This is a genomic window from Bradyrhizobium sp. SZCCHNR1015 (assembly GCF_032489875.1).
Taxonomy (GTDB): domain Bacteria; phylum Pseudomonadota; class Alphaproteobacteria; order Rhizobiales; family Xanthobacteraceae; genus Bradyrhizobium.
Genome location: NZ_JAUEYW010000003.1, coordinates 1 through 55,177, shown reverse-complemented (window position 1 = coordinate 55,177; position 55,177 = coordinate 1). Strand labels below are relative to the sequence as shown.

The 55,177-nt window shown below is 65.6% G+C and carries 53 protein-coding genes (1 of these 53 cut by a window edge); 38 read left to right on the top strand and 15 right to left on the bottom strand.

Annotated features, from left to right (window positions below; translation table 11 throughout):
• Positions 1-44, top strand: the 3' portion of a protein-coding gene (locus QX128_RS06735; protein WP_316236995.1) for a YciI family protein. Its footprint begins 373 nt before the window's first position; 44 of the gene's 417 nt are visible here — the last part of the coding sequence; its start codon lies beyond the left edge, outside the window; the stop codon is at positions 42-44.
• A 33-nt stretch (positions 45-77) separates the two neighbouring features.
• On the top strand, positions 78-449 hold the full coding sequence (locus QX128_RS06730) for a hypothetical protein (protein WP_316236994.1): 372 nt from the start codon (positions 78-80) through the stop codon (positions 447-449).
• Positions 450-560: 111 nt separating this feature from the next.
• Here QX128_RS06730 and QX128_RS06725 read toward each other — a convergent pair whose 3' ends face one another.
• Positions 561-962, bottom strand: a complete 402-nt coding sequence (locus QX128_RS06725; RefSeq protein WP_315802582.1) for a DUF1398 domain-containing protein — start codon at positions 960-962, stop codon at positions 561-563.
• Between the two features lie 29 nt (positions 963-991).
• The gene (locus tag QX128_RS06720) at positions 992-1,444 is read right to left on the bottom strand and encodes a MarR family transcriptional regulator (RefSeq protein WP_316236993.1); all 453 of its coding nucleotides are present in this window, start codon (positions 1,442-1,444) and stop codon (positions 992-994) included.
• Positions 1,445-1,695: 251 nt separating this feature from the next.
• Between QX128_RS06720 and QX128_RS06715 the strand changes: the two genes are divergently transcribed.
• The 12 genes from QX128_RS06715 to ftsH all read left to right on the top strand — a co-directional run bounded on the left by QX128_RS06715 (position 1,696) and on the right by ftsH (position 16,054).
• Positions 1,696-2,421, top strand: a complete 726-nt coding sequence (locus QX128_RS06715; RefSeq protein ID WP_316179792.1) for a TetR/AcrR family transcriptional regulator — start codon at positions 1,696-1,698, stop codon at positions 2,419-2,421.
• A 129-nt stretch (positions 2,422-2,550) separates the two neighbouring features.
• Positions 2,551-3,039: a DUF2852 domain-containing protein gene (locus QX128_RS06710; RefSeq protein ID WP_315802585.1), complete on the top strand. Its 489-nt coding sequence runs from the start codon at positions 2,551-2,553 to the stop codon at positions 3,037-3,039.
• A 456-nt stretch (positions 3,040-3,495) separates the two neighbouring features.
• Positions 3,496-4,179, top strand: coding sequence for a protein TolQ (gene tolQ, locus QX128_RS06705; protein ID WP_315717584.1), 684 nt, complete (start codon positions 3,496-3,498; stop codon positions 4,177-4,179).
• Positions 4,180-4,218: 39 nt separating this feature from the next.
• Complete coding sequence (locus QX128_RS06700) at positions 4,219-4,698, top strand: biopolymer transporter ExbD (RefSeq protein ID WP_315802586.1); 480 nt, start codon at positions 4,219-4,221, stop codon at positions 4,696-4,698.
• Positions 4,695-5,729 (top strand): cell envelope integrity protein TolA, encoded by a 1,035-nt coding sequence (locus QX128_RS06695; RefSeq protein ID WP_316236992.1) that lies wholly within the window; start codon positions 4,695-4,697, stop codon positions 5,727-5,729. Before QX128_RS06700 ends, QX128_RS06695 begins: the two co-directional genes overlap by 4 nt.
• A gap of 68 nt (positions 5,730-5,797) precedes the next feature.
• A complete protein-coding gene (gene tolB, locus QX128_RS06690) occupies positions 5,798-7,072 on the top strand; it encodes a Tol-Pal system beta propeller repeat protein TolB (RefSeq protein ID WP_315802857.1) in 1,275 nt (424 codons plus the stop codon).
• 247 nt (positions 7,073-7,319) lie between these two features.
• Positions 7,320-9,659 (top strand): putative bifunctional diguanylate cyclase/phosphodiesterase, encoded by a 2,340-nt coding sequence (locus QX128_RS06685; protein ID WP_315802588.1) that lies wholly within the window; start codon positions 7,320-7,322, stop codon positions 9,657-9,659.
• 352 nt (positions 9,660-10,011) lie between these two features.
• Positions 10,012-10,734 carry an N-acyl amino acid synthase FeeM domain-containing protein gene (locus QX128_RS06680; RefSeq protein WP_316236991.1) on the top strand — a complete coding sequence of 241 codons (723 nt, stop codon included), beginning with the start codon at positions 10,012-10,014 and terminating at the stop codon, positions 10,732-10,734.
• Positions 10,735-11,013: 279 nt separating this feature from the next.
• Positions 11,014-11,508, top strand: a complete 495-nt coding sequence (gene pal / locus QX128_RS06675) for a peptidoglycan-associated lipoprotein Pal (RefSeq protein ID WP_172133860.1) — start codon at positions 11,014-11,016, stop codon at positions 11,506-11,508.
• A gap of 202 nt (positions 11,509-11,710) precedes the next feature.
• The gene (ybgF, locus tag QX128_RS06670) at positions 11,711-12,766 is read left to right on the top strand and encodes a tol-pal system protein YbgF (protein ID WP_316236990.1); all 1,056 of its coding nucleotides are present in this window, start codon (positions 11,711-11,713) and stop codon (positions 12,764-12,766) included.
• Positions 12,767-12,828: 62 nt separating this feature from the next.
• The gene (gene tilS / locus QX128_RS06665) at positions 12,829-13,902 is read left to right on the top strand and encodes a tRNA lysidine(34) synthetase TilS (RefSeq protein ID WP_316179784.1); all 1,074 of its coding nucleotides are present in this window, start codon (positions 12,829-12,831) and stop codon (positions 13,900-13,902) included.
• A gap of 235 nt (positions 13,903-14,137) precedes the next feature.
• Complete coding sequence (gene ftsH / locus QX128_RS06660; protein ID WP_315802592.1) at positions 14,138-16,054, top strand: ATP-dependent zinc metalloprotease FtsH; 1,917 nt, start codon at positions 14,138-14,140, stop codon at positions 16,052-16,054.
• A 191-nt stretch (positions 16,055-16,245) separates the two neighbouring features.
• Here the strand turns inward: ftsH and QX128_RS06655 are convergent, their stop codons facing one another.
• Entirely contained in the window at positions 16,246-17,451 is a 1,206-nt protein-coding gene (locus tag QX128_RS06655) for an alpha/beta hydrolase family protein (protein WP_316236989.1), read from the bottom strand.
• A gap of 179 nt (positions 17,452-17,630) precedes the next feature.
• Between QX128_RS06655 and QX128_RS06650 the strand changes: the two genes are divergently transcribed.
• From QX128_RS06650 to QX128_RS06640, 3 genes are all read left to right on the top strand, one after another.
• Positions 17,631-18,857 (top strand): glycosyltransferase family 87 protein, encoded by a 1,227-nt coding sequence (locus QX128_RS06650; RefSeq protein WP_316236988.1) that lies wholly within the window; start codon positions 17,631-17,633, stop codon positions 18,855-18,857.
• Positions 18,858-19,014: 157 nt separating this feature from the next.
• Complete coding sequence (locus QX128_RS06645) at positions 19,015-19,689, top strand: helix-turn-helix domain-containing protein (RefSeq protein ID WP_315802595.1); 675 nt, start codon at positions 19,015-19,017, stop codon at positions 19,687-19,689.
• Positions 19,690-19,785: 96 nt separating this feature from the next.
• The gene (locus QX128_RS06640) at positions 19,786-21,399 is read left to right on the top strand and encodes a glycosyltransferase family 87 protein (protein ID WP_316236987.1); all 1,614 of its coding nucleotides are present in this window, start codon (positions 19,786-19,788) and stop codon (positions 21,397-21,399) included.
• 7 nt (positions 21,400-21,406) lie between these two features.
• Here QX128_RS06640 and pyk read toward each other — a convergent pair whose 3' ends face one another.
• Positions 21,407-22,843 (bottom strand): pyruvate kinase, encoded by a 1,437-nt coding sequence (gene pyk, locus QX128_RS06635; protein ID WP_315802597.1) that lies wholly within the window; start codon positions 22,841-22,843, stop codon positions 21,407-21,409.
• On the bottom strand, positions 22,840-23,436 hold the full coding sequence (locus QX128_RS06630) for a DUF1036 domain-containing protein (protein ID WP_315802598.1): 597 nt from the start codon (positions 23,434-23,436) through the stop codon (positions 22,840-22,842). The genes pyk and QX128_RS06630 overlap by 4 nt, the downstream gene beginning before the upstream one ends.
• Positions 23,437-23,636: 200 nt before the next feature.
• On the opposite strand from QX128_RS06630, the gene QX128_RS06625 reads away from it, so the two are divergent.
• Complete coding sequence (locus QX128_RS06625; protein ID WP_316179843.1) at positions 23,637-23,933, top strand: DUF1244 domain-containing protein; 297 nt, start codon at positions 23,637-23,639, stop codon at positions 23,931-23,933.
• Positions 23,934-24,185: 252 nt separating this feature from the next.
• The gene (locus QX128_RS06620; protein ID WP_008961835.1) at positions 24,186-24,461 is read left to right on the top strand and encodes a DUF2312 domain-containing protein; all 276 of its coding nucleotides are present in this window, start codon (positions 24,186-24,188) and stop codon (positions 24,459-24,461) included.
• 166 nt (positions 24,462-24,627) lie between these two features.
• On the opposite strand, the gene QX128_RS06615 is transcribed toward QX128_RS06620, so the two are convergent.
• From QX128_RS06615 to QX128_RS06605, 3 genes are all read right to left on the bottom strand, one after another.
• Positions 24,628-26,268, bottom strand: a complete 1,641-nt coding sequence (locus tag QX128_RS06615; protein ID WP_316236986.1) for a DUF882 domain-containing protein — start codon at positions 26,266-26,268, stop codon at positions 24,628-24,630.
• A 269-nt stretch (positions 26,269-26,537) separates the two neighbouring features.
• Positions 26,538-28,610 (bottom strand): murein L,D-transpeptidase, encoded by a 2,073-nt coding sequence (locus QX128_RS06610; RefSeq protein WP_316237205.1) that lies wholly within the window; start codon positions 28,608-28,610, stop codon positions 26,538-26,540.
• Positions 28,611-28,996: 386 nt separating this feature from the next.
• On the bottom strand, positions 28,997-30,490 hold the full coding sequence (locus QX128_RS06605) for a sigma-54 dependent transcriptional regulator (RefSeq protein WP_316236985.1): 1,494 nt from the start codon (positions 30,488-30,490) through the stop codon (positions 28,997-28,999).
• 120 nt (positions 30,491-30,610) lie between these two features.
• On the opposite strand from QX128_RS06605, the gene QX128_RS06600 reads away from it, so the two are divergent.
• From QX128_RS06600 to QX128_RS06545, 12 genes are all read left to right on the top strand, one after another.
• Positions 30,611-32,593, top strand: coding sequence for a M3 family oligoendopeptidase (locus tag QX128_RS06600; protein ID WP_316236984.1), 1,983 nt, complete (start codon positions 30,611-30,613; stop codon positions 32,591-32,593).
• An 84-nt stretch (positions 32,594-32,677) separates the two neighbouring features.
• Positions 32,678-32,902 (top strand): AbrB family transcriptional regulator, encoded by a 225-nt coding sequence (locus tag QX128_RS06595; RefSeq protein ID WP_315802603.1) that lies wholly within the window; start codon positions 32,678-32,680, stop codon positions 32,900-32,902.
• On the top strand, positions 32,899-33,294 hold the full coding sequence (locus QX128_RS06590; protein WP_316236983.1) for a type II toxin-antitoxin system death-on-curing family toxin: 396 nt from the start codon (positions 32,899-32,901) through the stop codon (positions 33,292-33,294). The genes QX128_RS06595 and QX128_RS06590 overlap by 4 nt, the downstream gene beginning before the upstream one ends.
• A 106-nt stretch (positions 33,295-33,400) precedes the next feature.
• The gene (locus tag QX128_RS06585; RefSeq protein WP_315736334.1) at positions 33,401-33,553 is read left to right on the top strand and encodes an aa3-type cytochrome c oxidase subunit IV; all 153 of its coding nucleotides are present in this window, start codon (positions 33,401-33,403) and stop codon (positions 33,551-33,553) included.
• A gap of 131 nt (positions 33,554-33,684) precedes the next feature.
• On the top strand, positions 33,685-34,812 hold the full coding sequence (locus tag QX128_RS06580; protein WP_315753919.1) for a Re/Si-specific NAD(P)(+) transhydrogenase subunit alpha: 1,128 nt from the start codon (positions 33,685-33,687) through the stop codon (positions 34,810-34,812).
• 11 nt (positions 34,813-34,823) lie between these two features.
• Complete coding sequence (locus QX128_RS06575) at positions 34,824-35,141, top strand: proton-translocating transhydrogenase family protein (protein ID WP_284420324.1); 318 nt, start codon at positions 34,824-34,826, stop codon at positions 35,139-35,141.
• A gap of 45 nt (positions 35,142-35,186) precedes the next feature.
• Positions 35,187-36,584: an NAD(P)(+) transhydrogenase (Re/Si-specific) subunit beta gene (locus QX128_RS06570; protein ID WP_316236982.1), complete on the top strand. Its 1,398-nt coding sequence runs from the start codon at positions 35,187-35,189 to the stop codon at positions 36,582-36,584.
• 18 nt (positions 36,585-36,602) lie between these two features.
• A complete protein-coding gene (locus QX128_RS06565; RefSeq protein ID WP_315802605.1) occupies positions 36,603-37,403 on the top strand; it encodes an alpha/beta hydrolase in 801 nt (266 codons plus the stop codon).
• A gap of 97 nt (positions 37,404-37,500) precedes the next feature.
• On the top strand, positions 37,501-38,835 hold the full coding sequence (locus QX128_RS06560; protein WP_316237204.1) for a sodium:proton antiporter: 1,335 nt from the start codon (positions 37,501-37,503) through the stop codon (positions 38,833-38,835).
• 117 nt (positions 38,836-38,952) lie between these two features.
• Positions 38,953-40,050, top strand: a complete 1,098-nt coding sequence (locus QX128_RS06555; protein WP_316236981.1) for an ionic transporter y4hA — start codon at positions 38,953-38,955, stop codon at positions 40,048-40,050.
• A 15-nt stretch (positions 40,051-40,065) separates the two neighbouring features.
• Positions 40,066-40,350 carry a cupin domain-containing protein gene (locus QX128_RS06550; protein ID WP_315717559.1) on the top strand — a complete coding sequence of 95 codons (285 nt, stop codon included), beginning with the start codon at positions 40,066-40,068 and terminating at the stop codon, positions 40,348-40,350.
• A gap of 226 nt (positions 40,351-40,576) precedes the next feature.
• Complete coding sequence (locus QX128_RS06545; protein ID WP_316179772.1) at positions 40,577-41,485, top strand: hypothetical protein; 909 nt, start codon at positions 40,577-40,579, stop codon at positions 41,483-41,485.
• Positions 41,486-41,697: 212 nt separating this feature from the next.
• Here QX128_RS06545 and rpsU read toward each other — a convergent pair whose 3' ends face one another.
• The 3 genes from rpsU to purE all read right to left on the bottom strand — a co-directional run bounded on the left by rpsU (position 41,698) and on the right by purE (position 43,760).
• Positions 41,698-42,000, bottom strand: a complete 303-nt coding sequence (rpsU, locus tag QX128_RS06540; RefSeq protein ID WP_011924350.1) for a 30S ribosomal protein S21 — start codon at positions 41,998-42,000, stop codon at positions 41,698-41,700.
• A gap of 165 nt (positions 42,001-42,165) precedes the next feature.
• A complete protein-coding gene (locus tag QX128_RS06535) occupies positions 42,166-43,275 on the bottom strand; it encodes a 5-(carboxyamino)imidazole ribonucleotide synthase (RefSeq protein ID WP_315802608.1) in 1,110 nt (369 codons plus the stop codon).
• Positions 43,272-43,760, bottom strand: a complete 489-nt coding sequence (gene purE / locus QX128_RS06530) for a 5-(carboxyamino)imidazole ribonucleotide mutase (protein WP_315802609.1) — start codon at positions 43,758-43,760, stop codon at positions 43,272-43,274. Before purE ends, QX128_RS06535 begins: the two co-directional genes overlap by 4 nt.
• Positions 43,761-43,907: 147 nt before the next feature.
• On the opposite strand from purE, the gene QX128_RS06525 reads away from it, so the two are divergent.
• The gene (locus QX128_RS06525) at positions 43,908-44,609 is read left to right on the top strand and encodes a GGDEF domain-containing protein (protein WP_315802860.1); all 702 of its coding nucleotides are present in this window, start codon (positions 43,908-43,910) and stop codon (positions 44,607-44,609) included.
• A 48-nt stretch (positions 44,610-44,657) separates the two neighbouring features.
• On the opposite strand, the gene QX128_RS06520 is transcribed toward QX128_RS06525, so the two are convergent.
• The 3 genes from QX128_RS06520 to QX128_RS06510 all read right to left on the bottom strand — a co-directional run bounded on the left by QX128_RS06520 (position 44,658) and on the right by QX128_RS06510 (position 45,575).
• Entirely contained in the window at positions 44,658-44,909 is a 252-nt protein-coding gene (locus QX128_RS06520; protein ID WP_315802610.1) for a hypothetical protein, read from the bottom strand.
• Positions 44,910-45,011: 102 nt separating this feature from the next.
• Complete coding sequence (locus QX128_RS06515; RefSeq protein ID WP_315802611.1) at positions 45,012-45,224, bottom strand: hypothetical protein; 213 nt, start codon at positions 45,222-45,224, stop codon at positions 45,012-45,014.
• Between the two features lie 144 nt (positions 45,225-45,368).
• Complete coding sequence (locus QX128_RS06510; protein ID WP_009028242.1) at positions 45,369-45,575, bottom strand: YdcH family protein; 207 nt, start codon at positions 45,573-45,575, stop codon at positions 45,369-45,371.
• Between the two features lie 290 nt (positions 45,576-45,865).
• Here QX128_RS06510 and QX128_RS06505 point away from each other — a divergent pair, with 290 nt between their 5' ends.
• Positions 45,866-46,051, top strand: coding sequence for a YdcH family protein (locus tag QX128_RS06505; protein WP_315802612.1), 186 nt, complete (start codon positions 45,866-45,868; stop codon positions 46,049-46,051).
• A 190-nt stretch (positions 46,052-46,241) separates the two neighbouring features.
• On the opposite strand, the gene QX128_RS06500 is transcribed toward QX128_RS06505, so the two are convergent.
• Positions 46,242-47,345: an NAD(P)/FAD-dependent oxidoreductase gene (locus tag QX128_RS06500; protein ID WP_316236980.1), complete on the bottom strand. Its 1,104-nt coding sequence runs from the start codon at positions 47,343-47,345 to the stop codon at positions 46,242-46,244.
• 212 nt (positions 47,346-47,557) lie between these two features.
• Between QX128_RS06500 and QX128_RS06495 the strand changes: the two genes are divergently transcribed.
• From QX128_RS06495 to QX128_RS06475, 5 genes are all read left to right on the top strand, one after another.
• Positions 47,558-50,266 carry an EAL domain-containing protein gene (locus QX128_RS06495; RefSeq protein ID WP_316236979.1) on the top strand — a complete coding sequence of 903 codons (2,709 nt, stop codon included), beginning with the start codon at positions 47,558-47,560 and terminating at the stop codon, positions 50,264-50,266.
• Positions 50,267-50,396: 130 nt separating this feature from the next.
• Entirely contained in the window at positions 50,397-51,959 is a 1,563-nt protein-coding gene (locus QX128_RS06490) for a glycerol-3-phosphate dehydrogenase (RefSeq protein ID WP_316236978.1), read from the top strand.
• Between the two features lie 50 nt (positions 51,960-52,009).
• Positions 52,010-53,182, top strand: a complete 1,173-nt coding sequence (locus tag QX128_RS06485; RefSeq protein WP_316236977.1) for an ABC transporter ATP-binding protein — start codon at positions 52,010-52,012, stop codon at positions 53,180-53,182.
• The gene (locus QX128_RS06480) at positions 53,179-54,093 is read left to right on the top strand and encodes an ABC transporter permease (RefSeq protein WP_315802617.1); all 915 of its coding nucleotides are present in this window, start codon (positions 53,179-53,181) and stop codon (positions 54,091-54,093) included. The genes QX128_RS06485 and QX128_RS06480 overlap by 4 nt, the downstream gene beginning before the upstream one ends.
• A gap of 174 nt (positions 54,094-54,267) precedes the next feature.
• On the top strand, positions 54,268-55,080 hold the full coding sequence (locus QX128_RS06475) for an ABC transporter permease (protein WP_315802618.1): 813 nt from the start codon (positions 54,268-54,270) through the stop codon (positions 55,078-55,080).
• The last annotated feature ends 97 nt before the right edge of the window (positions 55,081-55,177 follow it).

Below are 55,177 nucleotides of genomic sequence, written 5' to 3'. Positions count from 1 at the left end.
CCGCGGCCGGCTTCGCCGAGCTGCCGCATGCCGGCCGTGTCTGATCGATCCGTTTCACAGCAGGAGAGGGAAGTGCAATGAGCGACAACAGCAACACCTATCTCGCCGTCTTTCTCGGCAGCAAGACCAGTCCGGCCTCGAAAGCCTGGGAGGCGCTGTCCGAGACGGAGCGCAATGCCAGGGGACAGCAGGGCATGGCGGCCTGGCATGCCTGGGTCGACCAGCACAAGGACGCGATCCTCGCGATGGGCGGGCCGCTCGGCAAGACCAAGCGGGTCGACAAGGGCGGCGTCAACGACATCGCCAACGAAATGGGCGCGTTCACCGTGGTCCGCGCCGCGTCGCATGAGGATGCGGCGAAGATGTTCGTGAACCATCCGCATTTTGCGATCTTCCCGGGCGAGCGGGTCGAGATCATGCCGGTGCTGCCGATCCCGGGCGGCGGATAGTTGTCGGGCGCGAGGAGGCGCGGCTTTTGCCGCGCGCTCCTGTGGTCGACGCGCAGTACTAGGCGAGCCGGCATCCGCCTCGGTGCCGGTCCTGCTCCTGCTCGCACGTTCTCAAGCGGGAAAATGCTCGACATGCGTCTCGGCGGTGCGGCCGAAATAGACCACGCGGCGGCCGGCAAACGACACCAGGTAGCCGGCGCAGCCGGCGGCTTTCGCCTTCTCGCAGAAGGCCACGTAGTTGTAGTCGGCGGGATTTGCCTGCGCCCATCGCACCAGATGCGCGATCTCCCGGGCATCGAAGGCGGGCGCGACGCGTCCGGCTGACGGCTGCATCGCGAGCGTCGCATGGTCGCCGTCGGGCAAATAGCAGGTCTGGGTGTTGCAGCGATAGTCGACGGTGTAGCTCTCGAATCCGGCAGCCATCAGCCGGCCGACGATTTCCGGAAAGCTCAGGCTGCCATCGTGGGCAGCATCGAGGCATGTCTTGGCAATGGAAATCCGGTCCGTGTCCATATCGGCGTCCTTCGATGAATTGAGTGCGTTCAGTCCAACGGGATCGTCTTGAGGCCGCGTCTTTCGGCGAGCGCCTTCAGCAGGCGGTTGAGCGTGTGGTGCTCGCTTTTGCTGAGCACGCCGAAATAGGCTGCGTCGTTCGCATCGGCCAGCGCGGCAAGCACGGGCACCTTGAACCGTCCCTCGGCCGTCAAAGCGAGGCGGTGCCGGCGCTTGTCTTCCGGGTTCTCCGTTCGCGCGATCAGGCCTTTGCCCAGAAGCCGATCCGCAAGCTTGCTGACGGCCCCCCGGGTCAGGCCCATCCGCTGCGCCAGGACGGAGGGGGGCATCGGGCCTTGGTCGTAGAGCGCCCGCATGAACGACCATTCCGCAACCGTGACCCCCTCGGCCGCGACCTTCCGCGCGAATTCCTGCGACACCGCGTTCGACACCATCCGCATCCAGAAGCCGGTATGGTCAGTCAGGTCCGAGACAGGGGTCATGCGATCACCATGTGGTTGACAAGGAAACTAGATGGATTTGGTTTCCTAGTCAACTAAACTCGCGCGGGCGCGCTGCCGGGACGCCGGGACGCCGGGGCGGCTGCGGGACTGCGGACAGCCGCAGGCGCCTGAGCAAGTTCATCGACGCCGGGACGGTGGACCGCCGTCACTCTCGGCGGTGGTTGGTGACCGTTGGCACGTTGGAAAAGTCTCTGGCTTGTTTTCACCCGGCTCATGTAAAAGCCCTTTACATGAGCTGGCGCAAGGAAGAGCGCCGCGCCGAGCGCGGCTATCATCACGGTAACCTCAAGGAGGCGCTGCTGCAGGCGGCGCTCGACCTGATCGCGCAGAAGGGGGCTGCCGGCTTCACCTTTGCCGATGCGGCCCGCATGGCCGGCGTCAGCCCGGCCGCGCCGTACCGGCATTTCCGCGACCGCGACGAGTTGCTGTCGAGCATCGCCCAGCGCGGCTTCGAGCAGTTCGAATCCCAGCTCTCTGCGGCGTGGGACGATGGCCGCCCCGATACCGTTACGGCGTTCGAGCGCGTCGGCAAGGCCTATCTCGCTTTCGCCCGCGCGGAGCCAGCGTTCTATTCGGCGATGTTCGAATCCGGTGTGCCGGCCGACTCCACGGCGGGCCTGCTGGCGGCCGGCGAGCGGGCGTTCGGCGTGATCCGCGCCGCGGCCGAGCGGCTGGCGGCGCTGGCGCCGCCTGGCGTGCCGCGGCCACCGGCGATGATGATGGCGCTGCACATCTGGTCGATGGCGCACGGCATCGCCTCGCTGTTCGCCCGTGGCGACGCCGCCCGGCGCAAGCTGCCGATGTCGCCCGAGGAGCTGCTGGAAGCCGAGGTGCTGATCTATCTGCGTGGGCTCGGCTTCCCCACCGATCGCCGGCCTGCCGGGTCCTCCGCCGCCGAGCCGCCGCCGCTGCCGGACGACGACAAGCCGGCCGGGCCCTGGGGCCGCCCGAAATAAGGTTCAAAGACGAGCGAGAAATAATTCGGGCGGCGCGTCAGGCGGTCGCCTTGACAAAATCCCGGGTTGGTCTAGCTATGTAAATGTTATTTACATTCACACGGCATGGCGCCGCGAATGGAGAGGGAGATGGCCTACACCGCAGATGTCAATCGTTGGCGCGGTTCGGAGGAGGAGCAGAGGTACCGGCCCCACATGATGGAGTCGCCCTGGCATCCCGGCTGGATCGCCGTGACCGTGCTCGGCTTCATCATCTGGTGGCCGATCGGACTTGCCCTTCTCTTTTTCACACTCGGGAGCAGAAAGATGGCGTGCTGGAACGGCGGTGATCGCTGGTCGAACAAGATGGAGCGGATGCAGTGGAAGATGGACCGCATGCGCGACAAGATGGAGCGCCGCGGCTTCGGCTTCGGGTTCTCGGCGCCGTCGTCGAGCGGCAACCGCGCCTTCGATGAATACCGCATGGAGACCCTGCGCCGGCTCGAGGAGGAGCAGCAGGAGTTCCGCGACTTCCTGACCCGGTTGCGCCACGCCAAGGACAAGGAAGAGTTCGACGCGTTCATGGCCCAGCACAAGCCGCGTCCGGCGACCCCGCCGAACGACCAGCCCTCGAGCTGATCGCCCCTCACCCTGACGCCGCAGGGCTTTCAGCCCCCGCCCTGACGGCACAAGACGCCCGCCTGCGGTTCCCCGCCGGCGGGCGTTTTGCGTTTCCCGTTACCGTCCGGCTGCGGCGGCTGGCCGCTGCCGACGCCGGCCAAAATGGTCAAGCGGCTGATCACAAAGGCTCTATCTGGCTGGTCCGGCTGGACCTTTGACCTCCGCAATACTCCGCGGTAACCCCGCCTTAACCCCGGACGGGGTTTGGTTAAGGGGCGCTTACGCGCGCCAAGAGCCCTTGTTTTGACACGTTGGCAGAGGAAGCAGGCCGCTTATGGCTTCGGCGGGCCTCTTAAAGCGATCAGTTCAGGGTTTTCTCGCGCAGGCGCTTTCCGCCGCGACGGCATCCGGCATGGAACGGCGGCTGCATGGTCCCGGGCGTCCCGGGATGATTGGTTGAGAGGATACTTGCAGATGTCTGTCGATAGCGGCGGCCTGTCCCTGATCGATCTGTTCGGCAATGCCGGCTGGGTGGTCCGGATCATCATGCTCGGCCTGATCTCCTGCTCGATCTGGGTCTGGGCGATCGCGATCGACAAGATGTTCCTGTTTTCACGCACCCGCCGCTCGATGGACCGGTTCGAGCAGGCCTTCTGGTCCGGGGAATCGATCGAGGAGCTGTACCGGGTGCTGTCGGCGAAGCCGACGCAATCCATGGCGGCGTGCTTCGTGGCGGCGATGCGGGAGTGGAAGCGCTCGTTCGAGGGCCATGCGCGCTCCTTCGCCGGCCTGCAGATGCGCATCGAGAAGGTGATGAACGTCTCGATCGCGCGCGAGGTCGAGCGGCTGGAACGCCGTCTCCTGGTGCTCGCCACGGTCGGCTCCGCCGGCCCGTTCGTCGGCCTGTTCGGTACGGTCTGGGGCATCATGACCAGCTTCCAGGCGATCGCGGCCTCCAAGAACACCTCGCTGGCGGTGGTCGCCCCGGGCATCGCGGAGGCGCTGTTCGCCACCGCCATCGGCCTGATCGCGGCCATCCCGGCGACGATTTTCTACAACAAGTTCTCTTCGGAGGTGAACCGGCAGGCGCAGCGGCTGGAAGGCTTCGCAGATGAATTTTCCGCCATCTTGTCCCGTCAGATCGACGAGCGGGGATGAGGGCAGGTATAGTGGCATCCGGATCGTGAGTACCACAGCATGGGCATGAGCATGGGCAGCGCGTCCGGCGGCAGTGGTCGCCGCGGTCGGCGCAAGGCGGCCGTGATGGCGGAGATCAACGTCACGCCGATGGTCGACGTCATGCTGGTGCTGCTGATCATCTTCATGGTCGCAGCGCCGCTGCTCACCGTCAACATCCAGGTCGACCTGCCCCAGGCGCAAGGCGGCTCGGCCTCGACGGCCGACGCCAAGCCGCCGCTCGAGGTGACCGTGAAGAAGACCGGCGGCGGCTGCGCGTCGAAGGTCGACGTGTATCTCGGCGACTCGCCGATCGCGATCAACGAGCTCGGGCCGAAGATCAAGGCGATGAAGGATGCGGGCGCCGGCGGCGCCGACAACGTCGTCAAGATCCGCGGCGACCGTGACGCCTGCTACTCCGACATGATGAAGGTGCTGGGACTGGCGCGCGACGCCGGCTATCGCGCCAGCATCGTCGTGCTGCCGGATCAGGGCTCATGACGTCGAAAGACCTCATCCGGTTCGTGCGCACGCGCAAGGGGACGGTGCTGTCCGTCGCCCTGCACGTGCTCGTGCTGTGCTGGGGTCTGTTCAGCTTCTCCGCGCGCTCGATGGTGGCGCCGCCGGAGGACCTGGTGCCGGTCGACGTGATCTCGGAGGACAACAGCTCGAAGGCCAAGGCCGGCGCCCTGACCGGCAAGAAGGAAGCCCAGAAGCTGCTGGCCGACAAGATCGGCGAGAAGAAGCCGACCGAGGACATCGTCGGCAAGGTCGATACCAAGCAGGTCACCGAGACCGATGCTGCGCCCGAGCAGCTGCCGAAGCCGGAGAAGCCGGTCGAGAAGAAGCCCGAGCCGCCGAAGCCGGTCGAGAAGCAGCCGGACACGCCGAAGCCCGTCGCCGAGAAGAAGCCGGAGCCGCCGAAGCCCGCGCCGGCCGAGAAGCCGAAGCCGGAAGAGAAGAAGCCGGATCCGTTCAATCCGGACCAGATCGCCAGCATGCTCAACAAGGACAAGGCGAAGCATCCGCCGAAGCCGCAGCAGGCCGCCGCCGCGCCGCCGGAGCCGCCCAAGCACAAGAGCGAGCGCAAGTTCGACGCCGAGAAGATGGCGAGCCTGATCAATCAGAAGGACCCGACGCGCCAGGCCGTGACGGGTTCGGAGCTGAATGCCAACGCCGCGCTCGGCGCTGTTCATGGCACGGCGGAGAGCAATGTCGCGAGCTGGCAGGCCGCCTTCCAGGAGGCGGTCACGCGCTGCTTCACGACGCCTTATAACGGCGTCGATGAAGACAAGATCGAAGTCGATATCGACATCCAACTCCGTCCCGACGGCTCGCTGGCCGCCGTCCCCTCGGTCGCGGGAACGCGAGGGCCGCCGCGGGTGAGCGCGGCGATGGCGGATAGCGCGAAGCGTGCGGTCGAGAACTGCGCGCCCTACGCGTTTCTGCCGAAGAACCGGTACAATGAGTGGAAGTTGATCCCGACGACATTCAATCTCAAAATGATGAATTCGATGCGAGGCCGAACTTGACGACACCTCCAACGCGCAAGACTGGATTCACCACGCGGCGCCAGGTTCTGCTGGCCGGAGGAGCCGCGATGGCGGCGTGGGGCGCGGGACCCGCCTTCGCTCAGCAGCGTCTGCAGATCAATCCCGGCGAGTTCAAGCCGATCCCGATCGCGATTCCGCCCTTCGTTCCCGGCGGTGCGGGCGATGCCGATGTCGGCAACGGCATCGCGCAGGTGATCACGAACAATCTGAAGCGCAGCGGCCTGTTCGCGCCGGTCGACCCGGCTGCGTTTCCCGAGCGCATCAGCAATTTCGAGGCGCCGCCGCAGTTCGCCAGCTGGAAGCCGCTCAACCTCACCGGGCTCGTGACCGGCCGCGCGACGCGGCAGCCGGACGGGCGCCTGAAGGCCGAGTTTCGGCTGTGGGACCCGAACTCAGGCCAGCAGCTCACCGGGCAGCAATATGTGACGGCGCCGGAGTATTGGCGGCGCATCGCCCATATCATCTCCGATCAGATCTACACGCAGATGACCGGCGAGAAGGGCTATTTCGACAGCCGCGTGGTGTTCGTCGACGAGAGCGGGCCGTCGGAGCGGCGCGTCAAGCGGCTGGCGCTGATGGATCAGGACGGCGCCAACGTCCGCTATCTGACCCGCGGCGCCGACCTCGTGCTGACGCCGCGATTCTCGCCGTCGAGCCAGGAAATCACCTACATGGAGTTCGGGCAGGGCGACCCGCGGGTCTATCTGTTCAACATCGAGACCGGCCAGCGCGAGATCGTCGGCAACTTCCCGGGCATGTCGTTCTCGCCGCGGTTCTCGCCGGACGGCCAGCGCATCATCCTCAGCCTGCAGCAGGGCGGCAACTCCAACCTGTTCGTGATGGACCTGCGCTCGCGCACGACGACGCGTCTCACCGACACGCCGGCGATCGACACCTCGCCGTGCTACTCGCCGGACGGCAGCCAGATCTGCTTCGAGAGCGATCGCGGCGGCAAGCCGCAGATCTATGTGATGGCCTCCAGTGGCGGCGCCGCGCAGCGCATCTCGTTCGGCGAGGGCAGCTACTCGACGCCGGTGTGGTCGCCGCGCGGCGACTACATCGCGTTCACCAAGCAGGGTGGCGGCCAGTTCGCGATCGGCATCATGAAGACGGATGGCTCGGGCGAGCGCATCCTCACCGCCGGCTTCCACAACGAAGGGCCGACCTTCTCGCCCAACGGCCGCGTGCTGATGTTCTTCCGTGACCCCGGCGGCACCGCCGGCCCGTCGCTGTATTCGATCGACGTCTCCGGCCGCTTCGAGCAGAAGGTGCCGACGCCGGGCTTCGCCTCGGATCCGGCCTGGTCGCCGCTGCTGTCGTGACGGCGAGCGAGCCTCTGGGCCCGCTCACGTCGTGGTGGACGCGATTTTTCGAGTCGCGCGATGCGTGTTCCCGTAAAATATGGAACCATTCGTTGCAGCAACCGGGTAGTGTTTGCCTAGTTGGCTGAATTTTCGAGCGAATCCGAGCACTTCGCGAGTGCGGAAACGCTCTGCTAACGATGTTCCCTCAGAAAGACTTCACCTGCGAACGGTAATGTTGCGCACCGAACAGGACGCGTGCGCACGAATGCAGCTTGCCACTCAGAACGGAGAAGACGATCGAAAGTTGTCGCCTGCGATCCAGGCGGCTCTCGTCGACTCCCTCTTCCAGGATCCCGGCCCGATGTTCGCCGGCGCACTCTGCGCCGCCGTCGCCGCCGTCATGACCGCGATCAAGAGCGGCGACGTCAATCTGTGGCCGTGTGCCGCGATGCTGATCATCGCAGGAGCGTTCCGCTCGCTCGACATGCGCTACTATCGGAGCCTGTGCGACGCCGGCCGCCTCACGCAGACGGCGGTCGAGCGCTGGGAGGTTCGCTATCAGATCGGCGCCATGATCTATGCGCTGGTGCTCGGCATTTGGTGCGTGGTCGCCCTGGTCGACAACAGCGACCCGGTGGTGCACCTGATCGCGATCACGGTGACGCTCTGCTACATGTCGGCGGGCGCAGGCCGGACCTACGGGCGGCCCTGGATCTTCCACGTCCAGATCCTGCTCGCCTGCGGACCGCTCGCAGTGGCTCTCGCGATCCACGGCAGCCCTTATTACCTGGGCATGGCGGCGTTCTGCGTCCTGTTCTTCGTATCGCTGAAGCACATCTCGACCAACCTGCAACGGATCTTCGTCCAGGCCTTTGTGGCGCGCGAAAGCGAGGCTGCACTGGCCAAGCAGTTCGATACGGCCCTGAACAACATGCCGCACGGCCTGTGCATGTTCCGCTCCGACGGGCGTCTGGCCGTGATGAACCATCGCTTCGGCCAGATGATGAACCTGCCGGATGACATCCTGCAGCGTGGCGGCAAGGCGGCCGACATCATCAACGCCTGCGTGATCGCAGGCTCGATCTCCGCTTCGAGCGGCCGGCTGATCCTGGCCGAGATCGAGCACACCAAGACCCATAATGTCATCACGAGCGATCCCGACGTCGCGCGCGACCGGTCGCTGTCCTGGACCTTCCAGCCGATGGCCGACGGCGGCGCCGTGGTCCTGCTCGAGGACATCACCGAGCGGCGGCATGCCGAGGCGCGCATCTCGCATCTGGCGCGCTACGACGAGCTCACGACCTTGCCGAACCGCGTCAGCTTCCGCGACGAGATCGAACGGCTGCTCAGGATTCCGCAGCGGCACGGCGAACTGTCCGCGCTGCTGTTCGTCGATCTCGACCGCTTCAAGCAGGTCAACGACACGCTCGGCCACCCCTGCGGCGATCAACTGCTCTGCGCGGTCTCCGAGCGGCTGCGCGACATGCTGCGTCCGGAAGATTTCGTTGCGCGCTTCGGCGGCGACGAGTTCGTGGTGTTCCAGCGCAACATCCGCTCCAACGACGACGCCGCGATGCTGGCGCGCCGGATCGTCGACCAGCTCAGCGAGCGCTACAAGATCGACAATCACCTGGTCGAGATCGGCGCCAGCGTCGGCATCGCGATGACCGCGCCGGGGATCAGCGCCGACACCCTGCTGAAGAATGCCGACATGGCGCTGTACCGCGCCAAGGCGGAGGGACGTGGCACCTTCTGCTTCTTCCGCGACGAGCTCGCCCAGACGGTGGAAGCACGCCGCATCCTCGAGCTCGACCTGCGCAAGGCGCTGGCGAACGAGGAGTTCGAGCTGTTCTACCAGCCGCTGGTCAACCTGAAGTCCGGCAAGATCTCCACCTGCGAGGCGCTGCTGCGCTGGAACCACCCGGTGCGCGGCACGGTCTCGCCGGTCGACATCATTCCCGTCGCCGAGGACATGGGCCTGATCGTCGATCTCGGCCGCTGGATCCTGCGCAAGGCCTGCCTGGAATGCATGAAATGGCCGGATGCGGTCAGCGTCGCCGTCAACTTCTCGCCGCAGCAGTTCCATCAGCGCGATGTGCTCAGTGAGGTCCGCTACGCGCTGGAAGTGTCCGGGCTGCCGCCGCATCGGCTCGAGATCGAGATCACCGAATCCTCGCTGTTGCGCAACACCCAGCTCACCCACGATGTGCTGTCGCAGCTGCACATGCTCGGGGTCCGCATTTCGCTCGACGATTTCGGCACCGGCTATTCCAGCCTCAGCTATTTGCACAACTTCCCGTTGGAGAAGGTCAAGATCGATCGCTCTTTCCTCGAAGGCATCGACAGCGATCGGCCGCTGACTCTGTTGCGCGGTGTCGCAAGATTGTCCGCCGATCTCGGCATGTCGGTGGTGGTGGAGGGCATCGAGACCAACGAGCAGCTCGAACTGGTCAGCGCCGACGGCACGGTCACCGAAGCGCAGGGCTATCTGTTCAGCCGGCCCGTCCCCGCAATCCGCATCCGGCAGCTCCTGAATGCATCGCATGGGCGCCGTTCGAGCGACGGGGCGATCGCGGCCGCCGGCGGGACACGTTCGATCGCTTGATCGCTCGACCTCCGCCTTGATGCGGAGGTGCCGCGAAGATCGACCAGTGGAGGCGAGCCCTGTGCGCTGCATCCCGCCGGTCCGAGCATGGCTCGTATGTGAATGGCGATGTGACAACCCCACGTCGCATCATTCGGAAACATTGCACGTGTATGCCAAGCGAATCCGTTTCGATTTGACACGCAAGTGATCCGAAGCAATCCGTCCAGCACTGCATCCAATCCCGTAAGTCACGGTTAAGTCTCCGGGATTCTACGTGCCGTTAACTTTGTACCGCCGAAAGCTTTGCGTCGGCATTAACCCGCTGTTAAGCTCATACTGCTCGTAGGAGTTGTGTGAAAAGGGGTTGCGGATGAAGTCGGCGGCTAGAGTGAGTGCCGTTGCTGAACAGAAGTCGGATGTGCTGGAGAACGTGGATTATCGACTGGCGCTGACTGCTGAGGACAAGGACGAGATCTATCGGCTGCGCTACCGCGCCTATCTGCGTGAAGGCGCCATCCTGCCGTCGCCCAGCGAACGCGTCAGCGACGAATATGATGATCTTCCCAACAGCTTCATCTTCGGCGTCTACGTCAATGGCGAGCTCTACAGCTCGATCCGCATCAGCGTGCTGAACTCGCAATGGCGCCGATCGCTGTCCTCGGACATGTTCGCCGACCTGCTGCATCCCGAGCTCGATCGCGGCAAGGTCATCATCGACCCGACACGGTTCGTCGCCGACCATGAGAAGGCGCGGCTGTTTCCGGCGCTTCCCTATGTGACCGTCCGGCTCGGCTACGTCGCCTGCGCCCATTTCAACGCGGATGTCGGTCTCGCCAACGTGCGCCCGGAACATCGCGCCTTCTACAAGAAAGTGTTCCTGCAGGAACCATGGGGCGAGCCGCGGCTCTACTCCGGCCTCACCAAGCCGGTCGGCCTGGTGGCGGCGCATTATCCGTCGATCCGCGATCGCGTGTTCCAGCGCTTTCCGTTCATGCGATCCAGCGCGTTCGAACGGCGGATGCTGTTCGATCGTCCCGCGCCGGACGCCTTCACTGATTCGTTCAGGATTCAGGCGGTCGCGAAGGCCGGCTGATCATCGGCCGATATCGGGGCCGGTTCGGCCGTCCGGCCGGTTCACACCGTGGCGCTGATGCAAAAATCAGCGAAAAAGCGCCCTGCTGCAGGCGCTGAGCGGCTTGCCTTCACCCTGGCGCCACATTTACAACCCATTAACCATCGCGGTCGCTTTTCGGGTTTCGTTAGCATTTGACGGGGTTCGGCAAGACCCCATCAAGGTTGACGGAACGTTCGCTTAACCATCGCCCTGTAGACCGGATGGCAGTCTAAGAACGTGAGCGTGGAGGCTCCGGGAATGAAATATCAGATGCGTATCCTCCAGGGATTGAAGTTGGCCGCCGTGCTGGCCGTGGCGCTGTCGATGGGCGCCTGCGCCAACAAGAATCTCACCGGGGCCGACGGGGCGATGGCCAGCGCTGCGACTCCAGGCAGCCAGCAGGACTTCGTCGTGAATGTCGGCGATCGCGTCTTCTTCGAGAGCGATCAGACCGATCTCACGCCGCAGGCGATCGCGACCCTGGAGAAGCAGGCTCAGTGGCTGCAGAGCTATCCGCGCTACTCCTTCACGATCGAGGGCCATGCCGACGAGCGCGGCACCCGCGAGTACAACATCGCGCTGGGCGCGCGGCGCGCGCAGTCGGTCCGCAACTTCCTGGCGTCGCGCGGCATCGACCAGGGCCGCATGCGCACCATCTCCTACGGCAAGGAGCGGCCGGTGGCGGTCTGTAACGACATCTCGTGCTGGTCGCAGAACCGCCGTGCGGTGACGGTCCTGAACGCCAGTTCATAAAGCTGAACGAATCCGTTGCTGATGAAGCCGGCGTCGCCCATCGACGCCGGCTTCGTCGTTTCTGGTCGGCGGGTCTCGTCCGGACTTGGTCTTGTCTTCGCTTGAACGTCATTTGTATCTATCGCATTTCTGCTTTACAGCCTCGCTCACAGGCCTGTTTTCAATGTCTCGCCGATCCGGTCGTCAGGGCAGCATGTCATTCATGTTTCTTCCACGGAGCGCCGCCGCGATCCTCGCCGCGCTCGTCATTTTCTCGTGCCAGGCAGTTTCGTCGCGGGCGCTCGCCCAGACCGATGACGATGATCCCGAGATCCGGATTCAGCGGCTCGAAAATCAGCTCCGGCAACTGACCGGTCAGAACGAGGAGCTGCAATATCGCAATCGCCAGCTCGAGGAGCGGCTGCGGCAGTTGCAGAGCGCTGCACCCGGCGGTGCGCCCGCGGCGCAGACCAACGCGGCTGCTCCCGCGCCGGGCAGTCCCGCTTACGGCCAGCCCCCTCAGGCGGCCAACGGCCAGCAGCCCTATGGCCAGCAGCCGTACGGCCAGCCGCAACAGGCCTATCCGCAGCAGCAGCCGGTCTACGCGCAGCCGCCCGCCGTCGGTGCGCCGGTGCAAATCGTCCAGGAGCCCGCGGCCCCCGGTCGGGGCCGCCGCGGCGATGCGTTCGACCCGAGCCAGAATCCGACCGCTCCAGGCGCCCCGCAGGCGCTCGGCGGCGGCCAGTTGCCGATCCAGCCGGGGGGCGGCCAGCCCGCTGGCCGTCCCGTCGGCGATCCCGCGGCTCTCGCCAACACCGCGGGCGGGCGCTATCCCCAGGGCGCGCCGCCGGCCGCCGCGCCGGGGGCGGGCGGACTGGAGACCGCGCCGCCGCGGCAGACGCCGCGCGACGAATACGACCTCGGCATCGGCTACATGCAGCGCCGCGACTACGCGCTGGCCGAGCAGACGATGCGCAACTTCACCCAGAAATATCCGAACGATCCGATGGTCGGCGACGCGCAATACTGGCTCGGCGAGAGCTTCTACCAGCGTCAGCAATATCGCGATGCGGCCGAGGTCTTCCTCGCCGTGACGACGAAATACGAGAAGTCGGGCAAGGCGGCGGATGCGCTGCTCCGGCTCGGCCAGTCGCTGGCCGCGCTGAAGGAGAAGGAGGCGGCCTGCGCCGCGTTCGGCGAAGTGACGCGCAAATATCCGCGCGCCTCGGCGGGCGTGAAGGCGACCGTCGATCGCGAGCAGAAGCGGGTGAAGTGCTGAGCGCCTGCGGGCGAGGGGAGGCCTCTCGCCTATAACCGGCGGGGCGGATAGGCTGCGGCGCCATGTCGAAGGCCCGTTCCGAAGCCGATCTTGCGATCTCCGCCGCCGAAGCCGAGCGCCTGTTCGCGCCGCTTTCGGCCGCGCCCGCACTGGTGCTCGCCGTATCGGGCGGTCCCGATTCGATGGCTCTGATGTGGCTCGCGGCGCGGTGGCGTGCGGGGCTCGCACAGGGACCGCACCTTGTGGCCGTGACGGTCGACCATGCGCTGCGGCGCGACTCCGCCCGTGAAGCCCGCATGGTGAAGGAGATCGCGCGCCGGCTCGCAATTCCGCACCGGACCCTTCGCTGGACCGACGCGAAGCCGGACACCGGGATTCCCGAAGCGGCGCGGCTGGCAAGATACCGCCTGCTGGCGCGCGCGGCGCGGCAGGCGCGTGCCGGACACGTCGTCACCGCCCACACCCGTGACGACCAGGCTGAGACGGTGCTGATGCGGCTGTTGCGCGGCAGCGGCATTGCGGGGCTCGCGGCGATGGCACCGCTCAGCGAGCGTGAAGGGGTGTTGCTGGCGCGGCCCCTGCTGAACGTTGCCAAAGTCCGGCTGGTAGCGACGCTGCGCTCGGCCGGAATCCCGTTCGCAGATGACCCGACCAATCAAGATCCCGCCTTCACCCGGCCGCGGCTGCGCGCCCTGATGCCGGCCCTGGCCGCGGAGGGCGGCGATGCCCGGACGCTGGCGACGCTGGCCGACCGGCTCGGACGGGCCAACGCCGCGATCGAATTGATGGTGGATGGCGCCGAACGCTATCTCGCACTGCGCGCGGCCGGGAGCAGGCGGGTCGGCGGGGGTCACGGCGAGACCTTCGAGGCGCGCGCCTTTGTCGCACTTCCAGCCGAAATCAGGCTGAGGCTGCTGATCCGCGCGATCAATCGCATTGGAACCGAAGGTCCCGTGGAACTCGGCAAGGCAGAGTCGCTGCTGGCGAGGCTGGACCGGACTCTTGCGGGGATCGCAGATGGTGGTACGTCTGCTCCGGGCAGGCTAAAACAGACCCTGGCTGGTGCACTGGTAAGCATGACGAGAGAGACGATCCGCATCACGCCCGCGCCGCCGCGGCGCTCGCGCGGGATTTGAAGCGGTTCACCGCCTTCGCGGACGCTTAACCACCTGCCTTGGCGACGCTTTCCCGCGCCATTTTTTGAGCGGGAATCGGGCTAGGATGCGATAAATAGTCCTTTCTAGTTCCCTTGGCATTGCCGTGAGTGGTACCTAGATTACGAGACGGTCGACCGGGGGATTCCCTCGTGGCTACCCAGGGATGAGTCCGAGGACTAACGGCCGCGATCCGCGCGACCACGAAGGAAAATCGATGAACGCCAATCTGCGCAATTTCGCCCTTTGGGTCATTATTGTCCTGTTGCTGTTGGCGCTGTTCACACTCTTCCAGAACCCGGGGCAACGCGCGTCGTCGACCGACATCAACTTCTCGCAGTTGTTGACCGAGGTCGATCAGGGCAATGTGCGCGACGTCGTGATCCAGGGGCCGGAGATTCACGGCACCTTCAAGAACGGCTCGTCGTTCCAGACCTACGCGCCGAGCGATCCGAACCTCGTGAAGCGGCTGTACGACGCCAAGGTCAACATCCAGGCCAAGCCGCCCGGCGACAACGTGCCGTGGTTCGTGTCGCTGCTGGTCTCCTGGCTGCCCTTCATCGCGCTGATCGGCGTCTGGATCTTCCTCTCCAGGCAGATGCAGGGCGGCGCCGGCAAGGCGATGGGCTTCGGCAAGTCGCGCGCCAAGATGCTGACCGAGGCGCATGGCCGGGTGACGTTCGAGGACGTCGCCGGCGTCGACGAGGCCAAGCAGGACCTGCAGGAGATCGTCGAATTCCTGCGCGATCCCGGCAAATTCCAGCGGCTCGGCGGCCGCATCCCGCGCGGCGTGCTGCTGGTCGGCCCTCCGGGCACCGGCAAGACGCTGATCGCGCGCGCCGTGGCCGGCGAAGCCAACGTGCCGTTCTTCACCATTTCGGGTTCTGACTTCGTCGAGATGTTCGTCGGCGTCGGCGCCAGCCGCGTCCGCGACATGTTCGAGCAGGCGAAGAAGAACGCGCCCTGCATCATCTTCATCGACGAGATCGACGCCGTCGGCCGCCATCGTGGCGCCGGTCTCGGCGGCGGCAATGACGAGCGCGAGCAGACCCTCAACCAGCTGCTGGTCGAGATGGACGGCTTCGAGGCCAATGAGGGCGTGATCCTGATCGCCGCCACCAACCGTCCCGACGTGCTCGATCCGGCGCTGATGCGTCCCGGCCGCTTCGACCGCCAGGTCGTGGTCTCGAACCCCGACATCATCGGCCGCGAGCAGATCCTGAAGGTTCATGTCCGCAAGGTGCCGCTGGCGCCGGACGTCAACCTCAAGACCATCGCCCGCGGCACGCCCGGCTTCTCCGGCGCCGACCTGATGAACCTCGTCAACGAGGCCGCCCTGACCGCCGCCCGCCGCAACAAGCGGATGGTCACGCAGTCCGAGTTCGAGGAAGCCAAGGACAAGGTGCTGATGGGCGCCGAGCGCCGCTCGATGGTCATGACCGAGGAAGAGAAGATGCTGACCGCCTATCACGAGGCGGGCCATGCGATCGTTGGCCTCAACGTCCCGAGCCACGACCCGATCCACAAGGCGACCATCATTCCGCGCGGCCGCGCGCTCGGCATGGTGCAGTCGCTGCCCGAGGCCGACCGCCACTCGCACACCCGCGAATGGTGCGTCTCCAAGCTCGCGATGATGTTCGGCGGCCGCGAGGCCGAGGTGCAGAAGTTCGGTCCGGAGAAGGTGACCAACGGCGCCACCGGCGACATCCAGCAGGCCACCAACCTCGCGCGAGCGATGGTGATGGAATGGGGCATGTCCGACAAGCTCGGCCGCGTCCGCTACCAGAGCAATGAGCAGGAGGTGTTCCTGGGCCATTCTGTGGCGCGCTCGACCAACATCTCCGACGATACCGCCCGCCTGATCGACTCGGAAATTCGCGGCCTGATCGAGGCCGGCGAGCAGGAGGCGCGCCGCATCATCACCGAGAAGCGCGACGATTGGGAAGCGATCGCCCAGGCCCTGCTGGAATACGAGACGCTGACCGGCGAGGAGATTCTCGACCTGCTCAAGGGCAAGAAGCCGAACCGCGAATCGGCGATCGAGCCGTCGACGCCGCGCGCGTCGGCCGTGCCGCCGGCCGGCAAACCGCGGCCGCGACCCGATCCCGGCCTGGAGCCGCAGCCCCAGGCGTGAGCCAAGAGACGCGACAGGCTTCCGGCGGTCAGCCCGTCTGATCCGGAAGATCGATAGACACGAAAGGCCCGGCTTGCAGCCGGGCCTTTTGTTTGTTTGGAGATCTGTGCCGGCGGGGATCCGAACCGCGGTGATGAGCGGGGGAACTCTTGCCAAGTTGCCGCGGACCGCATCCAGCGGCGTCGCTCGCCTTACGGCTTGTCGAACCAGGCCTTCCACTGCGGGACGGCGGTGGCGAACGTGCCGCGATGGCTGGTCGGTCCCGTCGACACCGCCTCGACCTTGCTGTTGCCGGCCCCGATCGCCTGCTGGTAGGTCATCGCCAGCCGACCCAGACCGGTCGAGATCGCCTCGTCGGTCTCGCCGTAATAGTTGCGCACCGGCGTCTTGATGATCCAGCGATAGGCCTGCGTCTGCGCGACCAGGCGGCCGTAGGCCGACGCCGCGAAATACTCCGCATCGAAATAGTCGGGCTTGAGCAGCTTGTGCAGATCGGTCGGGACGTCGGCGACGTTGAAGGGCTCGCGCTCATAGGCCTTGCGCGCGACGTCGTAGTAGCTGTCGCTGATCACCGAGCGCGCCAGCCCCGGCACCGCATAGTAGTTCTCGAACGCGAACGCCGACAGGATGAACAGCGAATTGACCCAGGCGGCGTCGTTCTTGCGCGGGAAGCTGAGGAAGCCGTTGAGCGCCACGGACACGTCGACAGGAGCGCTCGCGGTCGCCGCCGCCGTCACCGGCACGCCGGCGCCTTCGAGCTTCTCGAGAAAGGCCATGGTCACGAAGCCGCCTTGCGACCAGCCGGCGATATCGAGCCTGGCGCTCGTCAGCTTCATCTGTTCGAGCACGGCGCGGCTCGCCCGCAGCATGTCGTAAGTGGCCTGCTGATGGCTGGCCTTCACCATGTAGCCTTCCGGCTCGGTCGAGATGCCCATTCCGAAATAGTCGGCGCCGATCAGCAGATAACCTTGTCCTGCGAACTGCGCGATCATCAGCTGGGTCTCGGGCGACTGCTCCGGAAACGACGGCACCTCCTGCTTCCCGTACACCGTCCCGTGCTGATAGGACACCATCGGCAGGCTGGTCTCGCCGGTCTCGGGCACCGCGAGCAGGCCGCTCGCCGTGATCGGCTTGTTGCCGCGCTCGGGGATGACGGACGCATAGGTGACGCGATAGAGCCTGACGGCGTTGCGGGCCGGGGTGTAGGTCACCGAAACGTCCGCGAATTTCGGCGTGTCGACGGCAAGGATGGTGTTCAGCCGGGCGACGTCCCAGCGGGCCAGATATTCATAGCTGACGTCGGAGGAGACGCGGACGGGAGCCTTGTCCTGGGCACGGCTTGCAGCCGGCCAGATGGCGCAGACCAGCACCGCGATGAGAGCGCGATAGACGAACATGGGATCTCCCCGGCCTGCCGCCGTCGGTTGCATTCGGACCCCTGCGATACAGATCGCGAGTAAACAATCGGTGCGGCGCCGGCAGCCGCGCTCCGTCGCCCGCGCTTAAGCCTTCTTCAAGCGTCCCCGCCTATGTCTCGATGAGGAGGCGCCCATGCAGGCGCGGGGGCGAGGTCCAGATGGCTGACAATCCTGATGCCGCCGCGATCCCATCGCAGCGTCGTGACGTTCCGCTTGGCCTGTTCGCAGTCTGCTTTGCGCTCGCCTGCATCAACGCCTCGTTCTTCCCGGCCGGACTGTGGTCGGGCACCTGGATCTGGGACCAGGCGGGTCTCGGGATTCCCACCGACTTCGTCAATGTCTGGGCGGCCGGCAAGCTCGCGCTGCAGGGACATCCGGCGCTGGCCTGGGACTGGGACGTGCAGCGCCAGGTCGAGCTCGATCTGCTGCGGCAGGATTTCCCGGGCTACTTTGCCTGGCACTATCCGCCGCCGTTCCTGTTCGTCGCGGCGTTCCTGGCGCAGTTTCCTTACACGCTCGCCTTCGTCGGCTGGGTCTATGCCAGCTTCGTTCCCTATGCGCTCGCGATGCGCGCGATCGTCGGCCGCGGCTTCGGCCTGCTGCTGGCAGCCGGCTTTCCGGCCCTGTTCTCCAACGCGCTGGTCGGGCAGAACGGATGCCTCACCGCCGCGCTGGTCGGCGGCACGCTCTATCTGCTGCCGGTGCGGCCGGTGCTGGCGGGGATCTGTCTCGGGCTGCTGACCTACAAGCCGCAATACGGTCTGCTCTTCCCGATCGTACTGATCGCCACCCAGCGCTGGACCGCGTTCATGTCGGCGAGCGTCACCGCCGTCGTGCTGGCACTGCTGTCATGGCTCGCCTTCGGGCTGGAGAGCTGGCAGGCCTTCTTCCATTGGCTGCCGATGTTCTCGCAGGCGTTCCTGACCGAGGGCAAGGCGACCTGGTGGAAGCTGCAGAGCCTGTTTTCGCTGGTGCGCTATTTCGGCGGCTCGGAAGCGCTCGCCTGGACCGTCCAATGGGTGCTGACCGCAACCGTCGCAGTCGTGCTGGTGACGCTGTGGCGCAGCCCGGTACGCTACGCGCTGAAGGCGGCGGCGCTTGCCGTCGGGCTGCTGCTGACGACGCCGTATCTGTTCATGTACGACATGATGGTTCAGGCCGTCGCCGTGGCCTGGCTGGTGCGGATCGGCCTCGCCGAGGGCTTTCGCCGCTACGAGCTGCCCGCGCTCGGCGGCATCGCGGCGCTTCAGATCACGTTCATGCTGTCCGGGATTCCGCTCGGGCTCGCCGCCAACCTGATCATGGCCGGCCTGGTGCTGGCGCGCGCCGGCTCGTGGTGGCGTCGGCAGCCGGCGCCCGCCGACATGGCGCTCGCGAGCGCCTGACTCGCTGATCGGGGCCGGGTAGGGTCATGATTTCCCTTGTCTTCCTTCGTGAACAGGTGTTCAGTTCTTACTACCTTTTGTGAGGTCGATCCTCCAAAAACACTGAACCAGCGTTCGCCGGGTGCCCTGGACGAGCGCGTCCGGGACGAGAAACGCCATGGTCTATCGGCGAACCCATCAGGTCGTGAAGCGGCTGGCGGCCCGCCGCAGCGCGATTTTGGCTGCCGCCCGTGAGACCGCCGCCGAAGGCGGCATGTCGGCCGTCCAGATCGCTCCGGTGGCGGTCCGGGCCAATGTCGCAGCCGGCACCGTCTATCGCTACTTTCCCTCGAAGGCCGATCTGATCTCGGAGCTGATCGCGGAAGTCTCGCGTGACGAGCTCGCCGCCGTCCGGCGCGCCGCCGACGCCGCGCCCGGTCCATCCTCGGCCCTGGCTGCCGCGGTATCCACGGTCGCAGTGCACGTCCTGTCGCAGCGCAAGCTCGCCTGGGGCATCCTGGCCGAGCCCGTCGACGTCGACGTGACGGCGTCACGGATCGCGAGCCGCCGCGAGATCGTCGGCGAGATCGCCTCGCGGATCGACGCGGCCGTCCGTGCCGGCCACCTTCCGGCGCAGGACACCCAGTTGGCCGCGACCGCGCTGCTCGGCGCGCTGCACGAGGCGCTGGTGGGGCCGCTGGCGACGGAGAATCCCGACGACCCTGCCAAACTCCGCGACACCGTTCAGGCGGTCACCCTGCTGGCGCTGCGCGCGGTCGGCGTCATGGACGCGCGTGCGCGCGGTCTCGTCGTGCAGGCCGTGCTGCCGGTCAGGAGCCTGGTCGGCGCGTAGTCCGCGCTTAAGCAAGGATTCACCCGGCGCGGCGATGGTGAGGCTGGCGTGCCGCGAGAGCACCGCCTTGCCCCACTCCAGGTGCCTCCTCGGACGATGTCGATTGCACGCAACCCTCTGGCGACGCGCCTCGTCATCGCCGGATCGGCCGCCGCCGGCGCCGTCTATGCGTATCTGGCCGGCGAGGACATCAACTGGGACTGGCAGAACTATCACGACTATGCCGGCTTCGCGCTGCTGCATGGCCGCTTCGATGTCGATGTGGCGCCCGGCGGCTTTCAGAGCTTCCTCAATCCGCTGATCTATGTGTTGCCCTATGCCGTCCGCCACGGGCTCGATGCGCCGTGGTGGGGCGTCGCGCTGGGCGCGCTGCACGGCCTCAATCTCGCGCTGGTCTACTGGGTCGCGCGCGTGTTGCTCGGGCGCCTGGCGGACGCGTTCACGCTCAGCGCGGCGATCCTCATCGCGGCCCTCAGTCCGATGGCGCTGTCCGAGGTCGGTACCAGCTTCGCCGACATTCTCACGACCCTTCCGATCCTTGCCGGCATCGCGCTGATCTTCGGGGAGCACGATGAGCGCGGCCGCCGTTTCGTCGCCGCTGGCCTGCTGATCGGCGCGGCCACGGGATTGAAGCTCACCAATGCGACGTTTCTGGTCGGAGCCGGCGTGTCACTGCTGTTGGTGGCGCGGCCGTGGCGCGCGATCGCCGCGTTCGGAGCGGGCAGTGCGGCCGGCGTGATCGTGACTGCGGGGCCGTGGGCGCTGAAGATGACGTGCGACTACGGCAGCCCGCTGTTTCCGTTCTACAACACGATCTTCCGGTCGCCCGAAGCGCCGTTCGCCTCGATCGTCGATACGCGCTTCATGCCGCAGGGCCTGCTCGATGCGCTCGCCTATCCGTTCTACTGGGTGATCGGCAAGCATCCCTCGTCGGAATGGCCGTTTCGCGATCCGCGCTTCGCCGTCGTCATCGTGCTGCTCGTCGCGCTGATCGTCACCGGCCTGTGGCAGCGGCGCGAGGTGCTGCCGCTGCGCGAGCGGCGGCTCCTGATCTTCTTCTGGCTCAGCTACGTCCTGTGGATGCTGGCCTTCTCGATCCAGCGCTATCTGATGCCGCTCGAGCTGTTGTCGGCGCCGCTGATCGTCCTGCTGCTCATCCGCCTGATTGAGTCCTGGCAGGCGGGCTCTGGCTTGGACGTGTCACCGCCGCGGCGGATGACGCAGGCCGTCGCGGTGATGGCCGCGCTCGGCATCGCGCTGGCATCGCAGCCGACCGACTGGATGCGGCGGCCGTGGTCGGATCCCTACCGGCCGCAGCTCGCGGCCAGCCTGCAACGTCCGGCGACGTTCCTGCTGCTGCAGAAGCCGCTCGGCTACGTCACGTCGTTCCTGCCCCAGGGCTCGCGCGTCTATCAGTTGTCGGAGCTCGTCGTGCCGATCGTGCCCGGCGGCGTGCTCGATCGCCGCGTTCGCAACGGCCTGGCCGATCCGTTGCCGGGCGGCGTCTGGGCGCTGTATTTCTCCAACAGCCCGGAGGACAACCCGCCGCGGCTCGCGGCGCTCGCGGACTACAACCTTGAGATCGATTCATCGCGCGGCTGTGAGCGCATTCCCGGCGCCGCCGGCATTGCGATCGAGGCGTGTCCGGTGATTGCGCGGGTCAAGGCGCCGTCAACGGCCGGACTGGGATCGATCGAAACGACCCAATAGGCTCGTCTCAGATATGGGCGTCGCTCGACGGCCCGACATAGGCGATCCGCACCATGTTCGTGGTGCCGGGTGTGCCGAGCGGCACGCCGGCGACGATGATGACGCGCTGCCCGGCGCGGACGAAGCCGTCGCGGAAGGCGATCGAGCCGGCGCGCTCGACCATGTCGTCCTGGTCGCGCGCGTCCTCGGCCACCACGCAGTGCACGCCCCACACGACCGACAAGCGGCGCCCGGTCGCCAGGTTGGGCGTGATCGCGACCACCGGCGGCTTCGGCCGCTCGCGCGCGACGCGGATGGCGGTGGAACCTGACGAGGTCCAGCAGATGATGGTGGGCAGATCGAGATTCTCCGCAATCTGCCGCGCGGCTTCGGCGATGGCGTCGCCCGCGGTCGATTCGGGCTCGGGGCGCTGGGCCGCGATCACGGAGCGGTAGACCACGTCGCGCTCGACCTCCTCGCCGATGCGGTTCATGGTCGAGACCGCCTCGACCGGATATTTGCCGGCGGCCGACTCGGCCGACAACATGATGGCGTCGGCGCCTTCATAGACCGCGGTGGCGACGTCGGAGACCTCGGCGCGGGTCGGCACCGGCGACTGGATCATCGATTCCAGCATCTGCGTCGCCACCACCACCGGCTTGCCGGCGCGGCGCGCCAGCCGCGTCATCTGCTTCTGCAGTCCGGGCACACGCTCCAGCGGCAGCTCGACGCCGAGATCGCCGCGCGCCACCATCAAGGCATCGGAGACGTCGACAATGTCGTTGAGCCGGTCGATCGCCTGCGGCTTCTCGATCTTGGACATCACGGCGGCGCGGCCGCGGATGATCTTCTTGGCTTCCAGCACGTCGTCGGCGCGCTGCACGAAGGACAGCGCGATCCAGTCGATGCCGATGTTCAAGGCGGCGTCGAGGTCGGCGCGGTCCTTCGGCGTCATCGCCGACACCGGCAGGTCGGTGTCCGGCAGGCTCACGCCCTTGCGGTCGGACATCCTGCCGCCGATCACGACCCGGGTGACGGCGCGGGTCGGCGAGGTCTCCTCGGCGATCAGCCGCACCTTGCCGTCATCCAGCAGCAGCGCATGTCCGGGCTGCAGGGCGGCCAGGATTTCCGGATGCGGCAGGTGGACCCGCGTCGCATCGCCCGGCGTCTTGTCTGAATCGAGCACGAAGCTCTGGCCGTTGTTGAGCTGAACCGGGCCCTCGGCGAAGGTGCCGAGCCTGAGCTTCGGGCCCTGGAGATCGACCAGAATGCCGATCGGGCGGCCGTAGCTCGCCTCGACGCTGCGGATCGTGGCCACCAGCTCCCGCAGCTTGTCGTGCGGGGTGTGGCTCATGTTGATCCGGAAAATGTCCGCCCCGGCCTCGAACAGCTTGCGAATCATCGCGCTGTCCGAGGAGGCGGGACCGAGCGTGGCGAGGATCTTGATGCGTCGCAGCCGCCTCATGGCTTGGGTGCTTGCCCTGGCGGCAGGGCCGGCGCGGCCGCCGGCGGCGTGCCCTGCGGCCCATTCGGCAGACCGGGGACGTTGCCTCCGGGTCCAAGCGTGCCGGGAATTCCAGGCACGCGCTGCTGCGCCGGCTGCTCGTTGGCCTCGGTGAGCTGTACCGTCCAGGCGCGCTGGTCGCCGGTGTCGACTTCGAAGAAGCCGGTGCGGTCGAAGCCGCGGGCCAGGCAATTGTCGGTGCCCTTGATCGTGAATTCCTTGTCACGCGAGCACATGAAGGCCTGTCCCGACCATTCGCCGCCGCGGTCATAGTCCAGCGCATAGATGTAATAATAGCGCGCCACCAGCGTGCCCTTGAGCAGCGTCTCGCAGCTGCGTGACGACACGTTCCACCAGCCTTCGGTGGTCCAGCCTTCGGAGTCCTTGTAGCCGAGGGCGATCCCGACCCGGCTTGAGGTGTTGTTGCAGAGCCGAAAATCGGCGGCCGCAGGGGAGGACCACAGACAGAGCGCGGCCAGCCCAAGCAGCGAAAGCAGTCCGTAACCGGGGCGGAAGGGATTGCGATGCAGGAGAGAGGAGATTTTCGGGATCATTGCGCGACGCTATATCAACCGTTGAACGATGTCGCTGGGCTTGGCTGCGGCTGTCAACGCCATGACGATCTCGTGCGAAGCCGCTGCGATCGAGCGCCTCGCTCCTCCTGACGGTGCTGCGATATGGCCAAATCCGCGACGAAGCCTCATTATATAGCAGACATCCGTCACGGCGCGGAACAGGGAACAAAGAGATGACGATGGACAGCACCACCCGGACCGAGCTCGAAGCCGCCGCCTTTCGCCGGCTTGTCGAGCATCTGCGGACGAGAACCGACGTTCAGAACATCGATCTGATGAATCTGGCAGGCTTCTGCCGCAACTGTCTCTCCAACTGGCTGAAGGACGCCGCCGACGCCCAGGGAGCGCCAATGACCAGGGACGAGAGCCGCGAGGCGGTCTATGGCATGCCCTACGAGGAATGGAAGGCGAAACACCAGCGTGAGGCCAGCGCCGAGCAGCGCGAAGCCTTCAAGAAGTCGCATCCGGGCCACTGATCAGGCGCGGAGGAGCCGCGCTGTCCGGCGCGGCAATGTGCGAATCGGGTGCTGCGCGGGATGGCGACGAAACACAAGTGGCGCGAGCGGCTTGCGCAGGCTTGACGCTGCGCAGGCCAACAAGGTGTGGGCGCTCTGTGGATGAGGTCGATGTCGCCTTGACGCAGGGCACGCCAGATTTGAGGGTCGCGGCGAACACGTAGCGCCCTTTGGCGCCTTCCTTGGACACAGAGTTCCACTCAGGAGTATCAGATGGCCACCTCCGCCGCCGCGAAGGACGACGACTCGCCCGCGACCCGCTTTGCCGTAGACCAGCTCAAGTCGATCATCGAGCGGATCGAGCGTCTCGAGGAGGAGAAGAAGGCGATCTCCGAAGACATCAAGGACGTCTACGCCGAGAGCAAGGGCAATGGCTTCGACGTCAAGGCGCTGCGCACGATCATCCGGCTCCGCAAGCAGGACCCGAACGAGCGCCAGGAAGAGGAAAGCATCCTCGAGACCTATATGCAGGCGCTCGGAATGATCTGAGCAGCAGGCCTCGCTCACCTGCAGGAGATCTCCGCTGCCCCTGACGGGGCATTCGCTTTCTCCCGATCCGGCTCGGCGCGCCGGCGGCATGCGCATGTTGCGGCGATCGACGCCGCACTCCAAACCCGTCGATGCTGAGGAGAACGACTAGCAGGCCGCCGCGGCGTCAGCGCAAGGCTGCCGCGCGCATGGCGAAGGATTTGGTTTCGAGCTTGATGATCGCCGGCCCCGTGAACTGGTCGTAGCTCAGTCCCGGCGTCGGCTCGGCGGCGAAGCTCATCGCCAGCGCGACCTGCGGCTTGACGAAATAGCTGCGCATCACGGTGAGGTCCACGTCGCCCATTTTCGTCACGGACATCGAGGATGAAGCGCTCGGCGTCAGCATGATGGCCCGCATCCAGGTCGAATCGGGACCCTTGGCCGCCGAGATCCGCGTCGCCATCGTGATGGCGCCGTCCTGACCTTGCCCGTTCTTCGCGGCCTCCGGCACCGGCGCGACGCTGCGGGTCGCCGGGCGGGCATTTCGCACCGGGATGACGGTCGTGGAGGCGGCATTGGCGCGATCGAGCGGAGAGGAGGCCGGGGGCGCGAAGGCCATGGCCTGCATCAGGCTCGCGGTCTGCTGCTGATCGATCGACGACAGCGCACGGCGCGCCGTGATCGCGGCAACCTGCTCGGGGGTGGCCTGCTTCGGCGTGCCGGGATTGTCACCCCAGAAGCCGCGCGAATTGATGATGTCGGCGACGCTCTGCGGCGCGCCGTCCCTGGATCTGCTGCCGACGGCGCCCGTCGTTTCGGACTTCGTCTCCGGCTTGGTCGCCACGGGCTGAGCTGCAGATTGCGCATCCGCGGAGGCCAACTGCAGGGCGTTGACGATCTTGCCACGCGCGGTGGCGGCTTTGCTGTCCACCGATCGCTCGGCGGTCCGGCTGTCCTTGTCGGAGTTCTTGTCAGCCGGCTTGGCGGCGAGTGCCGCGGTTTGAACCGGCTTGGCGTCGGCCTTACTCTCGCTCTCGCCCGACTCCTCGTCATCCTCGCTCGGACGACCGCGGAACAGCCGCGCAAACAGGTTGGGGCTGGACGACGCGTCATCGCCATTGCCGCGTTTCTCGATCTCGGCCTTAGCCAGCTCATAGCCCTTGAGCGGAACGCCGTTGCTCGGCACGTGAACGGTCTTGCCGTCGGGGAACACGCGGGCGAGCTGCTCGGCGGTCATGCGCGGCCAGTGGCGGATGTTGCCGGTGTCGAGATGGACGAAGGGCGAGCCGGAGGTCGGGTAGAAGCCGACGCCGCCGCGCTGCAGGCGCAGGCCGGCAAAGCGGATCTGCTCCAGCGGCACGCCAGGGATGTAGAAGTCCATCGCATGGCCGAGCATGTGCTGGCTGTGGCGGGCCACCCCGGAATGCGCCGAGCGCCGGCGCAGCATCGAGTTGGTGGCGGGCGACCGGTACGACGAGATGATCTGGATCGGCTGCTTGGCGTCGACGTCGCGATAGACTTCCCAGAGGATGTCGAACAGGCGGCGGTCCATGACCGTCTCGTCCTGGGTACGCCAGTCGCGCAGGAAATGGTTGAGCTTCTTCAGCGCGTCTTCGTCGTAGCGGCCTTCGCGCTTGAAGGTGACCGTGAGATCTTCGCCGGAATGGGTATGGTGGAAGGAGAGCGTCTTGGTCTCGTTCAGTGCAGCGGCGTCATGCACCGAGCCGGCGCCCAGCACCAGGAGCAGTGCCGCCAGTCCGTATTGGCATCCAGCCTTCCAGCCCGCTCTCGTGAGCGAAACAGATTGGCGCGCGAAAACAGACAGCAAGATGCAGCCCACCCCGTCGACGAGCGTTTACTCGAATACCCTCTTGCGGCCCGTCCGGCGGAAGAGAGAGGAAACGCTTACCTAAGGCGGGATGGTTAAGGGATACTCACCGACCCGCCCCCCAATTACCCTTAACATATACTCTTGAGTGTGGCGAAAAAGAGCCATCGAATCTTGGTTGATCATTGTGGTTAACCTAAAGCAAAGGCCCCGCCGATCGGCGAGGCCTTTGATCTCAAAATGGAATTTGACCGTGATCGGCGGCCTGATCAGCGGGTGAAGACCCGCCGGGCAGGGCGGCCGACCGGCGCCGGCGGCGTCGGCGCGCCGCCGCCGCCAAACAGCCGCTCGAAGAAGTTCGGGCCGGAGGAGAAGCTGTTGTCGCTGAGGCTGACCGAGTTCGGCAGCGGCCCCTTCGGACGCGCGTAGCTCGGCTGGGCATGGGCGACGACGTTCTCGAGATCCTTGCCGCGGCTGTTCTTCAGGATCGCGATCATGGTGGCGTCGCGGCCATAGATGTCCTTGCGGAATTGCAGCTTGCCGGCATCGTCGACGAAGGCGGTCTGGTAGGTGATGTTGACCGGGATCGGCGTCGGAAATTTCAGGTCGATCTCGCTCCGGCCGTACATGCTGCGGATGCGCTCGGGCGTGTAGCGCTCGCCGGGCATGGTGATGTTGAGCAGGACCGACGCGTACTGATCCGGATACTGTACGCGCATGCAGCCATGGCTGAAGGCGCGCTCGTCACGGGCGAACAGGTTCTTGTCCGGCGTGTCGTGCTGATAGACCAGGAACTTGTTCGGGAAGTTGAAGCGGATGCGGCCGAGAGCGTTGGCCTCGCCCGGCGGCTGCGAGATGTGGATCGAGCCGTCGCGCGCGCGCTCCAGCCGGAGCCCCATGCGGTCGAGCACCGTCGGATCCTGCTGCAGGGCCGGCAGATACTCGTTGTAGATGATCGACGGCGGCACGTTCCAGGTCGGATTAACCGTGATGAACTTCATCGTCTCGCTGAGCAGCGGCGTCGCATGCTGCCCGGGCTTGCCGGTCACCACGCGGGTGCTCCACACCTGCGCGCCGTGCTGCATCACCTTCAGCGTGTAGTCGGGGATGTTGAGGATCACATAGGCGTCGCCGATGCCGGGGGCGCCGAGGTCGCGCGGCAGCCAGCGCCAGCGCTCCATGTTGACGAGGACCGTATCGATCTGCTTATCGCGCTTGGGCGTGTTCAGCGCCTTCACGGTGCGGTCGTCGAGCACTCCGGTCGGCTTGAGGTCGACGCTCTCCTGAAACTTGCGGACGGCGGCGGCGACCTTGGCGTCGTAGCGGATGTCGTCGGCATTCTCGGTGAGACCGAGCTTGGCGCGCAGCTTCGGCACGCGCGGGTCAGACATCTGCGCCTCCGCCTCCGGCGCATTCTTGCCGCGGGCAGGCGTGTATTTCAGCGGCTGGCCTTCGTCGATGATCACGGGCGCGCCGTCGGTGACGCCGCGCAGCTCGGCGAGCTTGGCCTTCAAGAGCTTGTAGAGCTTGTGCGGAGGGTTGTAGCTCTCCAGCGCCGCCGAGGCGTCCTTGGCGCCGGTGACGTTGGCAAGCACCTCGTTGGGGTCGACCGGATGGTCGGGATACTGGATGTCCGCCGAGACCTGCGACCAGTGCATGCGGCCGCTCTGCGCCTGGCGCGCGTAGTCCATCATGCTCTCGGTGAGTCTGAGATCGGCCTCCGCCAGTGCGTCCGGTGCGGAGGCTGCGGCTGCGAAGTCCGGCACCGGATAGTCGCCGGGATTGAGGCCATCGGCTGCTGCATCCTTGAGACGGGCGATGACGCCCTTTGCCGAGGCGGTCAGGTTGCCGCCCTGGGTCCAGACGGGCGCATAGTCGCGGCCGGTGTAGAACTTCTCGACGGCGGCGCGCTCGGCCTTGCGGTCGAAATACTTCGTCGCCTTGGTCGCCATCAGGTCGCGCAGACGGTCGGCAACGGGCTGGTCGGCGGCGGGAACGGTGCTGGCGGCCTTGACCGGCTCTGGGGCTGTCGCGGTGGCAGGAGCCGCTGCGGGCGGCGTGGCGACGGTCTTGGTGGGATCGGTCGCAGGCGCCGCCGCAGAGTCGACCGGCTTGACCGTGGTCTCGGGCGCCTTGACCTGCTCGGGCGACACGGTTGCGGTGGTGTCGGATTTGGTGGTGTCGAGTTTGAAGTCACTGGCGGTCGGCGGCGGCACGTTGGCCGGCTCGGGGAACGGGATCGCCGCATCGATGGCCAGCTCGGCCGCGCTGTTGCGGGGGGGATCGCTCTGGGCGAAAGCAGAGGTCGAGGACACCGCGAGGAAGGTCGCCGCGACAGCCATGAGCACGCGGTCATATCCGCCACGGGTGGTCACACAATCTCGCATCGTCAATCCCTCGGATGATCTGTCCCGGCTGGAACAGGTGTAACAAGGTCGATCCGCCAGCTTCGGCGTAGGTACCGCCGGTGAGGATGGCTCACGTCTGCACGCAATGATTCACGCCCAAACGATACTCAAGCCCCACTTCTGCGGCCAGCGCCACACGGGACAACTCACGACAAACTGACTCTTGGGAAACCCCGGCCAAACCGATCGTGCGTTTGTGCCACGCGTTATTTCCTTTGTCTGTCACCGCAAGGCAACGGTTCAGATGTTCCATTGTTGCCAAGACTTGCGGCCTTTTTCGGACGACAGCCGAGCGCGACCATGGTGAGCATCCGCGCGGCTCAGCCGAGCGGCGGGCTTTCCGTTGCGGGCGTCTCGCCATTGGCTTCGTCGAGCTTGCGGTAGAGCGTCGAGCGTCCGATTTTGAGGCGGCGCGCCACCTCCGACATCTGGCCGCGGTAATGGGCGATGGCGAAGCGGATGATCTCATGCTCCATCTCCTCGAGCGGCCGCACCTCGCCGCTCGCGGTGAGCAGCGGCAGGAACCCATGCGAGGGCAGAGGGGCAATGGGTACTTCACTACCCGGCACCATCGCAGGCAGGGGAGGAACAGGCCGCTCCACGGTGAGGGCCGGCGCAGGCTCCACCGGCGGCGCGTGGGTGGGAATCAGCGGAAAATCGGCGACGCCGAGCTGGTCGCTCTCGCCCATGACGACGGCGCGGTAGACCGCGTTTTCCAACTGGCGGATGTTACCGGGCCAGTCGAGCTTGGTCAGATAGGCGACGGCCTCGCCGGTGATGCCCGAAATGGCGCGGTTCTCCTCGGCCGCAAACCGCGCGAGGAAATGCCGCAACAGATGCGGGATGTCCTCGCGGCGGGTGCGCAGCGGCGGAATGGTCAGCGGCAGCACATGCAGCCGGTAGAACAGATCCTCGCGAAAATGCCCTTCCTTGACGCGGTCGAGCAGCCTGCGATTGGTCGCCGAGATGATGCGCACGTCGACCTTGACCGGCTTGCGGCCGCCGACGGCCTCGACGGCGCCCTCCTGCAGGGCGCGCAGCAGCTTGACCTGGGCGGTGAGCGGCAGCTCCGAGACCTCGTCGAGGAACAGCGTGCCGCCATGGGCTTCGACGAACTTGCCCATGTGACGCTCGGTCGCGCCGGTGAATGCGCCCTTCTCGTGACCGAACAGGATCGATTCCACCAGATTGTCCGGAATCGCGCCGCAATTGACGGCGACGAACGGCTTCGTCTTGCGCTCGCTGGTGCCGTGGATGGCGCGGGCGAACAGCTCCTTGCCGACCCCCGATTCGCCTTCGATCAGCACGGGAATCGACGAGGTCGCGGCCTTCTCCGCGATGCGCAGGATCGGCGCCATCGCCTCGGCGCGGGTGATGATGTCGGCGAAGGTCAGGCGGCCTTCGCGGCTGTGCCGGATGCGCTGCAATTCGCCCTTCAGGGCCGAGGTATTGAGCGCATTGCGCAAGGAGACCTGGAGCCGCTCGATGCCGACCGGCTTGACGACGAAATCCTGCGCGCCGGCGCGCATCGCGGAGACGACGTTGTCGATGCCGCCATGCGCGGTCTGCACGATGACAGGTATCGAAATCCCGATCTCGCGCATCTTCGAGAGCACGCCCATGCCGTCGAGGCCGGGCATCACGAGGTCGAGCACGATGGCGTCGATGGGGCCGGCGTCAGGATTGGTCAGCTTCTCGATGACGGCGTCGCCGGTCTCGACGACGACCGCCTCGTAGCCGCATTTCTGCACCATGTTCTCCAGCAGCCGGCGCTGGACCGGATCATCATCGGCAATCAAAATGCTGGCAGCCATGGCTTTCCTTGCACGCTACGACTATCTGTCTCGAATCGGGGCACTCTCGCCGACGCCGATTAACGCAACCTTAAACCTCGCTGATCGGGATAAACGTTCGAACAACAGGTTACCCATCCGATGACCTCGCGCGCCTCTTCTGCCCTTCGCAAGCCGACCAAAGCTGCTCCTCCGCCCAAAACCGCGTCAAAGACTGCCAAGGCCAAACCGGCCAAGACGTCCGTCGTCAAGACGCCGTCGAAGCCGGCGGCCGCCAAGGCCAAGCGTGGCGCGACGGCCAAATCATCTGCAAAGCCGGCGAAGAAGGTGGTCGCGGCCAAGACCGGAATCGGAACGCTGCCCGAATGGAATCTCGGCGATCTCTATATGGGCATCGACGCGCCTGAGATCGCTCACGATCTCGCGAAGATGGATGCCGAATGCGTCGCGTTTGAGACCGACTACAAGGGCAAGCTCGCCGAGCATGTGGCGCGCGAGGATGGCGGCGAATGGCTCGCAGAAGCCGTGCGGCGCTACGAGGCGATTGACGATCTTGCCGGACGGCTCGGCTCGTTCGCCGGTCTCGCGCATGCCGGCGACAGCGTCGATCCGGCGATCTCCAAATTCTACGGCGACATCTCGGAGCGGCTGACGGCCGCGTCGACGCATCTGCTGTTCTTTCCGCTCGAGCTCAACCGCATCGACGACGCCGTTATCACGCGTGCGATGGAGACGCCCGCGCTCGGTCACTACCGGCCATGGATCGAGGACCTGCGCAAGGACAAGCCGTATCAGCTCGAGGATCGCGTCGAGCAGCTATTCCACGAGAAGTCGCAGACCGGCTATTCGGCCTGGAACCGGCTGTTCGACCAGACCATCGCCGGTCTGCGGTTTCAAGTCGGGGCCAAGGAGCTCGCGATCGAGCCGACCTTGAACTTCCTGCAGGACCGTGACGGCGCCAAGCGCAAGGCCGCCGCCGAGGCGCTGGCCAAGACCTTCAAGGCCAATGAGCGAACCTTCGCGCTGATCACCAACACGCTCGCCAAGGACAAGGACATCTCCGACCGCTGGCGCGGTTTCCAGGACGTCGCGGATTCGCGCCATCTCAACAACCGCGTCGAGCGCGAGGTGGTCGATGCGCTGGTGGCGTCGGTGCGCGCGGCCTATCCGAAGCTGTCGCATCGCTACTACCAGCTCAAGGCGCGCTGGTTCAAAAAGAAGAAGCTCGCGCATTGGGACCGCAACGCGCCGCTGCCGTTCGCCGCCAATGCCACCATCGCGTGGCCGGAGGCGAAGAGCATGGTGCTGACGGCCTATCGCGGCTTCTCGCCGGAGATGGCCGACATCGCCCAGCGCTTCTTCGATCACAGCTGGATCGATGCGCCGGTGCGCCCGGGCAAGGCGCCGGGCGCGTTCTCGCATCCGACCACGCCCTCGGCGCATCCCTATGTGCTGATGAACTACCAGGGCAAGCCGCGCGACGTGATGACGCTCGCGCATGAGCTCGGCCATGGCGTGCACCAGGTGCTGGCGGCCAAGAACGGCGCGCTGATGGCGCCGACGCCGCTGACGCTCGCCGAGACAGCGAGCGTGTTCGGCGAGATGCTGACCTTCAAGCGGCTATTGTCGGAGACCAAGGATGCCAAGCAGCGCCAGGCGCTGCTCGCCGGCAAGGTCGAGGACATGATCAACACGGTGGTGCGGCAGATCGCGTTCTATTCGTTCGAGCGCGCGGTTCATACCGAGCGCAAGAATGGCGAACTGACCGCGGAGCGGCTCGGCCAGATCTGGCTCTCGGTGCAGACCGAGAGCCTCGGCGAGGCGATCGAGATCAAGCCGGGCTACGAGAACTTCTGGATGTATATCCCGCACTTCATCCATTCGCCGTTCTACGTCTACGCCTATGCGTTCGGCGACTGCCTCGTGAACTCGCTCTATGCCGTCTATGAGCACGCCGCCGACGGCTTCGCCGAGCGCTATCTGGCGATGCTGTCCGCCGGCGGAACGAAGCACTATTCGGAGCTGCTCGCCCCATTCGGACTGGACGCCAAGGATCCCAAGTTCTGGGACGGCGGCCTGTCGGTCATCGCCGGCATGATCGACGAGCTGGAGGCGATGGGGTAGGGCTGTTAAACATTTGTTGAACGGCAGAAAGGGGTGCGTTATACGTCTGTATAACACGCCCCTTTCTCGCTAGCGGACCTCACCATGAAGATCGAGATCAAGAAGATCGGCAATTCCGATGGCCTGTTGCTGCCGCGCGAGTTGATGCAGCGGCTCGATCTCAAGCGCGGCCAGCAATTGCATATCGTGGAACTGCCCGGGGGCGGATTCCAGGCGCTCCCCTACGATCCGGATTTCGAGCGGACGATGGAGATCGCCGACGACATTATGGATGAGTACCGCGACACCCTCGCCGCGCTCGCCAAATGAGCGACCAGCAAGAGCCGCTTTGGATCACCTACGAGCAGGCGATCGCGATTCACGCCCGTCAGTTGCGCCGCTTCGGCGGCGCGCCAGGACTGCGCGAAGAAGGAATGCTGCGGTCGGCGTTGGAGCGTCCGGTCAACAAATGGAGCTATGAGCAGGCGACGCTGCCGGAGCTTGCCGCGGCCTACGCATTCGGGCTCGCCAAGAACCACGCCTTCGTCGACGGCAACAAGCGCATCGCGTTCATGGCGATGATGACGTTTCTGCGCAGACACGAAATCGCGTTCGCGCCCGACCCTGCGCAGGCAACTGCCATGATCCTCGCCCTCGCCGCCGGCGAGGTCAGCGAGGCCAGCCTGACGCGCTGGATCCGTGACAATTGGCCTGGCCAATAGCCCGATCGGAAAAGCCGATAAAATCGCCTTGCATGCCAGCCGTTGCCCTTGCATCGGCTTTGAGGTATGCGACCTTAACAAAGCAATTTTTCTCTGGGGGACCCCGATGGCAAACCATGGCGAGATCGCCTACTCGACGGCTGACGGCAACGACTACGTGGCACATGAGGCCACCTATGAGGGCTTCATCAAGCTGGTGAAGTACGGCACGATCAGCGTCGCTCTCATCGTCATCTTGATGGCTATTTTCCTCGCTTAATGTCGCTATGGGCCCGCCGGCATCTCCGCCGGCGGGCCTTCAGCTGACTGGCCGGGCCGATCCGCCGTCATGCTGAAGCCATGGACGTCCCGCCCTTTTAAGCTCGCGCGCGCATTCGCGCCGGAGGCCTCATGAAGATTGCCGTCGCCAAGGAAATCGACCCGTTGGAGCCGCGGGTCGCCGCCTCTCCCGACACGGTGAAGAAGTTCAAGGCGTTGGGTGCCGAGATCGCGGTCGAGCCCGGCGCCGGCATCAAGTCCGGCCTGCCGGATTCGGAATTCACGGCGGCAGGCGCAACCGTCAGCGCCGACGCGCTGAAGGACGCCGACATCATCATCAAGGTGAAGCGGCCGGAAGCCTCCGAACTCGCCAACTATCGGCGCGGCGCCTTGGTGTTCGCGATCATGGATCCCTACGGCAACGATGCCGCGCTCAAGGCGATGGCCGATGCCGGCATTGCCTCGTTCGCGATGGAACTGATGCCGCGCATCACCCGCGCCCAGGTGATGGACGTGCTGTCGAGCCAGGCGAACCTCGCCGGCTACCGCGCCGTGATCGAGGGCGCCGAGGCGTTCGGTCGCGCCTTCCCGATGATGATGACCGCGGCCGGCACCGTGCCGGCGACCAAGGTCTTCGTGATGGGCGTCGGCGTCGCTGGCCTGCAGGCCATCGCAACCGCGCGCCGGCTCGGCGCCATGGTCTCCGCCACCGACGTGCGCCCCGCCACCAAGGAGCAGGTGGAGAGCCTCGGCGCCAAATTCCTGGCGGTCGAGGACGAGGAGTTCAAGAACGCGCAGACGGCCGGTGGCTATGCCAAGGAGATGTCCAAGGAGTACCAGGCCAAGCAGGCGGCGCTGACGGCGGAACACATCAAGAAGCAGGACGTCATCATCACCACTGCGCTGATTCCCGGCCGTCCAGCGCCGCGCCTCGTCACCATGGAGATGGTGAAGTCGATGCGCCCTGGCTCGGTCCTGGTCGACCTTGCGGTCGAGCGTGGCGGCAATGTCGAGGGCGTCAAGCTCGGCGAGACCGTCGAGATCGACGGCGTCAAGATCATCGGCTACCCCAATCTCGCCGGCCGGGTCGCAGCGTCCGCCTCCGGTCTCTACGCCCGCAACCTGTTCTCCTTCATCGAGACGATGATCGATAAGAAGGAAAAGACACTGGCGGTGAACTGGGACGACGAGTTGGTCAAGGCCACGGCTTTGACAAAGGATGGCGCCATCGTCCACCCGAACTTCCAGCCGAAGGCCTAAGGAGCAGAGCCATGGAACATGTCGTCCAAGCCGTCGACCCCTTCGTCTTCCGGCTGTCGATCTTCGTGCTGGCGGTGTTCGTCGGCTACTTCGTGGTGTGGTCGGTGACGCCGGCCCTGCACACGCCGCTGATGTCGGTGACCAATGCGATCTCCTCGGTGATCGTTGTCGGCGCGCTGCTGGCGGTCGGCGTTCCCATGCTGTCGAGCGGCAGTGGTCTGGCGCGAGCGTTCGGCTTCATCGCGCTGATCTTCGCCTGCGTGAACATCTTCGGCGGCTTCCTCGTCACCCAGCGCATGCTGGCGATGTACAAGAAGAAGTCCAAGTAACAACGCCGCACGACGCGGGATGACAGGCACAACGGGGCATCTGCAATGAACGCCAATCTGTCGGCACTCCTTTATCTCGTGGCAGGTGTGCTGTTCATCCTGTCTCTTCGCGGGCTGTCGAGCCCGGCCTCCAGCCGGCAAGGCAACTTCTTCGGCATGGCCGGCATGGCGATTGCGGTCGCCACCACGCTGGCTGGGCATCCACCGGCGGATGCGATCGCCTGGATCCTCGTGATCCTCGGCGTTGCGATCGGCGGCGGCATCGGCGCAGTCATTGCGCGCCGGGTGCCGATGACGTCGATGCCCGAGCTCGTCGCCGCCTTCCATTCGCTGGTCGGCATGGCCGCGGTGCTGGTCGCCGCCGGCGCGTTCTTCGCGCCGGAAGCGTTCGACATCGGAACGCCCGGCAACATCCATCCGCAGAGCCTGGTCGAGATGTCGCTCGGCGTCGCCATCGGCGCGCTGACCTTCACCGGCTCGGTCATCGCCTTCCTCAAGCTGTCCGCGCGGATGAGCGGCGCGCCGATCATCCTGCCGGCGCGTCACATCATCAACATCGCGCTCGCCGTGGCGCTGGTCTTCTTCGTGATCCGCCTGGTGATGACGGGCGGCGGCTTCGACTTCCTGATGGTGACGCTGCTGGCGCTGGCGCTCGGCGTGCTCATGATCATCCCGATCGGCGGCGCCGACATGCCGGTCGTGATCTCGATGCTGAACTCCTACTCCGGCTGGGCGGCCGCGGGCATCGGCTTCACGCTCGGTAATTCGGCGCTGATCATCACCGGCGCATTGGTCGGCTCGTCCGGTGCGATCCTGTCCTACATCATGTGCCATGCGATGAACCGGTCCTTCATCTCGGTCATCCTCGGCGGCTTCGGCGGTGAGACCGCAGCGGCGGGCGGTGGCACCGGCGAGCAGAAGCCGGCCAAGCTCGGCTCGGCCGACGATGCCGCCTTCATCATGAAGAACGCCTCGAAGGTGATCATCGTGCCCGGCTACGGCATGGCGGTCGCCCAGGCGCAGCACGCGCTGCGCGAGATGGCCGACACGCTGAAGAAGGAAGGCGTCGAGGTGAAATACGCGATTCATCCGGTCGCTGGCCGCATGCCCGGCCACATGAACGTGCTGCTCGCCGAAGCCAACGTTCCCTATGACGAGGTGTTCGAGCTCGAGGACATCAACTCGGAATTCGCCCAGGCCGACGTCGCCTTCGTGATCGGCGCCAACGACGTCACCAATCCGGCGGCCGAGGAGGACAAGTCCTCGCCGATCTACGGCATGCCGGTGCTGCAGGTCTGGAAGGCCGGCACCGTGATGTTCATCAAGCGCTCGCTGGCGTCGGGCTATGCCGGCATCGACAATCCGCTGTTCTACCGCGACAACACGATGATGCTGCTCGGCGACGCCAAGAAGATGACCGAGAACATCGTCAAGGGCATGTAGCCGGCGGCATCGGGAGCCATGACGTTTCTGAAATGGCTCCTGATCGTCGTGGCGGCGGTCTACGGCATCGTGCTTGCGGCCCTATTCGTCCGCCAGCGTGCGGTGCTGTTCCCCATTCCGCCGGTGGGCCGCACGGCACCGGCTGCAGCCGGGTTTCCTCAGGCTGAGGAGCATGTGCTGACCTCGGTCGATGGCGAGAGGGTCATCGTCTGGCATGTGCCGGCGAAGCCTGGCCACAAGGTCGTTCTGTACTTCCCGGGCAATGGCGATTTTCTCGCGGGCGTGGTGTCGCGCTTCAAGGCGCTCACGGCCGACGGCACCGGTCTCGTTGCGCTGTCCTATCGCGGCTATGCGGGGTCCAGCGGCAGCCCCAGTGAGCACGGGCTGCTGCAAGATGCCGCAGTCGCCTATGCGTTCACGACACAGCGCTACGAGTCGGGACGGATCGTCGCCTGGGGCTTTTCCCTCGGCAGCGGCGTGGCCACCGCGATCGCCGCGGAGCATCCGGTCGCCAAGCTGATCCTCGAAGCGCCCTATACATCCACGGTCGATGTCGCGTCGGAGATGCTGAAGGTGGTTCCGGTCAGTCTGCTGATGCTCGACAGCTTCCATTCCGATCGGCGCATCGCCGATGTGCGTGTGCCGCTCCTGATCATGCATGGCGAAAGGGATCCGGCGATTTCGATCCGCTTCGGGGAACGATTGTTCGCACTTGCGCATGACCCCAAGCGCTTCGTACGGTTTCCCAACGGCGGACATAATGACCTGGATCTTTTCGGTGCGACTGAGACGGCCAAGAGCTTCATCGACGGCTTGTAACGTCCACCGATCGCGGTGGCCGGCTCTCCTCGGGATCGTCCTGCTCTTTGGGAGCCTGCCGGTGCAGGCGCATGCCGCCGGGCTGAACGGCGCGGCGATGACCTGGCCGTTCGCACTGCCATTCGCGGGACTGCTGTTGTCGATCGCGCTCGGGCCGTTGCTGTTTGCCAGGTTCTGGCATCATCACTACGGAAAGATCGCCGCGGCATGGGCCTTGGTGGCGTTGGCGGCGTTGACCTGGAATGCAGGGCTTGGCACGGCGCTCGCTGCCTTCGTCCACGCGCTGCTCGCCGAATATCTCAGCTTCATCGTGCTGCTGTTCGCCCTCTATACGGTCGCCGGCGGCATCCTGGTGACCGGCGACATCAAGGGCACGCCCGCGACCAACACCGCCATCCTGGCGCTCGGCACGATCATCGCGAGCGTCGTCGGCACGACGGGCGCCGCGATGATCCTGGTGCGTCCCCTGATCCGCGCCAATCTGAGCCGGCCGCATAATGTGCACGTGCTGATCTTCTTCATCATTCTGGCCGCCAATGTCGGTGGTGCACTGAGCCCGCTCGGCGATCCGCCACTGTTCGTCGGCTTTCTGCGTGGCGTCGACTTCTTCTGGACGACGCAACACCTCTGGCTGCAGACCGCGATCGTCGCCGGCCTGTTGCTCGTGATCTTTGCCGCGATCGACGCATGGCGCTTCCGTGCCGAGAAGCCTTCGAGCACGGATGGCACGAGCGAGCCGGTTCGTGTTCGCGGGCTCGTCAACGTCGTCCTGATCGCGGCCATCGTCGTCAACACGCTGGTATCGGCGACCTGGAAGCCGGGCATCTCCTTCGACGTCTTCGGCACGCATGTCGAGCTTCAGAATCTCGTGCGCGATGCCGTCCTCGCGGCGATCGCCGGCCTGTCGCTCTGGCTTACGCCGGACGAGCACCGCGAGGCGAACGGGTTCAACTGGGAGCCGATCCGAGAGGTCGCCAAGCTGTTCGCGGCGATCTTCACTGCGATCGTTCCGGTCATCGCCATGCTGAATGCGGGTCGCAGTGGCTCTTTCGGCTGGCTGTTGGATGCCGTGACGACACCCGCCGGCGCGCCGCGGGAGGTCGCCTATTTCTGGTCCACCGGGCTGATGTCGGCCTTCCTCGACAATGCCCCGACCTATCTCTTGTTCTTCGAATTGGCGGGCGGCGATCCCAAGGTGCTGATGGGCGAGCTCTCGGGAACGCTGGCGGCGATCTCGATGGGCGCAGTCTACATGGGCGCACTGACCTATATCGGAAATGCGCCGAACTTCATGGTCGCAGCGATCGCCAATGAGCGGGGCGTCCAGATGCCGAGCTTCTTCGGCTACATGCTGCGGGCAGGTGCCGTCCTCATTCCGCTGTTCGTGCTGCTGACCGTGCTTCCGATTCATCCGCTGCTCAGTCCGCATTGACCTGATCGACGGCACCTTCAGAGACCGTCCTGGTTGAGACCCTGTCACGGCCGGACCGCGTGACGATCGCCTCGCTGTCGCGCATAGTCGGACAGAACGGATCGAAGGACGCGAATCATGAGCGTGAAGGGCGCAACGCCCGCATCATCGGTGATCTTTCCCGGCTTGGCGGTCGCGCTGGTCGCGATCGTCACGGCGACGCATTATGACTTCACGCCTTCGGCCGCTGGTGTGGTCTTCGCCGCGGTGCTGCTGGTGGTCCTGTTCGGCACGGTGTTCGCGGCCGTGCACCATGCCGAGGTGATCGCGCATGAGATCGGCGAGCCGTTCGGCACGCTGCTCCTGACCCTGGCGGTGACGGTGATCGAGGTGGCGCTGATCGCCACCATCATGCTCGGCGACAAGGCTGCGCCGGCGCTCGCCCGCGACACCGTGTTTGCGGTGGTCATGATCGTGTGCAACGGCCTGGCCGGCATCTGCATCTTCATCGGCGGCCTGCGCTATCGCGAGCAGGACGTGCTGGTCTCCGGTGCCAATCTGTATCTCAGCGTACTGTTCACGATGGCAACCATCACGCTGGTGCTGCCGAATTATACCTTGACGTCGCCAGGTCCGGTGTATTCTGCCGTGCAGATCGCCTTCGTCAGCGTCGTGACGATCCTTCTCTACTCGGTGTTCCTGTATACGCAGACCACCCGCCATCGGGATTATTTCGTCGGGAACTCGGTGGGGTTCGCCGATGACGATGTCAGGCTGCCGCGCGCGAAGCTGTTGCTCAGTGTCGGGCTGCTGCTGGTCGCGCTGCTCGCTGTGGTCCTGCTTGCCAAGAAGTTCTCGCTGGTGGTCGACGCCGGCGTTGCCGCAACGGGTGCGCCGCAGGCGGTCGCAGGCGTGCTCGTGGCGCTGTTGATCCTGCTGCCGGAGAGTGTCGCCGCCCTCTCGGCCGCCCGCGCCAACGACCTGCAGAAGAGCATCAATCTCGCGCTTGGCTCCTCGCTCGCCACCATAGGGCTGACCATCCCGGCAGTGGCGGTCGCCGCCCATGTGCTCGACAAGCAGCTCGTCCTCGGGCTGGGCCCGCAGGGAATAGTGCTGCTGGTCCTGACCTTCGTCCTGAGCATGCTGACCTTCGGCACCGGACGGACGAACATCCTGTTCGGGCTGGTGCACATGGTGGTGTTCGCGATATTCCTGTTTCTGCTCTTCGTCCCCTGATTCAAGAGATCCAGCATGCTCAGCGCCCAGTCCGACGTCCAGGTCGATACGCCCGAGGTCCGCGTCACGGAGTGGCGGCTATTGCCCGGCAGTGCCACGGGGCGCCACGTTCACGAGATGGATTACGTGATCGTGCCGGTCACCGCCGGCGAGATGACGATCGTGGCGCCGTCCGGCGAGCGCTCGAAGGCGCAGCTCGCGGTCGGCAAATCCTATTTCCGCAAAGCCGGCGTCGAACACGATGTGCTGAACGAGACCGGTTCCGAGATCGTTTTCCTCGAAGTTGAATTGAAGCCGTAACCAATTGTTTACCGGGATGCCGCTGATTGTGGTATCTTGAGCCGGCGATCCGGAAGCTGTGGCAACACCCTCGGATTGCTGCACGGCTCCGGTTCGAAGGGTTTCAGGAAACGACTTTTCGGCGGTCGCGGCTGCACGGAGTGCAGTCCGCGAGCTCCGGAAGGTGTGGGATGGTCCCTTAATTGTGCCTCAAAGTTCCCGCAAATACCGCGCGGGAGTGGTCAGCATGCTGAAATATCTCACAAAGTTCGCCATGGAGATCATCCCGTCGGTGGTTGCCACCATCATCGGGGCCTACATCGTCAATCACTACATCAACACCAAGCCCGACTCGCCGCCATCGACCATGGCGGCGGTGGCCTCGGCTGCTTATGCCAAGCTCACAGGCGGTAAGAGCGAGGCTCCGAAATCCACAGGCAAGGGGACCGACCCTGCCAAGCTGGACGCGAAGGCCGATCCCAAGTCTGACGCCAAGCCGGCGGAAACGTCGAACGAGGTCTCCAGCATTCCCGCTCCCGGCATCAAGGCCAAGGGCGTGTCGGAGAAGTCGCTGGCCGACAAGGCCGCCGAGAAGGCCGTCGAAGTGAAGCCGACCGAAACGGCGAGCCTCCCGGCCGATCCGCAGACCTCGCGCCATCCTGCATCGTCGAAGGAAAAGCTGATCGTGCGTGGCACTCCGGCCGAGGCCCCAGCGACCCAGCAGGAAGATCGCCGGGATGCTGCCGACCTTGCCCGCGCCGCGATCGAGCGGTTGCGCGCGAGCGAAGGTGCCGGCAAGGCGGCTGCCGAGAAGCCATCGACCGATGCAGCCCGCGGGGCTGGCGAGGCGCCGCGCGTCGCAACCGTGTCACCTCAGGTGTCGCCGGTTCGTCCGCTGCCGCCTCCGGTGACGGTCTCCGCGCCTCCGGCCGAGCAGGGTTTCATCATGCCGTCGGCCTCGAGCCCGACCTACACGGGATCATTGCAGCCGGACGGGCGCCCGACGCCGCCCGCGGAGATCCCCGTCCAGCAGTTGCGTCCGCTCGACCTGCGTGCCGACAAGTCCGATCCTTCGATCAAGGACCAGATGTCCAACGTGGCGCAGGACATGATGTCGGCGGCGAAATCGGTGTTCCACTCGGTGCTGCCGAAATAATTGATCGGCATTGCTCTCGAACGAGATCGAGCGGCGGCCCTTCTGGTCTGCCGCTTTTTCTTTGGGGCGTGCCGTGCTCGGCATCGTTGCGAGGGCCGGCCCAGCGCGGCTGGATCCGGATGGCAGGAGGCGCCAAAATCAAATGAGGCGCCCAAAACAAAACGCGAGCCAAAGGCCCGCGTTTCAGACGACGTCAGATCGATCGGGCCAGATCAGCGCGGCGCGCCGGGACGGGCACCTGCACCCGGACCACGACCAGCACCACGGTCACCGCCGGGGCCAGCGCCAAACACCGGCTTCGGCTTCATCGGCAGCAGGCCTTCACGCTGCAGCTTCTTGCGGGCCAGCTTGCGCGCACGGCGCACGGCTTCGGCCTTCTCGCGGGCTTTCTTCTCGGACGGCTTCTCGTAATGGCCGCGAAGCTTCATCTCGCGGAAAATGCCCTCACGCTGCATCTTCTTCTTGAGCGCCTTGAGGGCTTGATCGACATTGTTATCGCGAACGAGAACCTGCACGCGGCATCCTCTTTCTCAGTCTATCGGTTTGAAATCTGGTGAAGTCAGGGCTGGCAAATGGCCGCGCCCTTAACCTTGAGGGCGCCCGTGTATCAGAGGACACCGTCGCTGTCCACCCGCTGACGGGCTCTTGACCGCAAGTTTAACGCGCCCGAGCGGTTTATTTCAGCCCTGCCTCGGCGGCAGGGGCGAGACCTGGGTCACATGCCCCATCTTGCGGCCAGGGCGGGCGGCGCCCTTGCCGTAAAGGTGCACGGTGGCGCCGGGAACCGTGAGCCACTGCTCGTAGGTGTCGATCTCGTCCCCGATCAGGTTCGTCATCGTGACGTGGCCGTGGCGCAGCGGCTTGCCGAGCGGCCAACCTGCGATCGCGCGGATGTGCTGTTCGAACTGGGAAATCGAGGCACCGTCAAGGGTCCAGTGGCCGGAATTGTGCACCCGGGGGGCAATTTCATTGACCAGGACGCCGGGCGCAGGTCCATCGGATACCACGAACATCTCCACGGCGAGCACCCCGACGTAATCGAGGGCGGTGGCGATCCGGCTGGCAATGTCCCGGGCCTCGTCGGCGAGCGGATCGGGGATGCGGGCTGGCGCCCGCGACACCTTCAGGATGTGGTCGCGATGCTCGTTCTCGGTGACGTCGAAGCACTCGACCTGGCCATCGGCCGCGCGGGCCGCTACGACCGAGATCTCGCGCTCGAACGGAACGAACGCCTCGAGGATCGCCGATTTGGTGCCGAGCTCGGCCCAGATCCGATCGAGATCGTCACCCTGGCGGATCTTGATCTGGCCCTTGCCGTCATAGCCGAACCGCCGTGTCTTCAGCACGGCCGGCAGGCCGATCCGAAAGGCTGCTTCGCGCAACGTGGCGAGTGAGGACACGTCGGCATAGTTCGCCGTGCGGATACCGAGCGAGGTGACGAAATCCTTCTCGATCAGCCGATCCTGCGTCGTCTCCAGCGCAGAGCGGCTCGGCAGCACCGGGCGCCTTGCCGCCAGCACCATCGCGGCCGCCGACGGGACGTTCTCGAACTCGTAGGTGACGACGTCGACGTCATTGGCGAACAGCTCGAGCGCCTCGACGTCGGCATATTCGGCGCAGGTGGCGTTCAGCACGACGTCGAAGGCGGGCGAGTCCGGGTCCGGCGAGAACACCTGGCAGCGCAGCCCGAGCCGCGCCGCAGCCAGCGCCAGCATGCGGCCGAGCTGGCCGCCGCCGAGAATACCGATGGTGTCGCCGGGCTTGAGCTTCACCCGATTGGAGCCGGTCACGCCGTGCCCTCCGGACGTTCGGCGATCGCATTGGTCTGCGCCTGCCGCCAGGCCGACAGGCGGCCGGCGAGCGCGGAATCCGAGAGAGCGAGCACGCTGGCCGCCAGCAGCGCTGCGTTAATGGCGCCGGATTTGCCGATGGCGAGCGTTCCGACCGGAATTCCGGCCGGCATCTGGACGATGGAATACAGCGAATCGACCCCCGACAGCGCCTTCGACTCGACGGGGACGCCGAACACGGGCAGTTCCGTGAGCGAGGCCGTCATGCCCGGCAGATGGGCGGCGCCGCCGGCACCGGCGATCACGACCTTGTAGCCCGCCGCCTTGGCACCCTTGGCGAAAGCATACAGCCGGTCCGGGGTGCGGTGCGCCGAGACGATCCGGGCGTCGTAGCTCACGCCCAGGGCTTCGAGCGTCTCGGCGGCATGGCGCATGGTATCCCAGTCCGACTGGCTTCCCATGATGATGGCGATCGGGGCGGTCATGACCTCAATTCTTCTCGGGAATCCATCAGCATGGGCCGGAGTATAGGATCGGTCCTGACAGCGGCAAGCCATGGCATGAAGGTCCGAATGGACTATCCTGTCTTGGTCAAGCCCGGCAAGCCCAAACGGTGGCGCGGCAGGTGTCCGATGAAAAAGAAGCGCATGGCGGCCGCGTGGCGAGCCGGGAAGCGAAGAACCCGGTACCGTCATCGGCCTTCGCGGCGCGCGCGGGCTCCTGAACCCGGTTCCGTACCGGCAGGCGCGCGACAGACGATCCGACGCCTTAATGCCGAGTTGGCGACAGCACAGGCCCGGATCGCCGAGCTGACGGCCTCCGCTGAGCGCGACTTCCTGCTCGACATCTTCAATCGTCGCGGCTTCGCCCGCGAGCTCCATCGTTCGATCGCCTTCATCAAGCGCTATGACGCGACCGGTGCCCTGGTCGTGCTCGACGTCGATCGGCTGAAACCGATCAATGATACGTTCGGCCATGCCGCCGGTGACGAGGTCCTGAAGGCGGTTGCGCGTGTCCTCAGCGAGCATGTCCGATCCTCCGACGTGATCGGCCGGCTCGGCGGCGACGAGTTCGGCGTGCTGCTCTGGCATCTCAGCGCGGCGGACGCCCATGCCAAGGCGGCGGAACTGGAGCAGGCCATCGACAGCCTGACCTTCACCTTCGGCGATCAGACCGTGCGTGCCGGCGCGTCGGCCGGGATTGCTCTGCTCGACAAGCGCGTCAACCCGGTGCGTGCGCTGGAGGAAGCCGACCGCGCGATGTACATGCGCAAGGCCCAGCGAAGGTACGAGAGCCCCGCGCACGCAACGGCCCGGTCGGGCGACCAGCGGTGACGCTCCCGGGCCATCCGCGCCGATGACAGAGCTTGCGGTGCACGGCGCTCACAACTCGCCGAGATCGTCGGGCAACTCGCCGAACTTGTGCAGCAGCCGGGCGTCGCTGAATTCCCCCATCAAGGGATCGCCGCTGCGGCTGAAGGCAATGGCGCCGATGTTGTCCGGCAGGCGCGACATCGCTTCGGCACGACGCAGCGCTGCGGACGAACTCTGGCATTCCTCGGCCGCGCCTGCGACCAGCATCCCTGCCTCGTCCCGTCTGAACGGCATGGCGACGTAATAGGTGATATCAGGCATTGCACGCACCTCCCGGCCTTCGTCGAAGCTGCGAGCGAGCGCGGTGGCAATCGTCCGGAGAGTCTCGACGGCCCGAGGACTCAGGTAAGACTCATGCAGGGCTCAGGCCGCATTGCTCTCCGGACCGTCCGAAGCGGTGTTGGGCACGCAGCCGCAGGAGATCGCGGCCCGCAGCTCCTGCAGCTCCAGCTCGAGATACTCGTTCGCCATGATCAGCGCCTTGATCGTGGAGCGCAGATTGCCGTCGCACATCGCGATGGCCTGGTCACAGGCCTGTTCGTAGAGCCGATCCTGTGGGGAGAAGGAGGCGGGCATCACAACCATCCTTGTTGTCGTCAGGGGACGAGGGATGACCTGATTGTTCTCTTTTTGTTCTGTTTGTCAAGGCGCCTCGGCATATCCTGCACCGCTGATGCATATTGCCTGTGTGCATACGGTCAGGCGTGCTGACGCTTCGCCTCAGGCGATAATGTCGGGCGTGATCTGGTCTTCGATGAAGGCGATCCGATCGCGTAGCAGAAGCTTCCGCTTCTTCAGTCGTTGCAGCCGCAACAAATCGGGGGCGGGCGATTGATGCAAAGCGTCGATCGCCGCGTCGAGATCGCGGTGCTCCTGCTGCAGGCGCGCGAGTTCGGCCTGCAGTTCGCGCTCGTCTTGGTCAGCCATGATCTATGATAGCAAAAAAGCGGAAGGAAGTGGAAAGCCTTGCGAAGGCGGGCGCAAATATTGCGCCTGCGAAGCTGATAAGCAAGCCGCGCCCCTCAAGATCCGTGCAGCTGTCCCGTGAATTTCAGGTTGGCACCGGCGTTAGATTCGTCCGGATCTGCTCACGGTTCGTTACACACGGCGCTCAAATTTGCATGTGCGGTCTTTTGGCCCCATCGACAGGTCAAGCGACTTGTGTACACTCATTAGCCCTGGTCGAATCTCAGGTTCACCTACCGAGGAGGTTTCGAATGGCCATTCAGGCGCATCTCGTTGAACTGGAGCGTAAGCATAAAGTTCTTGAAAGCGAATTGCATGAAGCTCTCCTGCATCCATCGACGGACGACCTGCGAATTGCCGAACTGAAGCGACGCAAACTGATGGTGAAGGATGAGATCGAGCGCTTGAGACAGGTAACCAGCGAAACACTTCACTGACATGTGACCATCACCCGCCGTACCATCTGATCGTAAGACCGTGCGCCTGGGACGGTGACTGCCCATCCCAGACGCAACTTCAATCAAATTAGTTGCGATAGACTTAGTTGCGATAGACGATGACGCGAGCGCATCTGCCTGCGTTGTCTCCCGCTATCGCCACACGCCGTTCATCCCGATATCGGGGTCTTCAGCTCAAGGCGAGATCGCGGACGTGAGCCGCAATCGCCAGCGATGACGTCAATCCAGGCGATTCAATTCCGAACAGATTGATGAGTCCGGGCACCCCGTGATCGCGGGGGCCCTGAATGACGAAATCCTGCGACGCCACGGCCGGCGGTACGATCTTCGGCCTGATGCCCGAATAGCTCGGCATCAGCGCCCCATCCGGCAGCGACGGCCAGTACTTGCGGATCGCCGGGTAGAAGCGCTCGGCGCGCGCCGGATCGACCGTATAGTCGATCCGGTCGATCCACTCGACGTCGGGGCCGAATCTGGCTTGGCCTGCCATGTCGAGCGTGAGGTGCACGCCGAGGCCGCCTGGTTCCGGCACCGGGTAGATGAGCCGGCTGAACGGTGCCCGGGCGCTGCAGCTGAAATAGTTGCCCTTGGCGAGATAGGTCATCGGCACGAGCGGCGACGGCATGCCGTCGATCAGCCGCGCCAGCTCGGGCGCGTCGAGGCCGGCGGCGTTCACCAGCAGCCGGCAGCTCAGCGTCATCGGTTGCGCGCCGCCCGCATCGACCTCGATCGATCCCCCCGTCGCCTTGGCCCGCAGCAACGGCGTGTGGAAGGCGAAGGCACCGCCGGCGTCCTCGATCTCGCCGCGCAGCGACAGCATGAAGGCATGGCTGTCGAGGATGCCGGTGGATGGCGACAGCAGCGCGGCCTGGCAGGCCAGGGCCGGCTCCAGCGCCAGCGCTTCGGACCCGGACAGCAGCCGCATCCCTTCGACACCATTGGCTTCGGCGTGCGCGCGGATGCCCTGCAGCTTCTCGGTCTCGACTGGATTGGTTGCAACGATCAGCTTCCCGCAATTGCGGTAGGGCACGCCATGCTCGTCGCAATAGCGGTAAAGCATGCGCTTGCCGGCCACGCAGAAGCGGGCCATCAGGCTCCCGGCCTTGTAATAGATGCCGGCGTGGATCACTTCGCTGTTGCGAGACGACGTGACGGTTCCGATGCCCTCGGCCGCCTCGAGAACGATGACCTCGCGTCCGGCCCGCGCCAATTGACGGGCGACGGCAAGTCCGACGACGCCGGCGCCAACGACCACGCAATCCACTTTATCCATGCATAGTCGTGAGACGATTAGGAGAAGTCATGTCTCTCTGCAATCCCTGGTAGGTGGAGCCTCGGTCCGGAGTTCGTCTGCCCTTAGCAAACCATTCATCATAGGGCGGCCATTGACCAAATTTGCTTCGTCTTTTTCGAAGTTTGCGGAACCCGTTTACCCGATCCCAATAGGTGAAGCCAGATACTGTCGCCGAATACCGCGGGTGATTGATGGCTGGCAAGAATTGGCAGGCGAGCGACCGAAACGCGTTTTCTGCGCGTGTCGTTGCGGCCTCGGTGGCCGCCATGGCAGCGTGGGCGGCTGCGCCGACGCGCGCCTGGGCCGCTTCCTCCGATTTCTCGCCCTCCGGCTACCTGGGCACCATCGAGCCGGACGTGCTCTGGAAGGTGTTGATCGCCGGCGTTGTCGTCTGCGCCTTCCTCGCGTCGGTCGTGATCTGGATCCATTCGGCCTTGCGGCGCGCCAAGCGGGCACAACTTCGGCGCAACGTTTTCATCAGCTCCGCGCTCAACAATTTGAGCCAGGGGCTGATGCTGACGGACGCCGCCAACCGCGTCGTCTTCTACAACCACCGCTTTCTCGAGATCTACGGCATGAGCCGGGCTGACATTCCGCCCGGCTGCACTGGCCGGGATCTGGTCGAGTTGCGGCGGCAGCGTGGCCTGCTCAATCTGACGGTCGAGGACTATGCGCGCCAGGCGAGGCAGCCGGACGGGTGCCTGACCGAGCTGCCCGGCGGACGTGTGGTGCGCGCCCAGATGTTCCGTCTTCCGACCGGCGGATCGATCGGCATTCATGAAGACTGTACGGTGCAGCACCGGCTGGAGCGCGAGCTCGCCTCGACCAAGCAGTTCCTGGAATCGGTGGTCGATCAGGTTCCCGTCTGCGTCGCCGCCAAGAACATCGAGGACGGCCGCTACATCTTCGCCAACCGGGCGTTTGAGCAGTTCGCGCAGGTGCCGCGGGATCAGATCATCGGACGGCGCCCGAGCGACCTGTTCGGCGAAGAGACCGCGGCCGACATCGCGGCTGCCGACCGCGAAGCGATGCTGGCGCCCGGCACCACCTATTGCAGCGAACTCGTGGTTCAACGCGGTGACGAGAAGCGCATCCTGGACGCCCACCGGGTCGTTGCACGCAACGACAAGAACGAACCGCAATTCCTCATCGCGCTGTTCGACGATGCCACGGAGCGGCGATCGCTGAGCCGCGAGCTGGAGAACAGCAAGAAGTTCCTGGAACTGGTCGTCGACAACATTCCGGTTTCGCTCATCGTCGAGAGCGTCAGCGACGGCCGCTATCTGCTCGCCAACCGCAGCGCCGAGATCATCCTCAACCGCAAGCGCGAGGACGCCACCGGCCTGACCACCGCCGACATCTTCAATCCGCGCGAGGCCAGACTGATCACGGCGCGCGACGAAGCCGCCATCAAGAAGCGCGGCCTTCTGACTGAGGAACATCCGATCTCGACCAAGGACGGCCTGCGGCTGTTCCTGACGCGGCGGGCAACCGTGCTGGGCGAGACCGGCCAGCCGCAATATCTGATCAAGACCTATGAGGACGTCACCGATCGGCGCCAGACCGAATCGCGGATGGCGCACATGGCCTATCACGACGGCCTGACCGATCTGCCTAACCGCGCCGCGTTCCTGCAGGCCCTGAGCCAGATGATCGAGGCCTGCGCGGATACGGACGAGGAGTTCGCGGTCCTGAACGTCGATCTCAAGGGCCTGAAGGACGTCAACGACGTCTTCGGCCACGCCATCGGCGACAAGCTGTTGATCGAGGTCGCCCGTCGCGTCCATGCCGTTGCCCGGGGCGGCGTCGTTGCCCGTCTCTCCGGCGACGAGTTCGGGCTGATCATCGACGGCAAGCAACCGGAAACGGGCAGGGCCCTGGCCGAGCAATTGGCGGCGGCGATCGCGGTGGACTTTCAGATCGAGGGCAAATCGATCCGCACCGCGCTGACGACGGGCATCTCGGTGTTTCCGCACAATGGTTCGGATCCGGCGTCGCTGCTCGCCAATGCGGGTGCTGCTCTGTTCCGCGCCAAGGCCAAATCGCGCGGCAGCATCACCTTCTACGAGCCTGAAATGGATCAGCAGATTCGCGACCGCCGCGTTCTGCATCAGGAGCTGTCTGTCGCGATCAAGCATGGCGAACTGTCGCTGTACTTCCAGCCGCAGGCCGTCTCCGGCCGCACGGTCGACGCCAGCGAGATCATCGGCTTCGAGGCGCTGGCGCGCTGGCAGCACCCGGTCCGGGGGTTCGTGCCGCCGAGCGACTTCATTCCGCTCGCGGAAGAGAGCGGCCTCATCGTCGAGATGGGCGAGTGGATCCTGCGCGAGGCCTGCCGCGAGGCGGCGTCGTGGCCGAAGCCGCTGCAGGTCGCGGTCAACCTGTCTCCGGCGCAGTTCGTCCATGGCGACCTCGTTGCGCTGGTCCACTCGATCCTGATCGAGACGGGGCTCGCGCCCGGCAGGCTCGAGCTGGAGATCACCGAGGGTGTGCTGATCGAGGATTTCGATCGCGGTGTCGCGCTGCTGCGCCGGCTGAAGGCGCTCGGCGTTCGCGTCTCGATGGACGATTTCGGCAGCGGCTACTCGTCGCTGAGCTACCTTCAGGCGTTCCCGTTCGACAAGATCAAGATCGACCGCGCCTTCGTCATGAATATCGGCCGCAACCCGCAATCGGCGGCGATCATTCGTGCGGTCATCGGTCTGGGCCACGGCATGAACATGTCGATCGTGGCGGAAGGCGTCGAGACGCCGGAGCAGCTCGGCTTCCTCGCCGAGCAGGGCTGCGACTCGGTTCAGGGCTATCTGCTCGGCAAGCCCCTGCCGATCGACAAATATGACGGCATTGTCGGTCGCGCTCACGACGACGACGACGTCGCGTCCGTTCGCAAGACCGGCTGACCTGGCAGTCCGGTCAGAGGCTGTTGCGCAACAGCGCGAATTTATCCGCACTCGTAACAGTTGGGTCGCTACGAGAATCATTTCCGCCGGTCTACGATCGTTCGTCCTGGCACGCTCGAAGACCTTGCGTATGGCGGACTACGATCTGGCGATCATCGGCGGAGGTCTGAACGGCGTCAGCCTGGCGCGTGATGCGGCTGGCCGCGGTTTGCGCGTGATCCTGGTCGAGCAGGGCGATCTCGGCGGCGGCGCCTCGTCGGCCACGTCGCGGCTGGTGCACGGGGACCTCGCGGCGCTGGAGCGCCGCGGCTTTCTGCGCGTGAGTCGCGCGCTTGCCGAGCGCGACGTCTGGCTCACGGTCGCGCCGCATCTTGTGCGGCCGATCCGTTTTGCGATTCCGGCTCACGCCGATGAGCGGCCGCCATGGCAGTTGCGCGCAGGGCTCTGGCTCTACGATCGCCTCGCTGCGCGCAACCGGCTGCCGGCCGCGTCGGCGCTCGATGTCACGCATCATCCGGTCGGCGATGCCTTGAAGCGTCCGATCGGGACGGCATTCGACTATTCCGATTGCGTGGTCGACGATTCCCGCCTGGTGGTCCTGACCGCGATGGATGCCGCCGAGCGCGGCGCAGAGATCCGGACCGGCGCCCGCTGCGTGCGGGCCGACCGCGACCAAATATGGCGCCTCGCCATCATCGACCGCGGCCATCGCCGCATCGTCACCTCGCGCGCGCTCGCCAACGCCACCGGCGCGTGGAGCGTCTCGACGGCGGAAACCGTGCTGCGTCAGCCGCTGCCGTGGGTCACCGTGCGGCAGGTCAGCCAGATCATCGTGCCGCGGCTGTTCGATGTCGAAGCGGTCTACGTGTTTCAGAATTCGGATGGACGGCTGATCTTTGCCCAGCCCTACGAGCAGGATTTCACCCTGATCGGCACGGTGGCCCACGGCTTCAAGGGCGACCCAGCCGTGGTGGCGGTGCCTGCGGCAGACGTGGCTTATCTCTGCAAGGCGGCGAACCGCTATTTCCGCTCGGACATTCAGCCTGCGGACGTGGTCCGGAGCGTGGCCGGCGCCAACATGATGGTGCTGCGCGCCGCCGACAGCGGACGGTTGGAAACGGTCGTGTGCCTCGATGCCGGACGCGCCAGGGAGCCCGCCAAGGCGCCGCTGCTGACGATGTGCGGCGGCGACGTCACGACGGTCCGGCACCGGGCCGAGCAGGCGGTCTCCCGGCTCGGGCGCTTTTATCCAATGTCGCCACGCTGGACTGCAAGCGCGCCGCTTCCTGGAGGCGACTTCGCCTGGGACCGGTTCGAGGATCTCGTCGATGACGCACGGGACCGCTGGCGCTTTCTCGGAGAAGCCGAGGCCCGGCGGCTGGTCGGCGCCTATGGCACCCGTCTGGCGAAGATCCTCGGCGAGGCGAGATGCCGGGACGATCTCGGACAGGCGTTCGGGCCGCAGCTGACCGAGGCGGAGGTCCGCTACCTCATGACGCGCGAATGGGCGCGGTTTCCCGACGACGTGCTGTGGCGGCGGACAAAGCTGGGCCTGACGCTTCCCGTCGCCGAACGCGATGCGCTCGCCGCGTTCATGGCCATTGCGACCTGCGGCCGGAGCACGCCGCAGGCGGCTGACGCGAGCGGGGATAGTCCGGTCCGTGCGGTTGAGCTGCAATCCGTGGGCGGCTAGCTTGCCGACTGGCCCGACGTTGTGGCCGGGCAGGGTGATTAGATCGGGACATGGCTGACGAGATCGAAAATCCAGCACCCGCCGAGGCGCCGGCAGCATCACCACCGCCGGATCCGCGCCCCGATCCTCAGCCGCCGCTCCTGCGGATCGAGAACGTCGTCAAGACCTTCGGCAGCTTCCGCGCCGTCGATGGCGTCTCGCTCGACATCCGTGCCGGCGAATTCTTCGCGCTGCTCGGCCCCAGCGGCTGCGGCAAGACCACGCTGTTGCGCATGCTGGCCGGCTTCGAGACGCCGGACGAAGGACGCATTCTGCTGTCGGGGGAGGACATCGCGCAGGTGCTGCCGCATCAGCGGCCCGTCAACATGATGTTCCAGAACTACGCGCTGTTCCCGCATCTGAACGTGCGCGACAACATCGCCTTCGGCCTGAAGCGTGCCGGCACGCTGCGCGCCGAGATCGCCACCCGTGTCGCCGAGATGGTGGCGCTGGTCCGGCTCGAAGGCCTGGAGAAGCGCAAGCCCGATCAACTGTCCGGGGGCCAGAAGCAGCGCGTCGCCTTGGCGCGCTCGCTGGCGCGCCGGCCGCAGGTGCTGCTGCTGGATGAGCCGATGGCGGCGCTCGACAAGAAGCTCCGCGAGAGCACGCAGTTCGAGCTGATGGAGCTGCAGCGCAAGCTCGGCATGACCTTCATCATCGTCACCCACGATCAGGAAGAGGCGATGACGGTGGCGAGCCGCATCGGGGTGATGAACGCGGGACGGCTCGAACAGGTCGCTGCACCGCGCCGGCTGTATGAAGAGCCCGTGTCGCGGTGGGTCGCGGAGTTCGTCGGCGACATCAACCTGTTCGAGGGCGAGGTGATCGCGCGGGAGCCGCACCGGCTGCGGATCACGACTGCCTCGGCCGGCGAGCTCGCTGCGGCACAGCCCGTCACTCCCGTCAGCGAGAGCAGGGTTGCGGTCGCGATCCGTCCCGAGAAGATCCGTCTCGCGCTTCGCCGGCCGGCCGGCGATGCCGCCGCGATCAACTGTGTCGAGGGGACCATTTCCGATGCGAGCTATCTCGGCGGCAAGACCGCGTACAAGATCCAGCTCGACGGCGGTGCTGTCCTGCATGCCTCGCAGGCCAACACGGCCCGGCTCGATGCCGACGGCTATGGGCTGAACCAGCGCGTCGTGGCCTGGTTCACGCCCGATGATTGTGTGGTGCTGGAGCGATGAGCGCGCGCCGCATCTTCTCGCGTCCGGCCCGCTTCGCGGCGATCGCGCCCTACGTCTGGATGGTGCTGTTCTTCCTGGTGCCGTTCGCCTTCGTCGCCAAGATCAGCCTGTCGCAGACTGCGATCGCGCAGCCGCCCTATACGCCGGTGTTCTCGCTGGCTGATGGTTTGTCGTCGCTCCGGGATGCATTTGCGGCGCTGTCGCTCGACAATTTCCGTCTGCTGCTGTCGGACGACCTGTATCTCGCGTCCTATCTGCGCAGCGTCGTCGTCGCGGCGACGTCGACGGCCATCCTGCTGCTGATCGGCTATCCCGTCGCCTATGGCATGGCGCGGCTGCCGAGGCGCTGGCAGGGCGTCGCGATGATGCTTGTGATCGTGCCGTTCTGGACCTCGTTCCTGATCCGCATCTATGCCTGGGTCAACATCCTCCAGCATGACGGGCTGTTGAACCAGGTGCTGCTCGCGCTGCATCTGGTCTCGGCGCCGGTGGTGTGGTTGTCGACCGACAGCGCCATGTATGTCGGTATCGTCTATTCCTATCTGCCGTTCATGATCCTGCCGCTGTTTGCGACGCTGACGAAGCTGGAGCCGGCGCTGGAGGAGGCCGCTGCCGATCTCGGCGCCTCGCCGCGCGAGACCTTCTGGCTGGTGACGTTTCCACTGTCGCTGCCGGGAGTCGGCGCCGGCGCGCTGCTGTGCTTCATCCCGATCGTCGGCGAGTTTGTCATTCCCGACCTTCTCGCCGGCTCGAAATCGTTGATGATCGGCCAGACGCTCTGGCTCGAGTTCTTTACCAACAAGGATTGGCCGGTGGCCTCCAGCATCGCCGTGGTGCTGCTCGCCGTCCTGCTGCTCCCGCTCCTGCTCTACGACCGGCTGCAACGCCGGCAGCTGGAGGAGAGCCGGTGATGATGGCTGGAGTGCAGCGAGGCACGCTCTCTCGCTCCCCTCCCCCTTGCGGGCAGGGGTTGGTGGTAGGGGTCCGCATCGGCAGTCTTTGCTGGGGGCCGCCCTCCCTGACCCTCCCCCACAAGGGGGGAGAGAACGGAGAAAGCTTCGCCCGGGACGACGGAGGAGGCGCTCATGCCTAAAGCCTCCCGCCTTTCTCGCTTCAATGTCGCCTCGCTGACGCTCGGGCTGGCGTTCCTGTATCTGCCCATTCTGATCCTGGTGATCTACTCGTTCAACGCCTCGCGGCTGGTGACGGTGTGGGGCGGCTGGTCGCTGCGCTGGTATCACGAGTTCTTCAACGACCGTGCCATGATCGATGCGGCCTGGATGAGCCTGCGTGTCGGCGCCACCGCGGCGACGGCGGCGACGGTGCTGGGGACGCTGGCCGCGGTGGCGCTGTCGCGCGGCCAGGGCTTTCGCGGCCGCATGCTGTTCTCCGGCATGCTGTATGCGCCGCTGGTGATGCCCGAGGTGATCACCGGCCTGTCGCTGCTGCTGCTGTTCGTGGCGCTGGAGGCCGAGCGCGGCTTCTGGACGGTGACGATCGCCCACACGACCCTCACGATGTGCTTCGTCGCTGTCGTCGTGCAGTCGCGTCTGGTGTCGCTCGACCGCAGCCTGGAGGAGGCCGCGATGGATCTCGGCTGCGATCCGCTGCGCGCGTTCGTGATGGTCACCTTGCCGCTGATCGCCCCTGCGGTGATCGCTGGCTGGATGCTCGCCTTCACGCTGTCGCTCGACGATCTCGTGATCGCGAGCTTCACCACCGGACCGGGCTCGGCGACGTTGCCGATCCGAATCTACTCGGAGGTGCGGCTCGGGGTAAAGCCGGAGATCAACGCGATCTGCACGCTGGTGATCGGAGTCATCGCCGTGGTGATCGTGATCGCATCACTCGCCTCGAAATTGTCGAGCGACCGCGGCGAGAGCGCGGCCCCGCTCTAACTTCTCGTCATTGCGAGCGAAGTGTTCAGCCCGGGGACATGGCTGACAGGTGTTCGGAGACATGGTTGACACCTCAAAATTGGCTCGATTCGTCAAG

What these genes read in the sequence shown, in the direction of transcription:
- QX128_RS06730 (WP_316236994.1), top strand. Translation starts at nt 78, where the DNA reads ATGAGCGACAACAGCAACACCTATCTCGCCGTCTTTCTCGGCAGCAAG.
- QX128_RS06725 (WP_315802582.1), bottom strand. Translation starts at nt 962, where the DNA reads ATGGACACGGACCGGATTTCCATTGCCAAGACATGCCTCGATGCTGCC.
- QX128_RS06720 (WP_316236993.1), bottom strand. Translation starts at nt 1,444, where the DNA reads ATGACCCCTGTCTCGGACCTGACTGACCATACCGGCTTCTGGATGCGG.
- QX128_RS06715 (WP_316179792.1), top strand. Translation starts at nt 1,696, where the DNA reads ATGAGCTGGCGCAAGGAAGAGCGCCGCGCCGAGCGCGGCTATCATCAC.
- QX128_RS06710 (WP_315802585.1), top strand. Translation starts at nt 2,551, where the DNA reads ATGGCCTACACCGCAGATGTCAATCGTTGGCGCGGTTCGGAGGAGGAG.
- tolQ (WP_315717584.1), top strand. Translation starts at nt 3,496, where the DNA reads ATGTCTGTCGATAGCGGCGGCCTGTCCCTGATCGATCTGTTCGGCAAT.
- QX128_RS06700 (WP_315802586.1), top strand. Translation starts at nt 4,219, where the DNA reads ATGGGCATGAGCATGGGCAGCGCGTCCGGCGGCAGTGGTCGCCGCGGT.
- QX128_RS06695 (WP_316236992.1), top strand. Translation starts at nt 4,695, where the DNA reads ATGACGTCGAAAGACCTCATCCGGTTCGTGCGCACGCGCAAGGGGACG.
- tolB (WP_315802857.1), top strand. Translation starts at nt 5,798, where the DNA reads ATGGCGGCGTGGGGCGCGGGACCCGCCTTCGCTCAGCAGCGTCTGCAG.
- QX128_RS06685 (WP_315802588.1), top strand. Translation starts at nt 7,320, where the DNA reads ATGCAGCTTGCCACTCAGAACGGAGAAGACGATCGAAAGTTGTCGCCT.
- QX128_RS06680 (WP_316236991.1), top strand. Translation starts at nt 10,012, where the DNA reads ATGAAGTCGGCGGCTAGAGTGAGTGCCGTTGCTGAACAGAAGTCGGAT.
- pal (WP_172133860.1), top strand. Translation starts at nt 11,014, where the DNA reads ATGAAATATCAGATGCGTATCCTCCAGGGATTGAAGTTGGCCGCCGTG.
- ybgF (WP_316236990.1), top strand. Translation starts at nt 11,711, where the DNA reads ATGTTTCTTCCACGGAGCGCCGCCGCGATCCTCGCCGCGCTCGTCATT.
- tilS (WP_316179784.1), top strand. Translation starts at nt 12,829, where the DNA reads ATGTCGAAGGCCCGTTCCGAAGCCGATCTTGCGATCTCCGCCGCCGAA.
- ftsH (WP_315802592.1), top strand. Translation starts at nt 14,138, where the DNA reads ATGAACGCCAATCTGCGCAATTTCGCCCTTTGGGTCATTATTGTCCTG.
- QX128_RS06655 (WP_316236989.1), bottom strand. Translation starts at nt 17,451, where the DNA reads ATGTTCGTCTATCGCGCTCTCATCGCGGTGCTGGTCTGCGCCATCTGG.
- QX128_RS06650 (WP_316236988.1), top strand. Translation starts at nt 17,631, where the DNA reads ATGGCTGACAATCCTGATGCCGCCGCGATCCCATCGCAGCGTCGTGAC.
- QX128_RS06645 (WP_315802595.1), top strand. Translation starts at nt 19,015, where the DNA reads ATGGTCTATCGGCGAACCCATCAGGTCGTGAAGCGGCTGGCGGCCCGC.
- QX128_RS06640 (WP_316236987.1), top strand. Translation starts at nt 19,786, where the DNA reads ATGTCGATTGCACGCAACCCTCTGGCGACGCGCCTCGTCATCGCCGGA.
- pyk (WP_315802597.1), bottom strand. Translation starts at nt 22,843, where the DNA reads ATGAGGCGGCTGCGACGCATCAAGATCCTCGCCACGCTCGGTCCCGCC.
- QX128_RS06630 (WP_315802598.1), bottom strand. Translation starts at nt 23,436, where the DNA reads ATGATCCCGAAAATCTCCTCTCTCCTGCATCGCAATCCCTTCCGCCCC.
- QX128_RS06625 (WP_316179843.1), top strand. Translation starts at nt 23,637, where the DNA reads ATGGACAGCACCACCCGGACCGAGCTCGAAGCCGCCGCCTTTCGCCGG.
- QX128_RS06620 (WP_008961835.1), top strand. Translation starts at nt 24,186, where the DNA reads ATGGCCACCTCCGCCGCCGCGAAGGACGACGACTCGCCCGCGACCCGC.
- QX128_RS06610 (WP_316237205.1), bottom strand. Translation starts at nt 28,610, where the DNA reads ATGGCTGTCGCGGCGACCTTCCTCGCGGTGTCCTCGACCTCTGCTTTC.
- QX128_RS06605 (WP_316236985.1), bottom strand. Translation starts at nt 30,490, where the DNA reads ATGGCTGCCAGCATTTTGATTGCCGATGATGATCCGGTCCAGCGCCGG.
- QX128_RS06600 (WP_316236984.1), top strand. Translation starts at nt 30,611, where the DNA reads ATGACCTCGCGCGCCTCTTCTGCCCTTCGCAAGCCGACCAAAGCTGCT.
- QX128_RS06595 (WP_315802603.1), top strand. Translation starts at nt 32,678, where the DNA reads ATGAAGATCGAGATCAAGAAGATCGGCAATTCCGATGGCCTGTTGCTG.
- QX128_RS06590 (WP_316236983.1), top strand. Translation starts at nt 32,899, where the DNA reads ATGAGCGACCAGCAAGAGCCGCTTTGGATCACCTACGAGCAGGCGATC.
- QX128_RS06585 (WP_315736334.1), top strand. Translation starts at nt 33,401, where the DNA reads ATGGCAAACCATGGCGAGATCGCCTACTCGACGGCTGACGGCAACGAC.
- QX128_RS06580 (WP_315753919.1), top strand. Translation starts at nt 33,685, where the DNA reads ATGAAGATTGCCGTCGCCAAGGAAATCGACCCGTTGGAGCCGCGGGTC.
- QX128_RS06575 (WP_284420324.1), top strand. Translation starts at nt 34,824, where the DNA reads ATGGAACATGTCGTCCAAGCCGTCGACCCCTTCGTCTTCCGGCTGTCG.
- QX128_RS06570 (WP_316236982.1), top strand. Translation starts at nt 35,187, where the DNA reads ATGAACGCCAATCTGTCGGCACTCCTTTATCTCGTGGCAGGTGTGCTG.
- QX128_RS06565 (WP_315802605.1), top strand. Translation starts at nt 36,603, where the DNA reads ATGACGTTTCTGAAATGGCTCCTGATCGTCGTGGCGGCGGTCTACGGC.
- QX128_RS06560 (WP_316237204.1), top strand. Translation starts at nt 37,501, where the DNA reads ATGACCTGGCCGTTCGCACTGCCATTCGCGGGACTGCTGTTGTCGATC.
- QX128_RS06555 (WP_316236981.1), top strand. Translation starts at nt 38,953, where the DNA reads ATGAGCGTGAAGGGCGCAACGCCCGCATCATCGGTGATCTTTCCCGGC.
- QX128_RS06550 (WP_315717559.1), top strand. Translation starts at nt 40,066, where the DNA reads ATGCTCAGCGCCCAGTCCGACGTCCAGGTCGATACGCCCGAGGTCCGC.
- QX128_RS06545 (WP_316179772.1), top strand. Translation starts at nt 40,577, where the DNA reads ATGCTGAAATATCTCACAAAGTTCGCCATGGAGATCATCCCGTCGGTG.
- purE (WP_315802609.1), bottom strand. Translation starts at nt 43,760, where the DNA reads ATGACCGCCCCGATCGCCATCATCATGGGAAGCCAGTCGGACTGGGAT.
- QX128_RS06525 (WP_315802860.1), top strand. Translation starts at nt 43,908, where the DNA reads ATGAAAAAGAAGCGCATGGCGGCCGCGTGGCGAGCCGGGAAGCGAAGA.
- QX128_RS06520 (WP_315802610.1), bottom strand. Translation starts at nt 44,909, where the DNA reads ATGCCTGATATCACCTATTACGTCGCCATGCCGTTCAGACGGGACGAG.
- QX128_RS06515 (WP_315802611.1), bottom strand. Translation starts at nt 45,224, where the DNA reads ATGCCCGCCTCCTTCTCCCCACAGGATCGGCTCTACGAACAGGCCTGT.
- QX128_RS06510 (WP_009028242.1), bottom strand. Translation starts at nt 45,575, where the DNA reads ATGGCTGACCAAGACGAGCGCGAACTGCAGGCCGAACTCGCGCGCCTG.
- QX128_RS06505 (WP_315802612.1), top strand. Translation starts at nt 45,866, where the DNA reads ATGGCCATTCAGGCGCATCTCGTTGAACTGGAGCGTAAGCATAAAGTT.
- QX128_RS06500 (WP_316236980.1), bottom strand. Translation starts at nt 47,345, where the DNA reads ATGGATAAAGTGGATTGCGTGGTCGTTGGCGCCGGCGTCGTCGGACTT.
- QX128_RS06495 (WP_316236979.1), top strand. Translation starts at nt 47,558, where the DNA reads ATGGCTGGCAAGAATTGGCAGGCGAGCGACCGAAACGCGTTTTCTGCG.
- QX128_RS06490 (WP_316236978.1), top strand. Translation starts at nt 50,397, where the DNA reads ATGGCGGACTACGATCTGGCGATCATCGGCGGAGGTCTGAACGGCGTC.
- QX128_RS06485 (WP_316236977.1), top strand. Translation starts at nt 52,010, where the DNA reads ATGGCTGACGAGATCGAAAATCCAGCACCCGCCGAGGCGCCGGCAGCA.
- QX128_RS06480 (WP_315802617.1), top strand. Translation starts at nt 53,179, where the DNA reads ATGAGCGCGCGCCGCATCTTCTCGCGTCCGGCCCGCTTCGCGGCGATC.
- QX128_RS06475 (WP_315802618.1), top strand. Translation starts at nt 54,268, where the DNA reads ATGCCTAAAGCCTCCCGCCTTTCTCGCTTCAATGTCGCCTCGCTGACG.